At 73.1% G+C, this 57,671-nt stretch carries 46 protein-coding genes and 1 pseudogene (2 of these 47 cut by a window edge); 32 read left to right on the top strand and 15 right to left on the bottom strand.

The window, feature by feature from the left end; all coding sequences use genetic code 11:
• Together AC069X_RS17605 and AC069X_RS17600 are read left to right on the top strand one after the other, a co-directional pair.
• Positions 1-1,254: the 3' portion of a TOMM precursor leader peptide-binding protein gene (locus tag AC069X_RS17605; protein WP_478729473.1), read on the top strand. 702 nt of this gene lie to the left of the window's left edge; the window shows 1,254 of its 1,956 coding nt (coding positions 703-1,956); its start codon lies off the left edge, out of view; its stop codon occupies positions 1,252-1,254.
• 47 nt (positions 1,255-1,301) lie between these two features.
• Positions 1,302-2,963: a thiopeptide-type bacteriocin biosynthesis protein gene (locus AC069X_RS17600; protein ID WP_478729472.1), complete on the top strand. Its 1,662-nt coding sequence runs from the start codon at positions 1,302-1,304 to the stop codon at positions 2,961-2,963.
• Positions 2,964-3,028: 65 nt separating this feature from the next.
• Here AC069X_RS17600 and AC069X_RS17595 read toward each other — a convergent pair whose 3' ends face one another.
• Positions 3,029-3,412: a hypothetical protein gene (locus AC069X_RS17595; protein ID WP_478729471.1), complete on the bottom strand. Its 384-nt coding sequence runs from the start codon at positions 3,410-3,412 to the stop codon at positions 3,029-3,031.
• Positions 3,413-3,564: 152 nt separating this feature from the next.
• Between AC069X_RS17595 and recQ the strand changes: the two genes are divergently transcribed.
• Complete coding sequence (gene recQ / locus AC069X_RS17590; protein ID WP_478729470.1) at positions 3,565-5,541, top strand: DNA helicase RecQ; 1,977 nt, start codon at positions 3,565-3,567, stop codon at positions 5,539-5,541.
• 271 nt (positions 5,542-5,812) lie between these two features.
• On the opposite strand, the gene AC069X_RS17585 is transcribed toward recQ, so the two are convergent.
• A complete protein-coding gene (locus AC069X_RS17585) occupies positions 5,813-8,194 on the bottom strand; it encodes an ATP-binding cassette domain-containing protein (protein WP_478729469.1) in 2,382 nt (793 codons plus the stop codon).
• 354 nt (positions 8,195-8,548) lie between these two features.
• Here AC069X_RS17585 and AC069X_RS17580 point away from each other — a divergent pair, with 354 nt between their 5' ends.
• Positions 8,549-9,490, top strand: a complete 942-nt coding sequence (locus AC069X_RS17580; protein ID WP_478729468.1) for an NAD-dependent epimerase/dehydratase family protein — start codon at positions 8,549-8,551, stop codon at positions 9,488-9,490.
• A complete protein-coding gene (locus AC069X_RS17575) occupies positions 9,487-12,816 on the top strand; it encodes an aminotransferase class I/II-fold pyridoxal phosphate-dependent enzyme (protein ID WP_478729467.1) in 3,330 nt (1,109 codons plus the stop codon). The genes AC069X_RS17580 and AC069X_RS17575 overlap by 4 nt, the downstream gene beginning before the upstream one ends.
• A 7-nt stretch (positions 12,817-12,823) precedes the next feature.
• Here AC069X_RS17575 and AC069X_RS17570 read toward each other — a convergent pair whose 3' ends face one another.
• From AC069X_RS17570 to AC069X_RS17555, 4 genes are all read right to left on the bottom strand, one after another.
• Positions 12,824-13,396 carry a toxin gene (locus tag AC069X_RS17570; protein WP_478729466.1) on the bottom strand — a complete coding sequence of 191 codons (573 nt, stop codon included), beginning with the start codon at positions 13,394-13,396 and terminating at the stop codon, positions 12,824-12,826.
• Positions 13,393-13,845, bottom strand: a complete 453-nt coding sequence (locus AC069X_RS17565; RefSeq protein WP_478729465.1) for a helix-turn-helix domain-containing protein — start codon at positions 13,843-13,845, stop codon at positions 13,393-13,395. Before AC069X_RS17565 ends, AC069X_RS17570 begins: the two co-directional genes overlap by 4 nt.
• Positions 13,846-14,150: 305 nt before the next feature.
• The gene (locus tag AC069X_RS17560) at positions 14,151-15,305 is read right to left on the bottom strand and encodes an MAB_1171c family putative transporter (protein ID WP_478729464.1); all 1,155 of its coding nucleotides are present in this window, start codon (positions 15,303-15,305) and stop codon (positions 14,151-14,153) included.
• A gap of 46 nt (positions 15,306-15,351) precedes the next feature.
• Positions 15,352-16,080: a TetR-like C-terminal domain-containing protein gene (locus tag AC069X_RS17555; RefSeq protein ID WP_478729463.1), complete on the bottom strand. Its 729-nt coding sequence runs from the start codon at positions 16,078-16,080 to the stop codon at positions 15,352-15,354.
• A 427-nt stretch (positions 16,081-16,507) separates the two neighbouring features.
• On the opposite strand from AC069X_RS17555, the gene AC069X_RS17550 reads away from it, so the two are divergent.
• The 7 genes and pseudogenes from AC069X_RS17550 (at position 16,508) to AC069X_RS17520 (ending at position 22,851) form a co-directional block, all read left to right on the top strand.
• Entirely contained in the window at positions 16,508-16,729 is a 222-nt protein-coding gene (locus tag AC069X_RS17550; RefSeq protein ID WP_478729462.1) for an MbtH family protein, read from the top strand.
• 51 nt (positions 16,730-16,780) lie between these two features.
• Positions 16,781-17,076 (top strand): annotated as a pseudogene (locus AC069X_RS17545) (amidohydrolase); the annotation flags it as partial.
• Between the two features lie 237 nt (positions 17,077-17,313).
• Complete coding sequence (locus tag AC069X_RS17540; RefSeq protein WP_478729461.1) at positions 17,314-17,736, top strand: CBS domain-containing protein; 423 nt, start codon at positions 17,314-17,316, stop codon at positions 17,734-17,736.
• Between the two features lie 36 nt (positions 17,737-17,772).
• Positions 17,773-18,009, top strand: a complete 237-nt coding sequence (locus AC069X_RS17535) for a DUF6213 family protein (protein WP_478729460.1) — start codon at positions 17,773-17,775, stop codon at positions 18,007-18,009.
• A gap of 92 nt (positions 18,010-18,101) precedes the next feature.
• Entirely contained in the window at positions 18,102-19,529 is a 1,428-nt protein-coding gene (locus AC069X_RS17530; RefSeq protein WP_478729459.1) for an amidase, read from the top strand.
• A gap of 159 nt (positions 19,530-19,688) precedes the next feature.
• Positions 19,689-21,245 carry an alpha/beta fold hydrolase gene (locus AC069X_RS17525; protein ID WP_478729458.1) on the top strand — a complete coding sequence of 519 codons (1,557 nt, stop codon included), beginning with the start codon at positions 19,689-19,691 and terminating at the stop codon, positions 21,243-21,245.
• 16 nt (positions 21,246-21,261) lie between these two features.
• Entirely contained in the window at positions 21,262-22,851 is a 1,590-nt protein-coding gene (locus AC069X_RS17520; protein ID WP_478729457.1) for an alpha/beta fold hydrolase, read from the top strand.
• 189 nt (positions 22,852-23,040) lie between these two features.
• Here the strand turns inward: AC069X_RS17520 and AC069X_RS17515 are convergent, their stop codons facing one another.
• On the bottom strand, positions 23,041-23,463 hold the full coding sequence (locus tag AC069X_RS17515; RefSeq protein WP_478729456.1) for a MarR family winged helix-turn-helix transcriptional regulator: 423 nt from the start codon (positions 23,461-23,463) through the stop codon (positions 23,041-23,043).
• 161 nt (positions 23,464-23,624) lie between these two features.
• Between AC069X_RS17515 and eno the strand changes: the two genes are divergently transcribed.
• Both eno and AC069X_RS17505 read left to right on the top strand, forming a co-directional pair.
• Positions 23,625-24,932: a phosphopyruvate hydratase gene (gene eno, locus AC069X_RS17510; protein WP_478729455.1), complete on the top strand. Its 1,308-nt coding sequence runs from the start codon at positions 23,625-23,627 to the stop codon at positions 24,930-24,932.
• A 156-nt stretch (positions 24,933-25,088) separates the two neighbouring features.
• Positions 25,089-27,218: a tetratricopeptide repeat protein gene (locus AC069X_RS17505; RefSeq protein WP_478729454.1), complete on the top strand. Its 2,130-nt coding sequence runs from the start codon at positions 25,089-25,091 to the stop codon at positions 27,216-27,218.
• A gap of 130 nt (positions 27,219-27,348) precedes the next feature.
• Here AC069X_RS17505 and AC069X_RS17500 read toward each other — a convergent pair whose 3' ends face one another.
• Together AC069X_RS17500 and AC069X_RS17495 are read right to left on the bottom strand one after the other, a co-directional pair.
• Complete coding sequence (locus AC069X_RS17500; RefSeq protein WP_478729453.1) at positions 27,349-29,112, bottom strand: hypothetical protein; 1,764 nt, start codon at positions 29,110-29,112, stop codon at positions 27,349-27,351.
• A gap of 88 nt (positions 29,113-29,200) precedes the next feature.
• A complete protein-coding gene (locus AC069X_RS17495) occupies positions 29,201-30,133 on the bottom strand; it encodes a LysR family transcriptional regulator (RefSeq protein ID WP_478729452.1) in 933 nt (310 codons plus the stop codon).
• 70 nt (positions 30,134-30,203) lie between these two features.
• Here AC069X_RS17495 and AC069X_RS17490 point away from each other — a divergent pair, with 70 nt between their 5' ends.
• A complete protein-coding gene (locus tag AC069X_RS17490; RefSeq protein ID WP_478729451.1) occupies positions 30,204-31,142 on the top strand; it encodes an NAD-dependent epimerase/dehydratase family protein in 939 nt (312 codons plus the stop codon).
• A gap of 15 nt (positions 31,143-31,157) precedes the next feature.
• The gene (locus AC069X_RS17485) at positions 31,158-32,042 is read left to right on the top strand and encodes an aldo/keto reductase (RefSeq protein WP_478729450.1); all 885 of its coding nucleotides are present in this window, start codon (positions 31,158-31,160) and stop codon (positions 32,040-32,042) included.
• 108 nt (positions 32,043-32,150) lie between these two features.
• Here the strand turns inward: AC069X_RS17485 and AC069X_RS17480 are convergent, their stop codons facing one another.
• A complete protein-coding gene (locus tag AC069X_RS17480) occupies positions 32,151-33,662 on the bottom strand; it encodes a DUF4246 domain-containing protein (protein ID WP_478729449.1) in 1,512 nt (503 codons plus the stop codon).
• Positions 33,663-33,761: 99 nt separating this feature from the next.
• The gene (locus AC069X_RS17475; RefSeq protein ID WP_478729499.1) at positions 33,762-35,633 is read right to left on the bottom strand and encodes a diacylglycerol/lipid kinase family protein; all 1,872 of its coding nucleotides are present in this window, start codon (positions 35,631-35,633) and stop codon (positions 33,762-33,764) included.
• A gap of 277 nt (positions 35,634-35,910) precedes the next feature.
• On the opposite strand from AC069X_RS17475, the gene AC069X_RS17470 reads away from it, so the two are divergent.
• The 8 genes from AC069X_RS17470 (at position 35,911) to AC069X_RS17435 (ending at position 45,964) form a co-directional block, all read left to right on the top strand.
• Positions 35,911-38,514, top strand: coding sequence for a winged helix-turn-helix domain-containing protein (locus AC069X_RS17470; protein WP_478729448.1), 2,604 nt, complete (start codon positions 35,911-35,913; stop codon positions 38,512-38,514).
• Between the two features lie 125 nt (positions 38,515-38,639).
• Positions 38,640-38,837, top strand: a complete 198-nt coding sequence (locus AC069X_RS17465; protein ID WP_478729447.1) for a hypothetical protein — start codon at positions 38,640-38,642, stop codon at positions 38,835-38,837.
• A gap of 51 nt (positions 38,838-38,888) precedes the next feature.
• The gene (locus AC069X_RS17460; RefSeq protein WP_478729446.1) at positions 38,889-40,298 is read left to right on the top strand and encodes a DUF2252 domain-containing protein; all 1,410 of its coding nucleotides are present in this window, start codon (positions 38,889-38,891) and stop codon (positions 40,296-40,298) included.
• 49 nt (positions 40,299-40,347) lie between these two features.
• On the top strand, positions 40,348-40,476 hold the full coding sequence (locus AC069X_RS17455) for a hypothetical protein (protein WP_478729445.1): 129 nt from the start codon (positions 40,348-40,350) through the stop codon (positions 40,474-40,476).
• 86 nt (positions 40,477-40,562) lie between these two features.
• Positions 40,563-41,564, top strand: coding sequence for a hypothetical protein (locus tag AC069X_RS17450; protein WP_478729444.1), 1,002 nt, complete (start codon positions 40,563-40,565; stop codon positions 41,562-41,564).
• A 539-nt stretch (positions 41,565-42,103) separates the two neighbouring features.
• Positions 42,104-43,459 (top strand): dsDNA nuclease domain-containing protein, encoded by a 1,356-nt coding sequence (locus tag AC069X_RS17445; protein ID WP_478729443.1) that lies wholly within the window; start codon positions 42,104-42,106, stop codon positions 43,457-43,459.
• Positions 43,456-44,028 (top strand): hypothetical protein, encoded by a 573-nt coding sequence (locus AC069X_RS17440; protein WP_478729442.1) that lies wholly within the window; start codon positions 43,456-43,458, stop codon positions 44,026-44,028. Before AC069X_RS17445 ends, AC069X_RS17440 begins: the two co-directional genes overlap by 4 nt.
• 1 nt (position 44,029) lies before the next feature.
• Complete coding sequence (locus AC069X_RS17435) at positions 44,030-45,964, top strand: hypothetical protein (RefSeq protein ID WP_478729441.1); 1,935 nt, start codon at positions 44,030-44,032, stop codon at positions 45,962-45,964.
• A 223-nt stretch (positions 45,965-46,187) separates the two neighbouring features.
• On the opposite strand, the gene AC069X_RS17430 is transcribed toward AC069X_RS17435, so the two are convergent.
• Positions 46,188-47,462: an MFS transporter gene (locus tag AC069X_RS17430; protein ID WP_478729440.1), complete on the bottom strand. Its 1,275-nt coding sequence runs from the start codon at positions 47,460-47,462 to the stop codon at positions 46,188-46,190.
• Positions 47,459-48,829 (bottom strand): MBL fold metallo-hydrolase, encoded by a 1,371-nt coding sequence (locus tag AC069X_RS17425; RefSeq protein ID WP_478729439.1) that lies wholly within the window; start codon positions 48,827-48,829, stop codon positions 47,459-47,461. Before AC069X_RS17425 ends, AC069X_RS17430 begins: the two co-directional genes overlap by 4 nt.
• A gap of 86 nt (positions 48,830-48,915) precedes the next feature.
• Here AC069X_RS17425 and AC069X_RS17420 point away from each other — a divergent pair, with 86 nt between their 5' ends.
• The 3 genes from AC069X_RS17420 to AC069X_RS17410 all read left to right on the top strand — a co-directional run bounded on the left by AC069X_RS17420 (position 48,916) and on the right by AC069X_RS17410 (position 51,361).
• Positions 48,916-49,593, top strand: a complete 678-nt coding sequence (locus AC069X_RS17420; protein ID WP_478729438.1) for an ArsR/SmtB family transcription factor — start codon at positions 48,916-48,918, stop codon at positions 49,591-49,593.
• Positions 49,590-50,756, top strand: a complete 1,167-nt coding sequence (locus AC069X_RS17415) for a cysteine desulfurase family protein (protein WP_478729437.1) — start codon at positions 49,590-49,592, stop codon at positions 50,754-50,756. The genes AC069X_RS17420 and AC069X_RS17415 overlap by 4 nt, the downstream gene beginning before the upstream one ends.
• Positions 50,757-51,133: 377 nt before the next feature.
• Positions 51,134-51,361 (top strand): hypothetical protein, encoded by a 228-nt coding sequence (locus AC069X_RS17410; RefSeq protein ID WP_478729436.1) that lies wholly within the window; start codon positions 51,134-51,136, stop codon positions 51,359-51,361.
• 167 nt (positions 51,362-51,528) lie between these two features.
• On the opposite strand, the gene AC069X_RS17405 is transcribed toward AC069X_RS17410, so the two are convergent.
• Complete coding sequence (locus AC069X_RS17405; RefSeq protein WP_478729435.1) at positions 51,529-52,395, bottom strand: hypothetical protein; 867 nt, start codon at positions 52,393-52,395, stop codon at positions 51,529-51,531.
• Positions 52,396-53,167: 772 nt separating this feature from the next.
• Between AC069X_RS17405 and AC069X_RS17400 the strand changes: the two genes are divergently transcribed.
• A complete protein-coding gene (locus tag AC069X_RS17400; RefSeq protein ID WP_478729434.1) occupies positions 53,168-54,613 on the top strand; it encodes an MFS transporter in 1,446 nt (481 codons plus the stop codon).
• Positions 54,614-54,729: 116 nt separating this feature from the next.
• On the opposite strand, the gene AC069X_RS17395 is transcribed toward AC069X_RS17400, so the two are convergent.
• Positions 54,730-55,305: a TetR/AcrR family transcriptional regulator gene (locus tag AC069X_RS17395; protein WP_478729433.1), complete on the bottom strand. Its 576-nt coding sequence runs from the start codon at positions 55,303-55,305 to the stop codon at positions 54,730-54,732.
• A gap of 370 nt (positions 55,306-55,675) precedes the next feature.
• On the opposite strand from AC069X_RS17395, the gene AC069X_RS17390 reads away from it, so the two are divergent.
• The 4 genes from AC069X_RS17390 to AC069X_RS17375 form a co-directional block, all read left to right on the top strand.
• Entirely contained in the window at positions 55,676-56,206 is a 531-nt protein-coding gene (locus AC069X_RS17390) for a hypothetical protein (RefSeq protein ID WP_478729498.1), read from the top strand.
• 99 nt (positions 56,207-56,305) lie between these two features.
• A complete protein-coding gene (locus AC069X_RS17385) occupies positions 56,306-56,569 on the top strand; it encodes a hypothetical protein (protein ID WP_478729432.1) in 264 nt (87 codons plus the stop codon).
• Between the two features lie 73 nt (positions 56,570-56,642).
• Positions 56,643-56,993, top strand: coding sequence for an NADH-quinone oxidoreductase subunit A (locus AC069X_RS17380; RefSeq protein ID WP_478729497.1), 351 nt, complete (start codon positions 56,643-56,645; stop codon positions 56,991-56,993).
• Positions 56,984-57,671, top strand: partial view of a hypothetical protein gene (locus AC069X_RS17375; RefSeq protein WP_478729431.1) — the 5' portion only. The gene runs 632 nt beyond the window's last position; the window shows 688 of its 1,320 coding nt (coding positions 1-688); its start codon is at positions 56,984-56,986; the stop codon falls past the right edge of the window. Before AC069X_RS17380 ends, AC069X_RS17375 begins: the two co-directional genes overlap by 10 nt.

Raw genomic sequence — 57,671 nt, 5'->3', positions numbered from 1 at the left:
ACGGAGGACTCCGCGTTCTGCCTGACCACCGCCTTCGTGACCGACGGCCGCGCCGTCGACGACGGCGGCTACGGCCGGGCCGGCGACTTCGCCGGCAGCGAGCGGACCGCCCTCTTCGAGGCCGTCGAAAGGTACGCCGGGATGCGCCCCACCGGCCGCCGCACCGACCTGCGGGCCTCCTTCGCCGCACTCGGCCCCGAACGCGCCCTGGACCCGGAGACCCTCGGCCTGCCCGACCCCGCCCACCACGGGCACCCGGCCTCGCCCACCGTCCCCTACACGCCCGGCCTCGAACTGGACTGGGTGCGGGGCTGGTCCCTCACCCGGCAGCGGGAGGTGGCCGTCCCCGAGCACGTCGCGTACTGGGACCCGCCCGGCGGGGCGCGGCCGCGCGTCGTGTACGAGTCGTCCAACGGCTGCGGCCTGGGCAACAGCCCCGAAGAGGCCGCGCTCTACGGCCTGTTCGAGGTCGCCGAGCGCGACGCCTTCCTGATGGCCTGGTACGCGGCCACCCCGCTGCCCCGCGTACAGCTCCCGCCGGAGGACACCGACACGGTCCTCCTCGCCGACCGGGCGGCCCTGGCCGGCTACCGGCTCCTGCTGCTCGACGCGACCAACGACTTCGGCATCCCCGCCGTCGTCGCCGTCTGCCGCTACGAGGGCTCCCACCCGGACGCGCCCCGGATGTTCCTCGCCGCCGGCGCCCACCACGACCCCCGTGCCGCGATCCGCTCCGCCGTGGCCGAGGTCGTCACCAACGTGCTGGAGTCCGCGCAGCGCGCCCTCGCCGAGGACCGGCCGCGCGACCCCGCACGGCTGCGCCCGATGCTCGACCACCCCGAGCTGGTGGTCACCCTCGACGACCACGTCGGGCTGAACGCCCTGCCCGAGGCGGCCCCCCGCCTGGAGTTCCTCTTCGCCGACACCCCCTGCCGGACCGTGGCCGAGACCTGGCCGGGCGCGCCCGCGCCGGTGTCCGACCTCTCCGCCCTGCTCACCGCGACCGTGGAGCGGCTCGCGCGGGCGGGCCTGGAGGTGGTCACCGTCGACCAGACCGAGCCGGGAGTACGCGAACGGCTCGGCCTGCACTGCGTGAAGGCCGTCGTGCCCGGCTCGCTGCCGATGACCTTCGGGCACGTCAACCGCCGCACCCGGGGCCTGCCCCGGCTGCTGGAGGTGCCCCACCGGCTCGGCCGCACGGACCGGCCGCTGCGCCACGAGGACCTCGCCCTCCACCCGCACCCCTTCCCCTGACCTCCCCCGCACCCCGACCGGTGCGGACAAGGACCGGACGTGACGACGTGACTTCGACCGACACCTGGCACAGCCACCACCTCTTCCTGCACTCCGCCACCGGGGACACGGACGCGTTCCTGGTCCACGAAGCGGCCCCCCTCCTCGACGGGCTCGTCGCGTCGGGGGAGGCAGGAGGATGGTTCTTCATCCGCTACGGAGAGGGCGGACCGCACGTCCGCGTCCGGGTCCGAGGCCTGAGCGCGGCCGCGGCCGCCGCACTGCCCGGGGAACTGGCCCGCGCCGCGAAGGCGGTGCCCGCCGTACCGGGGCCGTGGCCGTCCCGCCACGGAGAGGTGCGCGCCGTGGCCTACGCACCCGAGACCGAGCGCTACGGCGGACCGCGCGCGCTGCCCGTCGCCGAGGAGGTCTTCGAAACCTCCAGCCGGGTGGCGGTCGACGCCCTGCGTGCCCTGCCCGGGGGCGGCGGGACCGGCGCCCGGCTCACCGCCGCCGCCGACCTGGCCCACACGACGGCGCACGCCCTCGGCATGGACGCGCTCACCGCGGCGCGCTGGCTGCGCGGGCACGCCGCCGGCTGGCGGTGGGTCACCGAGGTCGAGCTGCTGCCCGGCGCGTCCGTGCACACCCGGGTCAACTCCGTGTACGCGGCGCAGCGCACGGGCCTGCGCGGGCGGGCCACCGAGCTGCGCGAGCGGGTCGACGCGGGCACCGCCGCGCCCTGGCTCCTGCGCTGGGCGGCCGGTGTCCGCGCGGCCGACGCGCGGCTGCGGCACCTGGGGGAGGAAACGCGGGCCTGGGTGTGGGGCTCCCAGCTGCACATGCTGTTCAACCGGCTCGGTATCACCCCCGACGAGGAGCGGGCGGTGTGCCGGCTGGCGGCCCGCACCCTGCTGGAGACCGGGGAGGCGCCCGGGTACTTCCCGTCCGGGCACACCGCCGCCGACTTCCAGTACCTCGAACGGAGCAAGTTCCAGATCGGCCGGGGCGAGGACACCGAGCTGCGCCCGCTGCCGGACGGCCCGGACCGGCCCGCGGCGCCCGGGCCCGAACTGGACCTGCCGGCCGACCCGCTGCCCGAGGTGTCGCTGGCCGCCGCGCTGGCCGCCCGCACCACGCGGCGCGGCCCGCTGCGGGGACCGCTGGACGCCGGCACCCTGGGCTCGCTGCTGTGGAACGCCCTGTCCGAGAGCGCCCGCACCGAGCAGCAGCTGCCCGACGGTTCGGCCCTGGCCCTGTCCCACCGGCCCTACCCGAGCGCCGGGGCCCTGTACACGGCCCGGGTGCGGCTGGCGGTGCTCGACGTGGCGGGGGTGCCGGCGGGCACGTACGACTGCCTGCCGGAACGGCGGACCCTGCGCCGCGTGGGTCCGGCACCGGCCGTGGCGGAGGTCAAGGCGCTCTCCACGTACCTCTCCCGCCCGGACACGGACCCCCACTGGATCGGCGTCGACGGGATGCCCGTGCTCCTGGCCGTCCACGTGGACCTCGGGCTGCTGCGCCGGCGCTACGGGCTGCGCGCGCTGCGGCTGGCCCTGCTGGAGGCCGGCCACCTCACCCAGACGCTGCTGCTCACCGCGGCGGCGCTGGGCCTGGCCGGCGTCCCGCTCGGAGGCTTCCACGACGACCTCGCGCAGGAACTGCTCGGCCTGGACGACCTGGAGCAGCCGCTCCAGTACCTGCTGCCGCTGGGGCGCCGCACCCCCTGAGCCCGGTGCGACGGCCCGGCCCGGTCCGGGGCCGGGCGGGGGCCGGGCGGGGGCGCCGCCGCGGGTCAGCGGCTGAAGCCGGCGACCGCGGTGTGGACGGTGACGCGGGCGCCGCCGAGGAGGGCGGCCTTGGCGCGGAGGCGTTCCATGACCGCCGGGCCCGGGTCGCCGTACAGGTCGATGGAGCGCATGTGGATCAGCGGGACGAAGGCGCGGAACCTGGGCCCGCCGAGTTCGAGGTGGAACTCCAGCGAGGCCGCGTCGGGGTGGACGGCGACCAGTGTCATCGTCGCCCCGGCGTCGTCGACGTGGAAGCGGTACGTCAGCAGCCGCGGTTCCATCACCTCGACGAAGGCCGCGAGCTCGCGCATGGCGGCCCTCGCCTCGCGGAGCCGGCCGGGCAGGACGTCCGAGCGGTCGACGTAGAGGATCGTCTCGGGTGGCGCCATGTCCCGACGCTAGCGGGACGGCCGCCGCCACCCGGCGCGACGCGCCCCGGGAACCCGCCCGTGCGACCGCCGGGGCCGGGGACCCCGCCCGGGAGCCGCCGGCCGGCCGCCGGTGGGACGGGGGTGTCGGCGGGGGCCGCTAGGCTTCTCGAATGGCCCTTCCGGACGCTTCCCCCGAGATCTCCGACTCCCTGCAGGTACTCCACCGCGTATTCGGTTACAGCTCCTTCCGCGGCGAGCAGGAGGAGATCATCGAGCAGGTCGCCGGGGGCGGCGACGCCCTCGTGCTGATGCCGACCGGCGGCGGCAAATCGCTCTGCTACCAGATCCCCGCGCTCGTCAGGGACGGCACCGGCATCGTCATCTCGCCGCTGATCGCGCTGATGCAGGACCAGGTGGACGCGCTCACCGCCCTCGGGGTGCGGGCCGGATTCCTCAACTCCACGCAGGACCCCTACGAGCGGCAGGCCGTCGAGCAGGCCTTCCTCGCCGACGAGCTGGACCTGCTCTACCTGGCCCCCGAGCGCCTGCGCACCGAGGGCACCCAGCGGCTCCTCGACCGGGGCCGGGTGTCCCTGTTCGCGATCGACGAGGCGCACTGCGTCGCACAGTGGGGCCACGACTTCCGGCCCGACTACCTGGCCCTGTCGATGCTCCACGAGCGCTGGCCCAAGGTGCCGCGGATCGCCCTGACCGCGACCGCCACGGAGGCCACCCACGCCGAGATCGCGGCGCGGCTGGGCCTGGAGGACGCCCGGCACTTCGTGGCCAGCTTCGACCGGCCCAACATCCAGTACCGCATCGTCCCCAAGAACAACCCCCTCCGGCAGCTGCTGGAACTGATCAGGACCGAGCACGACGGCGACGCCGGCGTCGTCTACTGCCTCTCGCGGTCATCGGTGGAGAAGACAGCCGCCTTCCTGGTGGAGCAGGGCATCGACGCCGTGCCGTACCACGCCGGCATGGACGCCCGCACGCGCGCCACGAACCAGGCGCGCTTCCTGCGCGAGGACGGGGTCGTGGTGGTGGCCACGATCGCCTTCGGCATGGGCATCGACAAGCCCGACGTGCGCTTCGTGGCCCACCTCGACCTGCCGAAGTCCGTCGAGGGCTACTACCAGGAGACCGGGCGCGCCGGCCGGGACGGCGAGCCGGCCACCGCCTGGCTGGCGTACGGCCTGCAGGACGTGGTCCAGCAGCGCAAGCTCATCGACGGCTCCGAGGGCGACGAGACGCACCGCCGCTCACTGGCCGCCCACCTGGACGCCATGCTCGCGCTGTGCGAGACCGTCGACTGCCGCCGGGTCCGGCTGCTCGCCTACTTCGGGCAGTCCGGGGAGCCCTGCGGCAACTGCGACACCTGCCTGACCCCGGCCGAGTCCTGGGACGGGACGGTCGCCGCGCAGAAGCTGCTGTCCACGGTGTGGCGGCTGGCGCGGGAACGGCGCCAGAAGTTCGGCGCCGGCCAGATCATCGACATCCTCCAGGGCAAGAAGACGGCCAAGGTCATCCAGTTCGACCACGACGGCCTGTCGGTGTTCGGCGTCGGCGCGGACCTGAGCACGGGGGAGTGGCGCGGGGTCGTGCGCCAGCTGCTGGCCCTGGGCCTGCTCGCGGTGGAGGGCGACTACGGCACCCTCGTGCTGACGGACGCCAGCGGAGAGGTGCTGGGCGGGCGCCGCACCGTCCAGATGCGCAAGGAGAAGGCACCGGCCGCCCCGGCCCGCAAGGAGGCCGGATCCCGGTCCGGCAAGAGCGCGCGGGTCCCCGTCGACCTGCCCGCCTCCGCCGTGCCCGTCTTCGAGGCGCTGCGCGCCTGGCGGGCGGCGACCGCGCGGGAGCAGGGCGTCCCGGCGTACGTCGTCTTCCACGACGCCACGCTCCGGGAGATCGCGACGCGTCTGCCCGGCACGGTCGAGGAGCTCGGCGGCATCGGCGGCGTCGGCGAGGCCAAGCTCGCCAAGTACGCCGACGGGGTCCTGGAGGCCCTGGCCGGGCTGGGGGGCGCGGCGGCGCCCGCGGCTCCGCCCGCCGCCGAAGCGGAACCCGCGCCGGCACCGGAGCCCCCGTACGAGGAGGAACCGCCCTTCGACCTCGACGAGGACCCGCCCTGGGACGACTGGCGCTGACCGTCCCCGCAGGAAGCGCACGTCAGGGCCGCGTCAAAGATCGGTCTCCTTGTGCAAAGGGAACGTCAGGAAGTGCGCCCAGGGGAGTCGCGCGGGCACAGACTGGTGGTGCGACGGAGCCGGTTGACGGCCGGCGGCACGCCGAACGGAGCACGGTCCCACCGTGGGGGTACGGACCGGGCGCCGGAGGGGCGTGCCGCTCTCCGGGCGCAACCCCTGGGCCGTCCGGCCACCGGTGTGGGGATACCGGTGGCGGGACGGCCCGCACGCGTCACGCGCCGGTGTAGGCCGCGAGGTGCTCGGCGGTGAGGGTGGAACCGGCGGCGACGAGGTCGGCGGGCGTGCCCTCGAAGACGATCCGGCCGCCGTCGTGGCCGGCGCCCGGCCCCAGGTCGATGATCCAGTCCGCGTGCGCCATCACCGCCGGGTGGTGCTCGACCACGATGACCGACTTGCCGGAGTCGACCAGCCGGTCGAGCAGGCCGAGCAGCTGCTCCACGTCGGCCAGGTGCAGGCCGGTGGTCGGCTCGTCGAGGACGTAGACCCCGCCCTTGTCGGCCATGTGCGTGGCCAGCCTCAGCCGCTGCCGCTCGCCGCCGGACAGCGTGGTCAGCGGCTGGCCGAGGGTGAGGTAGCCGAGCCCGACGTCCGAGAGCCGGCCGAGGATGCGGTGCGCGGCCGGGACGCGGGCCTCGCCGGACCCGAAGAACTCCTCCGCCTCCCGGACCGGCATCGCCAGCACCTCGCTGATGTCCCGGCCCCCGAGGCGGTAGTCCAGCACGGACGCCTGGTAGCGCTTGCCCTCGCACTCCTCGCAGGTGGAGGACACCCCCGCCATCATCCCGAGGTCGGTGAAGACGACCCCGGCGCCGTTGCAGGCCGGGCAGGCGCCCTCGGAGTTGGCGCTGAACAGCGCCGGCTTCACGCCGTTGGCCTTGGCGAAGGCCGACCGGATCGGGTCGAGGAGCCCCGTGTACGTCGCCGGGTTGCTCCGGCGCGAGCCGCGGATCGCCCCCTGGTCGACGGAGACCACGCCCTCGTCCGCCGGGATCGACCCGTGCACGAGCGAGCTCTTGCCGGAGCCGGCGACACCGGTGACCACCACCAGCACCCCGAGCGGGACGTCGACGTCGACCCCGCGCAGGTTGTGCGCGTCCGCCCCGCGGATCTCCAGGGCGCCCGAGGGCTTGCGCACGTCCTCCTTCAGACCGGTGCGGTCGCCCAGGTGGCGGCCGGTGACCGTGCCGGAGGTCCGCAGACCCTCCACGCTGCCCTCGAAGCACACGGTGCCGCCCTGCGTGCCCGCGCCGGGGCCGAGGTCGACGACGTGGTCGGCGATCGCGATCGTCTGCGGCTTGTGCTCCACGACGAGGACCGTGTTGCCCTTGTCGCGCAGCCGCAGCAGCAGCTCGTTCATCCGCTGGATGTCGTGCGGGTGCAGGCCCGTGGTGGGCTCGTCGAAGACGTAGGTGACGTCGGTGAGCGCCGAGCCGAGGTGGCGGACCATCTTCACGCGCTGCGCCTCGCCGCCCGACAGGGTGCCCGCGGGACGGTCGAGCGCGAGGTAGCCGAGACCGATCTCCACGAAGGAGTCCAGGGTGTGGCGGAGCTTGTCCAGCAGCGGCGCCACCGAGGGCTCGTCGAGGCCGCGGACCCATGCGGCCAGGTCGCTGATCTGCAGGGCGCAGGCGTCGGCGATGCTGATCCCGCCGATCTTCGAGGCACGGGCCTCGGCGGTCAGCCGGGTCCCCTCGCACTCGGGGCAGGTGGCGAAGGTCGTGGCGCGTTCCACGAACGCCCGGATGTGCGGCTGGAGCGCGTCGAGGTCCTTCGACAGCATCGACTTCTGGATCTTCGGGATCAGCCCCTCGTAGGTGAGGTTGATGCCGTCCACCTTGATCTTGGTCGGCTCCTTGTGGAGGAGGTCGCTCAGCTCCCGCTTGGTGTACTTGCGGATCGGCTTGTCCATGTCGAAGAAGCCGCTGCCGCCGAAGATCCGCCCGTACCAGCCGTCCATGCTGTAGCCGGGGACGGTGAGCGCGCCCTCGCCGAGGGACTTGGAGTCGTCGTAGAGCTGGGTGAGGTCGATGTCGGAGACGCTGCCGCGGCCCTCGCAGCGCGGGCACATGCCGCCGGTGCGGTTGAAGGTCGCCTTCACCGTCTTCTTGGCGCCCTTCTCGACGGTGATCGCCCCGCTCGCCCGGACCGAGGGGACGTTGAAGGCGTACGCGCCGGGCGGGCCGACGTGCGGATCGCCCAGGCGGCTGAAGAGGATCCGCAGCATCGCGTTGGCGTCGGTGGCGGTGCCGACGGTGGAGCGGGGGTCGGCGCCCATCCGCTGCTGGTCGACGATGATCGCCGTCGTCAGCCCTTCCAGCACGTCCGCCTCGGGGCGCGCCTGCGTCGGCATGAAGCCCTGCACGAAGGCGCTGTAGGTCTCGTTGATCATCCGCTGGGACTCCGCGGCGATCGTGTCGAACACCAGCGAGCTCTTGCCCGAACCCGAGACGCCCGTGAACACCGTCAGCCGGCGCTTGGGGATCTCGATGCTGACGTCCTTGAGGTTGTTCACGCGCGCCCCGTGGACGCGGATCAGACCGTGGCTGTCGGCGATGTGGGGCGCGGGCGACCGCGTTTCCGTCCTCTTGGCCATGCTCTCCGTCTCTCCGTCGCTCGGTCCTGCCGGCCCGTGAGCCGTGTGCCTGTTCCCGCCGTGCGGTGCGCGTCGACCGCCGCCCCGCACGGAACCGTACGGAACCCACGCTATGCGGGGTCCGGGGCCCGGCGCTTCTCCATTGCTGACCGGCCTCCCGCCGGACTCCCGCCGCGCCGCCCGGTCGCCGGCCGCCCTGCCGCCACCGCACCGGCGCCGGAGCGGCCACCCGTGTTCCACAGCGCAAAGCCCACCTGACCGGCGCGAACGGGAGGGCGTCTTCCAGCCAAACGGGCCGGTGCGACCCGAAGGAGCCGTACCGGGGACCGGGGCCCCTCGCGCTAGTGTGCGTACGTGAACTCTCATGTCGTCATAGGTTTCGGGCCCGCCGGAGCAGCCACCGCTCGGCTGCTGGCCGAACGGGGCCACTCAGTCAAGGTCGTCACCGCCTCGGGCCGGGCCCCGGAGCCCGGCATCGAGCACGTCGCACTGGACGCCCGGGACGCCGGGCGCCTGACCGAGGTGGCGCGGGGCGCCGCGGCCCTCTACAACTGCGCCTCCCCGCCCTACCACCGCTGGGCGGGCGAATGGCCCGCGCTGGCCGCCTCGGTGTGCGCCGCCGCCGAGGCCACCGGGGCCGTGCTGGTCATGCTGGGCAACCTCTACGGGTACGGCCCGGTGGACGTCCCCATGACGGAGGGACTGCCGCTCGCGGCCACCGGCCCCAAGGGGCGGGTCCGCGCCGCCGTCTGGGAGCAGGCCCGCGCGCTCCACGAAGAGGGCCGCGTCAAGGCCGTCGAGGTACGGGCCTCGGACTTCTTCGGACCCGGAGTCACCGACGGCGGGCACCTGGCCGCCCGGGTGGTGCCCCCGTTGCTGCGCGGGAAGCCCGTCTCCACCCTCGGCGACCCGGACGCCCCGCACAGCTGGACCTACCTCCCCGACGTGGCCCGGGTCCTGGCCGAGGTCGCGGGCGAGGAGCGGGCCTGGGGCCGGGCCTGGCACGTGCCGACCGGGCCCGCGCTCTCCGTCCGCGAGATGACCGGCCGGCTGGCGGCCGAGGCGGGCACCGGGCCGGTGGCGGTACGGGGGCTGCCCGTGGCCGTCCTTGCCGTTGGCGGGCTCTTCGTGCCGCTGCTGCGCGAACTCAAGGAGATCCGCTACCAGTTCGACCGGCCCTTCGTCGTCGACGCGAGCGCCTACGAGGCCGCGTTCACGGTCCGGGCCACCCCCCTGGACGAGCAGGTGAAGGCGACCGTGGCCTGGTGGCGCGAGCGACTGGCAGCCGCCCGATGACCGCTGTGACGCGCGACGACGTCGCCGTCGTCGGAATGGCGTGCCGGTTCCCCGGAGCCCGCGACCTGAACCGGTACTGGCGGCTCCTGACGGACCCGCGGCCGCAGTTCTCCGGCATACCCGACACGCGGTGGCGCGCCGCCGCCTTCCTCGGTGACGACTTCCGCGACACCTCGGCCGCCTACACCGACACCATGGCCCTGCTGCCGGACGTGGACCTCTTCGACGCCGCCCACTACGGCATCCCGCCGCGCCGGGCCAGGGCGATGGACCCCCAGCACCGGCTGCTGATCGACCTCGCCCGCGAGGCCCTCCAGGACGCGGGATGGGAGGCCGACGGCTTCGACCGCGAGGAGACCTCGGTGATCACCGCGCTCACCGAGAGCGGCTACCGCCAGCTCAGCACCATGCGGCTGCGGATGCGCCAGCTGGCCGGCGGCGAGTTCGGGGCCCGGGCGTCCGGCCCCGGCTGGGAGGAGACGGTCCGCGCGGTCGACGGGCTGCACGGCACCTCCGCCGCCGGCCTCCTGCTCAACATGGGCCCGAACACCATCAGTTCGGTCTTCGACCTGCACGGCGAGAGCTACGCCCTGGACTCGGCCTGCTCCGGCGGCCTGATGGCCGTGGCCAACGCCGTGCACGCGCTGCGCGCGGGCCGCTCCCGCATCGCGCTCGCGGGCGGCGCCCAGCTGGTGCTCACCCCCGACCTGCTGGTGGGGCTCTGCCGGATCGGCGCCGTCTCGCGCAGCGGCCGGTGCCTGCCCTTCGGGGCGAAGGCCGACGGCTTCGTCCTCGGGGAGGGCGCCGGGGTGCTGGTCCTGCGCCGGCTCTCCGACGCGCTGGCGGCCGGCGACCGGGTGTACGCGGTGATCCGGGGCGTGGGCACGGCCAACGACGGCACCGTGCAGGGCGGTATGCACCCCCAGGCCGCAGGCCAGCTCCGGGCCCTGCGCCGGGCCTACCGGGACGCGGACGTGACACCGGACTCGGTGGACTACCTGGAGGCGCACGGCACCGGAACGACGGTGGGCGACCCCGTCGAGCTCGGCGTCCTGCGCGAACTGCGCGGCGAGGGCGCCCGGCCGGCCTTCCTCGGTGCCGTCAAGGCGGTGGTCGGGCACTCGCTGAACTCCGCCGGCCTGGCAGGGCTGATCAAGACGGTACTGGCCGTGCACCGGGGTGTGGTCCCGCCGCAGCCGGAGTTCGAGGCGGCCGACGGCGCCCTGCTCGACGCCGCGCGGCTGACGGTCCCCACGGCGCCGGTCCGCTGGCCGGAGACCGGCGGGCCGCGCCGGGCCGGGGTGAGCGCCTTCGGCTTCGGCGGCACCGGCGTGCACCTGGTGGTGGAGCAGGCCCCCGCGCCGGCCGCCCCCGCGGTGCCGGTGCGGGGGCCGCACGTGCTCGTGCTCAACGCCCGCGACCGGGCGGGGCTCGCCCGGCACGCCCGGGAGCTGGCCGAGGCCGTCGCCGAGGACCGGCCGGAGCCGGCCGCGCTGGCGGACACCCTGGCCCGCCGGGCCCCGCTCGCCGAACGCCTCACCCTGGTGGTGGAGGACGCCGCCGACGCCGTCGTACGGCTGGCCGACGCGGCCGCGCGGGTGGAGGCGGGACGTACGGGCGACCCCGGACCGGAGCCGCCCGCCGTCGTGCCCGGGCAGCGGGTACCCCCCTGCACGCTGCCGCCGAGCCCGCTCGCCCCGCGCCGGCACTGGGCCGTGGACGAGTCGGCCCGCGACGTGGCAGGCCCGGAGGCGCCCGCGGACCCGTACGCGCCGGGACGGAACGGGGCGGGTGCCGCGGCCCCGGCGGTCCCGGCGGGCGGCGGGGCCGTGGCGGCGGCCGTGCTGGAGGAGGTGTCGAGGGCGGGCGTCTTCCCGCTCTCGGACCTGGCCACCGGGATGAGCCTCGTGACCGACCTCGGCTTCGACTCCCTCATGCTCCAGGAACTGGAGGTCAACATCGGCAAGCGGGTACCGGGCTTCCGGGCCGGGGAACTGTTCACCCCCGGCCTCACCGTCGGCCGGCTGATCGCCCTCGCCTCCGGGGAGGAGGTGGACGGAGCCGGGCCGGCGGCTTCCGGAGAACCGATTCTGCCGGAGGCGCCGCCCCGCTGGAGCGCCGACTCCGCGAGCGTCGACGAGTTCCCCGAGGTGGCCCGGTTCGAGGAGCGGCTCGACGCGGTCGCGGGAAGCCCCTCGGGGTCCCCGTACTTCCGGGTCCACGAGGGCACGATCACCGACACCACGACGATCGGCGGCCGCCCGTACCTGTCCTTCGGAAGCTACAACTACCTCGGCATATCCGGCCATCCGGCGGTCAACCGGGCCGTGCACGAGGCCGTCGACCGGTACGGGACCTCGGTCTCGGCGAGCCGCGTGCTCTCCGGTGAACGCGACCTCACCGTCCGGCTGGAACGGGCGCTGACGGAATTCCTCGGCGTCGGCGACTGCCTGACGCTGGTGAGCGGCCACGCCACCAACGTCACCGCGATCGGCCACCTCGTCGGCCCGGGGGACCTCGTGGTCCACGACGCGCTCGCCCACGACAGCATCCTCCAGGGCTGCGCCCTGTCCGGAGCCGCCCGGCGCCCCTTCGCCCACAACGACATGGGCCGGCTGGAGCAGATGCTGAGGCTCAACCGGTCCCGGTTCCGGCGGGTACTGATCGCCGTCGAGGGCGCGTACAGCATGGACGGCGACCTCGTCGACCTGCCCGCCGTGATCGAGCTGAAGAAGCGCTACGGCGCCCTGCTGATGGTGGACGAGGCCCACAGCATCGGCACGGTGGGCGAACGCGGCGCGGGCGTCGGTGAGTTCTTCGGAGTCGACCGCGCCGACGTGGACCTGTGGATGGGCACCCTGTCGAAGGCCTTCGCCAGCTGCGGCGGCTACCTCGGCGGCTCGGCCCGGATGGTGCGCTGGCTGCGCCACACCCTGCCCGGCTTCGTCTACAGCGTCGGCCTGACCCCGGCCAACGCGGCGGCGGCGCTGGCCGCCACCGAGCTGATCGCCGGAGAGCCGGAGCGGGTCCGGGCGCTGCGGCGCAACTCGGAGCACTTCCTGCGCCTGGCCGCCTCGGCGGGGCTGGACACGGGCTCCAGCGCGGGCACGCCGATCGTGCCGTGCATCCTCGGGGACTCGGCGAAGACCCTGCGCGTGGCGAACCGGCTCTTCGAGCGGGGTGTCGTCGCCGATCCCATCTTCCACCCGGCCGTGGAGGAGGGGCTGTCGCGGCTGCGGTTCTTCGTCACCAGTGAGCACCGCGAGGACGACATCGCGCGGGCCGTCGCCTTGCTGGCCGAGGAGGTGGCGTCCGCCGGGAGGTAAGCCCATCTCAGATCAGGGTGCGTTCGATGCGGCTGAGGGTGGCGCTCTTCGCGGGCCGGTCGCCCTCTTCCGCGTCCGCGTCGGTGCCGTGCGGCTGTTCCGCGCCGCCCATCCGCTGGGAGAGCAGGTAGGCGATGATCTCGGCCTCCTGTTCCTGGACGTCGTCGTAGGTCGCGCGCAGGAGCATGTCGCGCACGATGTCGGGGTCGAGGTCGGGGAACAGGAGGCGGGCGGCCGCCTCGTCCAGTCCGCCGGCCCCGCGGTGGCAGCAGATGATGTGACCCAGCTCGTGCAAGATGATGTGCTCCTGATGCGCGCTGGTGGTGTTGGCGTCGTAGAAGATCAGGTCCTCGTCGCGGGCGGCGACCCACATGCCGCACGGGTGCGACGAGGGCATCTGCATCGGGACCAGGATGATCGGGCGGTCGCGGACCTCGCCCAGGTGGCGGCAGAGCTCGGCCACGTCGGGGGCCTCGGGGAGGTCGAGTTCGGCGATCCGCCGGGCACCGGCCTTCCGGAGCTTCTTGAGCCGGCTGCGCCGGTCGTGGTCGGCGGCCCGCTCCTTCCAGACGCCCCTCATTCGGGGTCGGTGGAGTCGGTGACGGGGGGAAGGCCCTGCAACTGCCGGTACTGGTCCATGATGGCCGTGATCGCCTGGAGGTTCTCCTTCTTCATGCCCGCCGCCCGCATGGCCACGGCGCGGACGCCGGACTGCCGCAGCGCCTCGATGGCGGCGACCTGGCTGAGCACGGACTCGGCGACCTTGTCGTCGAAGAAGTAGGCGACGGAGACGCCGAAGAAGCGGGCGAGGGCCGCCAGGAGGTCGGGCGAGGGGTTGGACCGCTTGCCCGTCCGCAGTTGCGACAGGTACACGCCCCCGACCTTGAGTTCGGGATTGGCCCGCTTGAGTTCCTCGGCCACCTCGGCGTTGGTCCAGTGCCTGCCCTTGGGGCGGACGGTCTTGAAGAGGTCGTCGAGGCGCACTGCGAGCAGGGGCCGGTCGCCGCCCTCGGTCTCAGTCTCGGTCATGGTGATCCTTCCTCCCGTCACCTCCTCGGTATAGCCCTTGGCTATACGCCAGTTTCACAGATTAGCGGTCAGTTGACAATTGGCCTGGACTCCGCCAACGTTGGGTCTCGCCGATAGCTGGCAGTTAACTCGACTCACGGGGGTTTGTCGGTTGGCTCGCCGGTGAAAAACGGACTGGCCCGGCCCTCGGGGGATGGGCCGGGCCAGTCCGGGCGGTAACCGCCCGTCCCGCCCCGTGCGGAGACGGGGGGTAACGGGGGAGCCACCCGCCCGGTTTGACGGGGGATGCAAACCGGGCGGGAGCTTCAACTCGCGGTGCCGAGTTTACTGTAGGCGGCCGCGACTTTGGTGAGCCATGCGACCTCCGCCGTGAAGTTGTCGGTGTCGCGGTCGTCGAAATCGCCGTCGTCCTTGCTCTCCTGAGGGACGGTCCCATTCCGCTTGGCCAGCAGAGCCTGCTTGATCTGCGCCGCTTCCGTGAAGGCCTGCCGCAGCTCCTCGCCGGCGTCCTTGCCCGGACCCCCGGAACCCGGGGCGGTGCGGTCGATGTAGGGGCGCAGATCGCGCCATCCGTCGCGTATCTCGACCACCCGGCGGTGCAGGCGGTAGTCCATCTCGGAGACCGAGGCGCCCGGCGGTTCCAGCGCGATGTCGGGGGAGGACTCGTACAGGTCCCGCCAGAGCGGGTACAGCGCCCGGTACGAACGGTAGCTGCGCGCCCAGTCCAGCAGACGGGTGGCCGCCGGGCCCCAGGAGGAGTTCGTCAGGCTCAGCGAGAGGATCACGATGCCCGTCGCGCTGAAGATGTTCGAGGCGAGCTTCCACACCCCGATGTCGAACCCGGCCGCCGCCGTCAGGATGTTGACCGTCCGCGCCGAGCAGTACAGGAAGAGCACCACGGCGGCGACCCGGAGCATCCGCAGCGCCTGCCGCAGCGAAGCGTTGTCGGTCATCCGGGCGTAGGGGCCGCACTGGCGGAAGATGGTGACGCACGGAACCGCCTGCGACACGATGAACGCCAGCAGGTACGTCAGCACCAGCGGCTGGCCGCTGCCCGTGTCGAAGTCGGAGGACGGCCGGTTCGTGCCGTCGGCGAGCAGGAACAGGGCGACCAGGACCACGTTCAGGACGACGCCGGTGACCGTCCACCAGCGCGCCCTGCGGACCGCCTCCTCGTCGGCGTCCGCCCACTTCAGCAGGATGATCTGCGAGCTCACGCAGAAGGCGACCGCCGCCAGGTGCATGCAGAGGATGGCGAGGTTGCCGACGCCGAGGACGCTGCCGCCGCCCATGGCGACCGCGCCCATCGTGAAGGTCAGGCACTGCAGCAGCAGGGTGGTGATCAGCGCGCGGTACGCGCTGTCGCGCCAGCTGCGGCGCGCCTGGCACAGCCGGTAGACGAGCGCCGCGTACGACGACAGCGCGGCTATGACGAAGCAGAGGGTTCTTATGGTGTTCATCCTGGATTTTCTGCCGGTGCCGCGGAAGGAGGGCGGAGCGGACGGTTCAGTCGGTCTGCCGGGCCGGCGGGACGTCGAGGCCGATGCCCTCGGCCGCCACGGCGATGGCGTAGTCGAAGAAGGCGGCCTCGTCCTCCACGCTGTCGTGGGTGCGGCTGAAGACCTGGAAGACCAGGAGGCCGATCAGATTGCTCCACAGGACGATGCCGCGCTCGATGATGTCCGAGAACGGAGGCCCGGGCACGCCCCCGAAGGCCTCGACGGCCGCGGGAAGCAGCAGTTGACGGGCCGGCGGCGTCCGCCGGGGCGGGGTGAGTTCACCGGCCTCCAGCGCGGCGCGGACGACCGCGGCGAGTACGGCGGGCGTGCGCGAGGCGGGCGGGACCGTCTCCTGCGGGGCGTGGTAGCCGGGTACGGGGGAGCCGTAGATCAGCGTGAACTCGGCCGGGTTCTCGAACGACCACCGCCGCAGCGCCCGAGTGGCCGCGAGGAGGCGCGCACCGGCCCCGGCGCCCTCGGCCGCGGCGGCCGCGTCGGCCGCCTCCATCGCGGCGCCGGACGCGTCGTAGGCGTCGATGACCAGGGCGGTCAGCAGGTCGTCCCGGTGCGGGAAGACGGCCTCCACGTCGGCGACGGCAAGACCGCTCTCCTGCGCCACGGCCTCAAGCGACAGCCCGGCGGCGCCCAGCTTCGTCAGCTGCTGCCGGGCGGCGTCCTTCAGCACGGCCGCCCGGCTCGTGTGACCGGCATTCGAACTCGTTGCGGAAACGTCCATGCCGGAACCGTACCCGCCGGAAGACGGCCGCCGTGAGCGCGGCCGCCCGGGGCCCCTGGTCGGGCGCCGGGTTCCGGCCACCGGGCCGGCCGCCCGGCGCGACCTCGCTCAGCCCGCCCCGGCGCGGGCCGGGCAACGGGGGAGCGCCGGGCGGTCCTTCGTCCGCACCGCCGGCAGCCAGGCCGGCTCCCGCGCGTCCGCACCGGCCGGGCGGACCCGGAACGGCCCGGGGCGGCAGCAGCGCCAGGCGCGAGCCCGACGACGGCGTCGCGCTTGCCGCTGCGGCGCTCCGCGCGCCTCCCCCGGGGCCGTTCACCGCATCCGTCGCGCGCATGAGGGTCTCCTTGTGAGCGGCAAGGGGAACGTCTAAGCTCGCGGCAATCAGGTGAGCCTAACCTCATCATGACGTTCCGGGGAGGCACCGACCGTGAGCACCAATCCGTTCGACGATGCCGAAGGCCGCTTCCTCGTCCTGGTGAACGACGAAGGACAGCACTCGCTCTGGCCCTCCTTCGCCGCAGTGCCCGGCGGATGGACGGCCGTCTTCGGCGAGGAGACCCGGGACGCCTGCCTGGACTTCGTCGAAGCCCACTGGACCGACCTCCGCCCCCGCTCCCTCCGCTCCCTCACCGAGACCACGGACGCCTGACCGCGCCCGCCCACGCTCTCCACGAGGTTCACGAACGCGCTCCTCCTCACCATGGACCCGGCCGTCCCACCGCCCGTGAACCGGGCGTCTGGAACGGCCGGACCGCCGGCCTCGACGTGCCAGGACACCCCCGGCATCGCGGGCCGCACCCGGATCGAGGACGCACTCGCCGTCGTGGACCGGGCTGCCGCGCGGATGGATCCGCCCGGATCCCGGGTGCACATCGCCGGATACGACCAGCGCACCCTCGGCCGCCACCTGACCGCCACCGAACCGGACCGCGTCAGCCACGGCCACAAGCCGACGTGATGCACGACTCCGGACACGGCTGCGTCGTCAGGGCGGCGCCGGCCTGCACCAGGACTTCGCCATGGGCCCGAGCTGCCTCGCGGCCGCCCGCGACCTCGGACGCCGCGTCCAGGGCCTCGACCCGATCCTGCGGGGCGGCTCATGCCCTGGACGGCGATCGCCCTCGCCACCGCCCCCGAGCACCGCGGCTCCCTGCCGGACCGGCAGCGGGCGCGTAGCGGGCACGCGGGCGGGTAGGCGCCCGCCAGGAGCCGCTGCCAGCCGCGGGAGGAGCCATGACCCGGAGCGTCCACGAGGTGATGACCTCGCACCCGGTGACCGTAGAGAAGCTGACCTCCCTGGCGGAAGCCGCCCGGGTGATGCGGGACGCCGGCATCGGCGACGTCCTCGTGGTCGACGAGGGACGCCTCCAGGGCATCCTGACCGACCGCGACCTCGTCATCCGGGGCATGGCCGAGGACCGGGACCCCGCCGAGACGACGGTGCACGCCATCTGCAGCACCGAACCGCTCACCGTCAGACCCGGCGACGACGTCCACCAGGCCGTCGCCCTCATGCGCCGCAACGCCCTGCGGCGGCTGCCCGTACAGACCGAGGAAGGGGAACTGGTCGGCGTCGTCACCCTGGGCGACCTCGTGGTGGAGAGCGACCCCGGCTCGGCCCTCGCGGCCATCGCGGCCGCCGAACCCGACAGCTGACCGGCCGCCCGCCGGACCGGCGAAGGAGGTGCCGCCGTGGCCGGTTCCGTCCCGCTGGTCCCCCTACCGGGCGGTCCGGTGCTGATACCCGCCGACGGCGTCACCGCGCTGCTGCGGCACGTCGCGGGGCAGTGGCTGCGCGCCGTGTACGCCGGGGAGGCGGAGCTCGACCCGGGGACGACCCTGCGCCTGGCCTGCGTCCTGATGGCCTTCGCGGACCGGATCGACGCGGAGTGCATCGCGAACACACCCGGCGGTGAACCCGGGCGATGAGCGCGCGCCCGGCCCCCTCCCGTGTTACCAATCGGTAAGCCATGATGGCGGGCGACCACTTACAGGGCCTACACGGCGGGGGCTGAGCAGCGGTGACCACTTTCGGCGAAGGCACCAAGGGCGACACGGTGCACGCGTTCCGGGACGACTCCCTCGGCGAGCACGACGCCGTCGGCCTCGCCGCGGCGATCCGGCGGGGCGAGGTCTCCGCCGCCGAGGCCGCACGGGACGCGCGGGAGCGGGTCCGGACCGTCGAGGAACGGCTCAACGCGGTCCAGACGTACGCCGACACCCCCGAGCCCGGGGGCGGCGCGGCCACCGGCGCCTTCGCCGGAGTGCCGACCTTCCTCAAGGACAACACCGACTACCTGGGCCTGCCCACCGGACACGGCAGCGAGGCCTTCCGGCCGGTCCCGGCACGGCGCCACGCCCCCTTCGCCCGGCAGCTGCTGAGCAGCGGCGTCACGGTGCTCGGCAAGACCAGGCTGCCCGAGTTCGGTTTCAGCCCGACCACCGAGTACGAGATCGCGGCGCCGGTCCGCAACCCGTGGCACACCGGCCGCTCCGCCGGCGGCTCGTCGGGCGGCAGCGCGGCCCTCGTCGCCGCCGGAGCGGTGCCCCTGGCCCACGCCAACGACGGCGGCGGATCCATCCGGATACCCGCCGCCTGCTGCGGACTCGTCGGCCTCAAGCCGACCCGCGGCCGCGTCGTCCCGAACGCCCAGAGCCGGCAGCTCCCCCTCGACCTCGTCTGCGACGGCATCGTCAGCCGGTCCGTACGGGACGCAGCCGCCTTCCTCGCCGCCGCCGAGACCTACTGGCGCAACCCCGCCCTGCCGCCGCTCGGCCTGGCCGAAGGCCCCTCGGGGCGGCGCCTGCGCATCGGGTTCCTGCTCGACTCCCCGAACGGCGTCCGCACCGACACCGCCACCCGGGAGGCGGTCACCCGGACCGCGGCGGAACTCCAGGGGCTCGGCCACACCGTGGAACCGGTGGAGATGGCCATCGACCCCTCCTTCACCGACGACTTCCTCACCTACTGGGGGATGCTGTCCTTCCTCCTCGGCGTCACCGGCCGCACCCTCGGCACCGGCTTCGACCGGCGCCGCATGGACGGTCTCAGCCGCGGGCTGCGCGGGACGTACCTGGAGAACTGGCGGCGCACCCCCGCCGTGCTGCGCAGGCTGAAGCGCACGAAGACCGCGTACGCGGCCGCCTTCCGCGGGCTGGACCTCGTCCTGACGCCGGTCCTCGCCCACACCACCCCGCGGATCGGCCACCTGAGCCCGGCCGTCCCCTACCCGACGCTGATCGAGCGGATCCTCGCCTACGTGGCGTTCACCCCGGTCGACAACGTCGTCGGCACCCCGTCGATCTCGCTGCCCTCCACCGGCACCACACCGGACGGACTGCCCGTCGGCGTCATGTTCTCCGCCCGCCCCGGCGCCGAACGCACCCTGCTGGAGGTCGCGTTCCAGTTGGAGGCCGCACACCCCTTCCGCCGCATCCAGGACCTGTGACCCCGACGCCGCCGCCCGGGGCCGGGCGGCGGCGTCCCGCGACCGCCGATGTGCGGGGTCCCCGACCGGGCGGTAGCGTCGATTGCGTGCGTTCCGTCCGCACCGCTGGGCGATGCCCGGCCGGGCAGCTCGGGGATGTCTGCCGAGGAGCGGGATCGTATGACGAACCACCCCCTCAACGCGGCGGCCGCGGCGGCCGCCCTCGCCTGCCTGTCGGCGTTCGGCCCGACGGCCGGCACCGCCGCCGCGGCTCCGGACCGGCCCACCGCGGCCGGCGCGGCGGCCGGGGCGCGGTTCGTCCCCGGCCCCTGCCCGAGCCCGCCCGCGCCCGAGGCGGCCGAAGCCCTGGCCAAGGCGCGGTGCGGACACCTGGAGGTCCCCGAGAACCGCGCCCGCCCCGACGGCCGGACCATCAAGCTGGCCGTCGCGGTCATCCCGGCCGTCTCGGCGAAGCCCGCCCCGGACCCCGTGGTGTTCATGGCGGGAGGCCCCGGCGGCGACGCCTTCGACGACCTCCCCTTCGTGACCGGCTCCGGGGTGAACCAGGACCGCGAACTGATCGTCATGGCCCAGCGCGGGAACCGCTACGACCAGCCCGACCTCGCCTGCCCCGAGATCGACCGGTTCAACGAGAAGGCCATCGCGTTCGGCTGGGACGCGCCCCGGGCGAAAGACCTCATGCTGAAGGCGGTCAAGGAGTGCCACGACCGCCTGACGGCCGACGGGACCGACCTCAGCGCCTACAACAGCGCCGAGAACGCGGCGGACTTCGCCGACCTGCGCACGGCCCTCGGCATACCGCGATGGAACGTCTACGGATACTCCTACGGCACCAACCTGGCCCTCACCCTGCTGCGCACCCACCCCCAGGGGATCCGCGCCGTGGCCCTCGACTCACCCAGCCCCCCGCAGGTCACGAAGCTGCCGTGGGGCTGGAGCAGCGCCCGTGAGGGCATCGACGCCGTCTTCGCGGCGTGCGCGGCCGAGCCCCGCTGCAAGAGCCGCTACCCGGACCTCCACCGGATCCTGGACGAGCAGGTGCGCAAGCTGGAGGCACAGCCCCTGACCCTGGACGCGAGCCCGCCCGGCGGCAAGGCCCCGGTGAAGGTCGTCCTCGACGGCGGCGCCCTGCTGAACCTGATGGTCGGCTTCAACGTCAGGCCGGTCGACCTACCGGCCGCGCTCCAGGAGCTCAGCGAGGGCAACCCCGAGCGCTTCGCGCAGGGCCGCGCCAGGGACTCCGTCCAGCCCGTCGGACAGAACGCGCACGGCCTGACGCAATCGGTGGCGTGCGCCGAGTGGGTCCCCGGGACCTCGGAGGCCGAGGTGCTGGCCGCCGGGCGCCGGGCCTTCCCCGACTGGCCGGAAGCGGTCCTGGCGCAGACCCCGCAACTGCCCTTCGAGTACGACGTGTGCCGGATCTGGGACGTCGGGGACCAGGCGGCCGAGCACCGCGTCGCCACGGTGAGCCCGGTGCCCGCGCTCGTCCTCTCCGGATCGTTCGACATGAAGACGGGGGCGGGATACGCCAAGGACGCCTCCCGCACCCTGTCCCGCTCCACCTCCGTGCTCATCCCCGGGATCGGGCACTGGGTGGTTCCCCAGTCGGAGTGCGCGCAGCGCGTACTGGCCTCGTTCCTCGCCCGTCCGACCGCGCCCGACACCGGATGCGTGGCCGGTCTCAAGCCCGCACCATTCACGATCGTCCCGAAGTGACCGGGAGGACAGACAGATGGCTTCCCACCTCGCGCCCCGCCGCCGGCGCACCGTACGCACCATCCGCGCCTCCGCGGCGGGCGCGGCGACCGGACTCCTGATCACCGGCCTGCTGGCGGCCCCCGCCCAGGCCCGGGACGACACGGGACCGATCGGATCGGCCGCCGGAACGGCGGGCGACGCCCGCTACGAGCCCGGCCCCTGTCCGAAGACGGCGGAACCGGTCAAGGAGCTCGAAGGGGCCCGTTGCGGCACGCTGACCGTGCCCGAGAACCGCGCCGCGCCGAGCGGCAAGACGATCAGACTGGGCGTCGCGATCGTGTCCGCCGCCTCCGGTACGCCCAAGGCCGACCCCATCGTGTGGCTCGCCGGCGGACCCGGCGACGACGCGGTGGGGGAGGCGAAGCTGGCCATCGACGGCGGCCTGAACCGCGACCGAGACGTGATCTTCATGTCCCAGCGCGGCACCTACTCGGCCGTTCCCGACGCCCTCTGCCCCAACGTCGACGAATTCAACGCACGCGTGATCGGCCTCGTCTACGACGCGCCCTCCACCGAACGCGAGCACGTCGCGGCCACGAAGGAGTGCCGGGACAAGCTGGCCGCCGCCGGCATCGACCTCGGCGCCCTCAACGACACCGAGAGCGCCGCCGACTACGACGACCTGCGCAAGGCGCTCGGCATCGAGCAGTGGAACCTGTACGGCATCTCCTACGGCACCCACCTGGCGCTGGCCTACATGCGCCTGCACCCCGAGGGACTCCGCTCCGTGGCCCTCGACGGCATCCTGCCGCCGTCCAGGGGCGGTTCGGCCTCGACCTGGAGCAGCTTCAAGCAGGGCACGGGCGCCCTGTTCAAGGCCTGCGCCGCCCAGCCGGCGTGCGCCGAGCGCTACCCGAACCTCCAGGCCACCTTCGAGAAGCTCGTCGCCGACCTCGAAGCCAAGCCGGTCACCACCACCGTCACGGTCCCCGGCAGCGACAAGCCGGTGAAGGTCGTACTGGACGGCGGCACGCTGGTGAACTGGCTGACCTCCGCCACCCACACGGCGGAGGCCGTACCCCGCTCCCTCGACGAGCTGGCGAACGGCGACCCGCGGCGGATCGCCCAGCAGTGGGCGGGCTGGCGGACCAACCCCAAGGGCATCGGAGTGACGTCGCACGGTCTCAGCTACGGCGTCTTCTGCAGCGAGTGGACCCCCTACGAGACGGAAGAGCAGGCGCTCAAGGGCGGACAGGACGCCTTCCCGTCCTTCCCGCGCTCGGTGCAGGCCCAGGCCCCGCTGCTCACCTTCCTCCGTCCGGACTGCGACGTCTGGGACGTACCGGCGGCCCCGTCCTCGATCCGGGACGTCACGCGCGGGGACATCCCCACCCTGGCCCTGTCGGGCGCCTTCGACGCCCAGACCGGCGCGGACAACGGGCCGTACGTCGCCCGTACGCTGAGCAAGGCCAAGGTCGTCACCCTCCCCTACGAGCCGCACGTGGTGTTCGCCACCTCGAAGTGCGCGCAGCAGATCGCCGTCTCGTTCTTCGACGAGCCGCAGGCGCCGGAGACCGGCTGCCTGAGCGCGGAGAAGCCGCCCGAGTTCGAGATCGGCCCCTGACCCGGGATCACCGTCCCGCCAGGCCATCGGGATTTCATCGGGGGGACGACCAGGCCGCGGTCGAAGGCGTGCACGATGGCGGCCGCGCGGCCGCGCAGGCCCAGCTTCACCCGGATCCGCGCGAGCTGCCGGGCCACGGAGCCCTCGGGGACGGCCAGGGCGAGTGACAGCGCCCGCTCGGGGCGTCGGCTACCGCGTGGCGAGCCGCTCCAGCAGCGCGGTGGTGCGCGCCAGCAGGCCCCGCTCCTCGTCGGTGAGCTCGGCCTCGATGGCCTGGGCGAGCCAGCCGGCCCTGCGGGTGCGTTCCGCTTCGAGCGCGGCCCGGCCCGCGTCCGACAGCTCGACCAGCGCCTTGCGGCCGTCCGTGGGGTGCGCGCGGCGCGTGATCAGGTCCTGGTCCATGAGGAGACCCACCGAACGGGCCATCGACTGGGGGCGCACGCGCTGGTCGGCGGCGAGGTCGCTGGTGGTCATGGCGCCGTTGCGGTCGAGCGCGCCGAGTACGGCGGCCTGACCCAGCGGGATGTGGTCCTCGTGCTTGACGCGGCGGGTGAGTTTGCCCATCGCGGTGCGCAGTTCGGCGGCGATGGCGGCGGCTTCCGGGGTGGGCATAGCGCATTTTAGCCCGTCGGCGGGCACGGCCGAGACCCGACCTGTGCAGCAATACTGTTCAGCCAAACTGAGCAGCATTGCTGTAGAGTCTGTTCTGCCGGGCCCCGCGCCAGGGTTGTCGCAGCCAGGGCCACGGCACACGACCACGGGGAGGAACCACCATGTCCGCACAGGCAGCAGGGACCGTCGACGCCGCCATCGAGACCGTCACCGCCCGCCGGATCATCGACAGCCGCGGCAACCCCACCGTCGAGGTCGACGTCGTCCTGTCGGACGGCTCCCTGGGCCGCGCGGCCGTCCCCTCCGGCGCCTCCACCGGCGCCCGCGAGGCCGTGGAACTGCGCGACGGGGACACCGCGCGCTGGCACGGCAAGGGCGTCGACCGTGCGGTGGCCCACGTCAACGGGGAGATCGCGGCGGCCGTGCGCGGCCGTGTCGCAGCGGACCAGGCGGGTCTCGACGCCGCCCTGATCGCCCTCGACGGCACCGCCACGAAGTCCCGGCTCGGCGCCAACGCGATCCTCGGCGTCTCCCTCGCCACCGCCAAGGCCGCCGCGGCGGCCCACCGCCTGCCCCTCTACCGCCACCTCGGCGGGGACGACGCCCGCCTCCTGCCGCTGCCGATGATGAACATCGTCAACGGCGGCGCCCACGCCGACAATCCGCTGGACTTCCAGGAGTTCATGATCGCGCCCGTGGGGGCGGACACCTTCGCCGAAGCCGTCCGCATGGGCAGCGAGGTCTTCCACACCCTGCGCCGCGACCTGCTGGCCGCCGGGCACTCCACGGGCGTCGGCGACGAGGGCGGCTTCGCACCCGCCCTGCGCACCGCGGAGGAGGCGCTCGACTTCGTCATGGCCGCCATCGAGCGCACCGGCTACCGCCCCGGCACGGACATCGGTCTCATCATGGACCCGGCGTCGTCGGAGTTCTTCCGCGACGGGGTGTACGACTACGCCGGTGAAGGGGTGCGCCGCACCCCCTCCGAGAACGCCGACTACCTGGCCAAGCTCATCGACTCCTACCCGGTCCTGTCCATCGAGGACCCCATGGCGGAGAACGACCTCGACGGCTGGCGCGAGCTGACCGCCCGCGTCGGCGACCGCTGCCAGCTCACCGGCGACGACGTGTTCTGCACCAACCCGGCGCTGCTGCGCGAGGGCATCCGTACCGGCGTCGGCAACTCGATCCTGGTCAAGGTCAACCAGATCGGCACCCTGACCGAGGCGCTGGCCGCGGTGGCCACGGCCCACGAGGCGGGCTGGACGGCCGTCATGTCGCACCGCTCGGGCGAGACGGAGGACACCACCATCGCGGACCTGGCGGTGGCGACCGGCTGCGGCCAGATCAAGACCGGCTCGCTCTCCCGCTCCGACCGCACCGCGAAGTACAACCAGCTCATCCGCATCGAGGAGGAGCTGGGCGCCTCGGCACGCTTCGCCGGCCGCACCGCACTCCGCCGGGGGTGAACGGCGGGCGGGTGCGGCCGGCCGTGCCGGCCGGTCCCGCGACCCGCCCCCCTGGTCCCCGCGCGGGCGCCGAACCGGTCCGAAACCTTTCCCCGGGTCACGGGCGCGGGGATACAGTCCGGCCAGGGCCGGATTCGGGACCAGGGGGAGACCGACGTGTTGGAGATCATGGCGTTGAGCGCGCTCACCGCCTTCCTCACCGCCGTGGGCAACGGCGCCGCCGGCGAGATGGGCAAGCAGCTCCTCCTGTCGACCGGCGCCCTCACCCGCAGGACCCTGGGGCGTGAAGTGCCCCTGCCGCGCGACCAGGAGGAGCGCGAGACGCTCGCCGCCCAGCTGTACGCGCGCATGGGCGAGGACCCCCGGCGGGCCGAGGCCTGGGCCGCGCTCGCCGCCGCCTCGCCCGAGCAGGAGGAGCACCTCCGCGGCGGCGGACTCCCGCCCGCCCCGCGCGACTTCGTCAACCAGCGGTCCGCCCTGCGCCTGCTGCGGAAGGAAGCCACGCGCCGGCCCGCCGGACGCCCCCGGGTGGCCCTGCTGTACGGCACGCCCGGCGCCGGAACCACCTCGGTGGCGCTGCGGCTCGGCGCCACGCTCGCGGACCGGTTCCCCGACGGCCGGTTCTACGTCGACCTCCGGGACGGCGCGGGGGAGGAGGGGCCCGTACCGTCCGCCGTACTGCTGCGCGTACTGCGCGAGATGGGCGTGGACCCGGACCGTACGCCCCGCACCGAAGCCGGCCGCGAGCGGCTCTACCGGCGGCTCGTCGAGGGACGCAGGGTCCTGCTGGTGGTGGACCACGTCGGCTCGGCCGCCCAGGTGCGCGGCCTGATCCCCTCGGCCCCCGGAGTGCTCCTCCTCGTCGTCGTGTCGGGCCGCCCGTTCCTGCTGGACGCGGAACGCGTGGAGGCCGCCGCGCTGCCGGACCGCCACGCCGTGCGGATCGTCCGCAGCACGGCGGGCCGCGACGCGTACGGCCGCCTCGAACCGAGGGTGAAGGAGATCCTCACGGAGTGCGCCGGCAACCCCCTGGCCCTGCGCTCCCGGACCGTGGCCGCCCTGGGCGCGGAGGGGGCCCCGGCGGCGGCCGGTACCGCCGAAGGGACCGGCGACGCCGACCCGTTGGGCGGTGCCGTCCGGTCCGCCTGCGGCGGCCTGCGGCCGGAGACCGCACGGCTGTGCCGGCTCGTCGCCCTGACCGGCCTGCCGGCCGTGGACGCCGGACTGGCCGGCGCGGCCGCCGCCACCGGGCCCGGCGAGGCCGCCCGGATGCTCGACGAGGCGGCCGACGCCCGGCTGCTGGACGTGGTCGGGGACGGCCGCTACCGGATCCGCCCCGAGGTGCGCCGCCGGCTGGCGAACGCCGCCGCCGTCGAGGAGGGCGTGCCCGCCTGCGCGGCGGCCGTGCGCCGGGTGCTCGACCTGCTCCTGGACCGGGTCCTGCGGGCCGCGCACACCGCCCTGCCGCAGAGCTGGCGTACCGAGACCGCCCCCGCGACCGGGGCGCAGGCGGCCCCGTCCGCCGAGGGGGACGCCGTGGCGGTGCTCGCGGACGAGGCCGGCAACGTCGTCCGGGCGGTGTCCCTCGCCGACGAGTACGGACACGCGACCACCGGCTGGCGGCTCGCCCGCGCCCTGTGGCCCCTCCAGCTGAAGGCGGGCCACTGGGACGAGGTCCTGCCCGCCCTGCACCTCGCGGTGCGCACCGCGCAGGAGCAGGGGGCCGACCCGCGCACCGCCGGCGGACTGCACTTCCAGCTCGCGCACTGCCTGGGCGAACTGGGACGCACGGAGGAGGCGGAGCGGGCGGCGACGGACGCCGTGGCCGCCGAGCGGGCCGCCGGACACCTGCGGGGCGAGGCGTCCTCCGTCGAACTGCTGGGCCTGCTGGACCTCCACCGCTGGCGGTACGCATCCGCCGCCGGCCGGTTCACGGAGTCCGCCGCCCTCTACCGGCGCATCCTCCCGGGCGCGGAAGGAGCGCCCGACCTCCCCCGGGCCCTCGCACTGTCGCAGCGGCACCAGGGCCGCGCCCTGCGCGGCATGGGCCGGCTGGACGAGGCGCAGCGCCTGCTGGAGAACGCGGCCGCCTTCTTCGCCGGGCAGGGCGATTCGTACAACCGGGCCCGCGCCCTGACGGACCTGGCGGAGACCCTGCACGACGCGGGACGCAACGACGAGGCGCTGACGGCGGTGGAGGAGGCGCAGCGCCTCCTCCCGCCCCAGGCGGTACCGCACCTGCAGTACCTCGCCGCACTCCGCCTCCGCTGCGAGGTCGCCGGCTAGGCCGTGTCGTCGAAGCGGCGCCGGTCAGGCCCGCGGCGAGGTGCGGTACCGGGCGCCCGGCACGCCGAGAGCACGCACCAGACGCCGCGGGGCCGCCCTCCGGGCGACGACGGCAGTTTGACGACAGGCCCTAGGGCTCCCGCTCGACGCGCACCGCGTGCCGGGCACGCCCCGTGCGCACCCCGAGCACCACGGGGACCCCGGGATCGGGGGCCGTGGCGCCGGACGCCAGCCAGGCGTACAGCGCCGACGCGTACGCCGCCGGGTCGGCGTCCGCCCCGGGGCCCGCCGTGAGCCGGAACGCCCCGTGCGCCCGGGTCCGTACGAGGCACAGGTCCGGTCCGGCCGTGAACGCGGCCGCCGCGCAGCGGATGTGACGCCCCAGCACCTCGGCGGCCCACGCGCCGGCACCGCCGAGCCGAGGATCGCCGGCGTCCCCGTCCCGGGTGATCACGTCGGCGAGGTCCAGCGTGCCCGGGTCCCGGGTGTCCTCGTGGACGGCGAGATGGACGTCGCCGTCCGCCCCGTGGGGCACCTCCGCGGCCCGCTCGACGAAGACCTCCGCCCCCTCGACCAGCGTCCGCACCCGGAGCGGGCCGGTGAGCCGCGGGGGTTCGTACGGCGGCAGTGCCAGCGGTTCCAGCAGTGCGGGGACGCCCGGTTCGGGCAGGCCGAGCAGGGCGTAGAAGTGGCGGCGCAGCAGCCGCGCGGAGGCGCCGGGCGCGGAGGTGACGAACCGGGCCGGACCGGGGTCCGGGCGGTGTCCCGCCACCAGCGCGTCCAACTGCTCCCGCAGGGGCAGGCGTACGTCCAGACGGGGTGCGCGGGCGGCGAATCCGGCCAGCGGGGCCTCCGGATCGAGCCGGTCGTGTCCGTCGGCGGCGAGGAGCACGGGGATGCCGAGGGCGGCGGCGTAGTAGGTGACGGCCCCGAAGTCACCGACGACCGCGTCCGCCGCGAGGAGCGCCTGGCGCCAGGAGCGGACCGGGTCGACCAGGGTCAGCCCGCCGCGGCGGGCCCGGTCCAGCCAGGCCCGGATCTGCCCGGGGCCGTGCCCGTACCAGATGTTCGGGTGGAGCACGGCGGCCGACCGGTAGTCGTCGGCGGGCAGTTCGGCCGCGAAGCGCGGCAGCAGCGCGGGGAGGAGGTCGTCACCGCCGCCGTCGCCGAAGAACCCCTCGGGGTTCCAGGTGGAGTTCACCACGACCAGCCGCTGGTGCCGGCGGACGCCCAGGGCGCGCCGGAAGCGTTCGCGGTAGGGGCGGGCGGCCAGCATCCGGTCGAAGCAGGGGTCTCCCGCCAGGACGGCGGTCCGTTCGGCTTCCGGGCACGCCTCGCGGAGCCGTACGAGCTGTTCCGGGTGGGAGAGCACCAGCCCGTCGGCGAAGGGGCGGCCGTCCGCCAGCAGCCAGTCCGGGGACAGGCCGAACGTCGGCTCCCGGCTCCCGGCTCCCGGCTCCCGGCTCCCGGCTCCCGGCTCCCGGCTCCCGGCTCCCGGCTCCCGGCTCCCGGCTGCGGAGAGCTTCTTAGTGTACCCGACCCCGTGTGACAGGATGGTCAACTTCCCCTGGATCTCGTCCAGTTGACCGCCGAAGCTGGCCGAGACCGCCAGGTCCACGGGCGTCGACAGCGCCTGTTCCCAGGGCAGCACCGGCAGCCCCAGACCGGCGAACAGTTCCGCGATCCCGTCCTGGAAGGCGGACGAGCCGGTGGACGTCACGAGCAGCTGCACGCGGAAGTCGTCGTGGAACAGGGGCAGTACGTCCCGCAGGCGCCCTGCCGAGGTCACGTTGTGGACCACCAGCAGCACGCGCCGGTCGGCCCGCCTGCTCGTCCACCGCTCGGCACCGTCCCCGACGGGGACCCGTATCGCCCGAGGCCCGATTTCCCGCACGCACGACCTCCCGCCGACCGCTCCCGCAACGATCACCTTAGCGAGGGGGCGGCGCCGCACGCGGCCCGGGCCGGGGAGCCCCGCCCGGTCACCGCGCGCCGTGCCGGGCCGCCTCCTCGCGGAGGGCGTGGACGAGCGCCGTGACGTGGGGCCGGCCGCCGCGGCGGAGCGTGGCGACGCCGATGTGCCGGACCGGGCCCGGCGGCCTGACCGGGACGGTGCACAGCCCCGGGATCTCCGGTTCCAGCGCGATGGAGGGGACCAGGGAGATGCCGACGCCCGCGGCGACCAGCGAGCGGGCGAAGAAGTAGTCGGTCGTGGTCCCGCGCACCTCGGGGGCGAAGCCCGCGCGCTCCGCGTAGCGGCGCAGGTAGGCCTCGGTCTTCAGGCAGCCGAGCACCCAGGGTTCGTCCGCCAGGTCGGTGAGGTCCAGCGCGTCGCGGCCGGCGAGGCGGTGCCCCTGCGGCAGGACGACGTGCAGGGGGTCCTCCAGGAGCGGTGTCCACTCCAGGCCGGAGCCGGAGCCGGAGCCGGCCCCGGCCCCGTTGCCCGGTCCCACGGGCAGCGGGCCGTCGAAGTGGTAGGCGAGCGCGAGGTCGACGGCGCCCTGGCGGACGAGCGGCAGGGTGTCCTCGGGTTCCCCCTCCCTGAGGTGCAGCGTGGTGCGGGGGCCGGCCGCCGTGAGCCGGGCGAGGGCGGCGGGCAGCAGGAGCCTGCCGCCGCTGGTGAAGGTGGCGACGGTGAGCGGGGTGACGCCGGTGCTCAGCCGCTCGACCTGCTGCCGTGCGTGTTCGAGCTCCGCCGCGACGGATTCGGCGGCGCCGACCATGACGCGGCCGGCCGGGGTCAGGGTCACCCCGCGGGTGCTGCGGGCGACGACCCGGGCACCGAGGCTGCGTTCGAGTGCGGCCACGTGCTGGGAGACGGCCGAGGGAGTCAGGCGCAGGGCCGTGGCCGCCCGGTTGAAGCTGCCGTGTTCCGCCACCGCCCGCAGGACGCGGAGCCGCTGCACATCGATCAACAGTTTTCCTTAACACGTCATCAGTACGTCGGCAGTTCCGCTGGTGACGATAGGACTCAAGGATGGGGTCATGCAAAGGATCTGCGTCATCGGCGGAAGCCGGTACTTCGGAAGGCTCCTGGTGGGACGGCTGCGGGCGGAGGGCCACCGGGTCACCGTGATCAACCGGGGCTCCGCCCCGCCGCCCGCCGGAGTGGAGCACCTCGTCGTCGACCGCGACGACGAGGCCGCCCTGACGGCCGCGCTCGGTGCCCGGACCTTCGACGCCGTGGTGGACCAGGTCTGCTACACCCCGGTACAGGCGGCCGTCGCCGCCCGGGTCTTCGCCGGCCGGACCCGGCGCTACGTCATGACCTCCACGATCGAGGTCTACGACCCGGCGACCGCCGCCCTGCCGGCCGTGCCCCCGGGGACCCCGGTGCCGGAGGAGACGGTGGACCCGGCCGGCTGGCGGGTGGCCCTGGACCTCCCCTGGCACGACGGGGCCTACCTGGAGGCGCACTACGCCGAGGGCAAGCGCCAGGCGGAGGCCGTCCTCGCCCGCGCGGACGGCTTCCGGTCCGCCGCCGTGCGCAGCGCCCATGTGCTCGGGGGCGGCGCGCGGGAGTTCACCGGGCGGCTGGCGCACTACACCGGGCGCATCGCCCGGGGCGAGGCGGTCGCGGTGCACGCCCGGGCGCTGCCCACGGTCTTCATCCACCACGAGGAGCTGGCGGAGCTGCTGGGGTGGGCGGCCACGGCCGGGTTCACCGGACCGGTCAACGCCTGCTCCGACGGTCCGCTCGACGTGTACGGCCTCGGCTCGGCGGTCGCCGCGCAGGCGGGCCGGGAGGCCGTCTACCGGACCGTCCGCGCGGGGGAGGAGGCTTCGCCCTTCTCCTTCGACCGCCACTACGCCATGGGCAACACCCGCGCGAAGCAGCTGGGTTTCGCCTTCTCCCGCACCGCCGACTGGCTGCCCGGCGCGGTCGCCGAAGCCCTGACCGCCCATCCGTCACCCACCGCCTGAAGAACCGGAGTCACCGTGCGCCACCGCACCATCGCCCGCACCGCCGTCAGCGCCGTCGGACTCGGTGCCATGCCGCTGTCCATCGAGCACCGCCCGGACGAGACGCGGGCCATCGCCACCGTCCACGCTGCCCTCGACGCCGGTGTCACGCTCATCGACACCGCCGACAGCTACCACTGGCACGCCGGCGAGGCGGGCCACAACGAGCGGCTGATCGCCCGCGCCCTGGCCCGCTACGGCGGTGACACCTCGGACGTCCTGGTGGCCACGAAGGGCGGCCGCGGCCGCCCCGGTGACGGCAGCTGGACCGTCACCGCGACCCCGGCACACCTCAAGCGGGCCGCCGAGGCCTCCGCCGGACGCCTCGGCGTCGACGCCATCGGCCTGTACCAGCTGCACAAGCCGGACCCGGCCGTGCCCTGGGCGGAGTCCGTCGGCGCGCTGCGGGAGCTGCTCGACGCCGGCACGATCCGCAGCGCCGGCATCTCCAACGTCAGCACCGCCCAGATCACCGAGGCGCACGCGATCCTCGGCGACGGGCTGGTCTGCGTGCAGAACCAGTACTCGCCCGCCGTCCGCGACAGCGAACCCGAGCTGCGGCTGAGCACCCGGCTGGGCCTGGCGTTCCTGGCCTGGAGCCCGCTCGGCGGCATCTCGCGCAGCTCCCTCGACGGCCCCGCCGGCCCCACCTCGGCCGGCACCGCCTTCCACCGCGTCGCCGCCGGCCACGGCGTCAGCCCGCAGCGGGTCGCGCTGGCCTGGCTGCTCTCCCGCTCCCCGGCGCTCATCCCGGTACCGGGAGCCAGCCGCCCGGCCTCCATCACCGACTCGGCCGCCGCCGCCGAGCTGACGCTGGGTCCGGAGGAGCTGGCGCGGCTGGAGGACGTCCTGCCGGGCTGAGGCCCGACCGGCCGCCGGCGCGGCTCCGGGTCCGGTTCCGGGTCCGGGTCCGGCGCACGACGCGGTGCCGTGCGGCCGCCCGGAGGCCCGGGCCGGGACGGGCGGGGGTCAGTGCTCGCAGAGGGAGAACTCCCGTTCGTAGAGCTGCTCGTTGTGCTCGTCCACGAAGAACTTGCGCTCCCGCATGAGCTGCTCGCGGTACTCCTTCGCCTGTTCGAGCGTCATGGTCGAGGTGGCGGCCCACGGCTGCTGCGGCGGCACGTCGGACGTCGAGACGATCCTCTCGGAGGGGTCGACGAGGAAGAACGCGAGGATCTTGCGGTGACCCGGGCGGGTGGCGTCCGCGAGGCGGAACGGGCCGACGCGGTGCTGGAGGACGTTCGGGAACGCCAGGCAGCGGCCGGCCGGGGTCGCCGCCGATCCCAGTACCTGGCTCAGCGCCTCCTCGTTCTCCAGGCCGTAGACCTCGCGCACACCGTCGTCGTCGTTCTGTTCGTAGTCCGGATCGTCGAGAGCCGCCCGGAAGGCCAGCCGGCTCTCGGTGATGTTCTCGCTGTCCCAGTAGTAGATGCCGGTCGAGACGATCCGCTCGTTCAGCATCCCCTCGACGTGCCAGGAGCCGCCGGCGTACGCGGGGTCGTCCGGGGTGAGGTGGATGGTGGCGAGCTTGACGATGACCTGGAGGCCCCGGCCGCGCAGGCCTGCCCGGGCGGACGCGTCGGGCACCTCCGGCGCGGTGAACGCCGGGGCGTCCGGGACGGCCAGGGTGCGGTTCTCGTACCACTCGTCGTGTGCCCGGAACCACTCCCGACGGGCCTCCGCGAAGGCCTCGTCATCGGCGTGGGCGGCCCGGTTCGGGTACGCCGGCGCCGAGCCGTACCACCCGCGGGGGTCCGCCTCGATCCGCAGGGGCCTCGGATGGCGCAGATCGGTGAGCACGTTCTCCAGGAGCGGGAGCATGCGCGCGAACAACTCCGGCAGGACGGAGAGCAGTTCGCGGTGCTTCTCGGGGTGGACGTTGTTCACGTACGAACGGAACGAGACGTCGCCGCCGGCACTGACGTCGACGTCCGTGGGCAGCCACTGGAACTTCTCCGAGAACTCGTACTTCGCGTAGTCCTTCGCAGCCGGGTTCCGCCACGCCTCCTCGGGCCCGCCGCTCGCCTCCCGCACCAGGCAGAACAGCGAGGGATGCACCAGGTCCAGGACCTGGCCGCCGGATCCGGGATGCCAGTCCCGCTCCGCCTCGGGGATCTCCTCCAGCACCCGGACCGCCTCGCGGAGCCGGTCCCGGAGCGCGTCGTCGACGAGCGCGTCGGACTGCCACACCCCGTCGACGGCGGACACCTCGACGCCGGTCTCCGGGTCCCGCAGCGCGGCGTAGTACGCGAGTTCGTCGAGCACGTAGCGGATCTGCGCCTCGGTGAGGCCCTGGGCGAGCGCCTCCCGCGTCCACCTGGCGACGATGCCGGCGTCGTTCATCTTCTCGAACCACCCCGCCTTCGCCCGGATGTGCGCACTGCACTCCGTCATCTGGAGTTCCCGCAGCGTCCGGGGCGGCGCGAACGATATGGAGCGGGACGATCGGAAAGGCAGCGGGAATGCGGTCGAGCCAGTCACTTCTCTCGGTCTTCCTGGTCGGCGTGCGGTGGCGGGAAGGATACTTCAGCCTCCGGACGCACCGGGGCGCCCGGGCGGGGCGCCACCGCTGCGGAGGCCTCAGTGGGACAGGGCCGTCTTGGCGGCCACGATCACCGCGCCGAGTACCAGGTTGACCGCGGCGGACGCGGCGACCAGGCGGCGGGGCGCCCCCGCGCGCACGGCTCCGGCGACCGCCCAGCCGATCTGGCCGCACAGGGCGACGGCGAACGCCAGCCACACCGTCCCCCCGAGGTCCAGCCCGAGCAGGGGACTGATCGCCACGGCGGCGGCCGGAGGCACCGCGGCCTCGACGATCGACCGCTCGTCCCGGCACACCGCCCGGAACTCGCGCCAGGTCAGGTGCCCCTCGGTCAGCGAGAGGCCGAAGAGGTGGGCGTAGACGTGGGCGCCCCAGAACACGAAGCCGGTCAACAGCAGCAGCACGCTCAACTCCACCCGGGGGTAGTGCCCGAGGGTGCCCGCCCCGACGATCACGGAGGCGGCCAGCAGCGACCCGTAGACGGCGCCCGTGTAGTCGACCGGCGCCCGGTCCGGAGAGCGCCGCCAGTGCCAGTGCCGCTTGCGGGCCCCGGCCGCACCGGGCTCCTCCCGCGCCGTCGCACCGGGGCCGCCCGCGGGCCCGGCGGGCGGGCCCGGCCGGCGGCCGCCCGCCGCCCGGCCCATCGTCAGGGCCAGTCTGCGCACCCCGGCCCAGTCCATCGGGACGCCCGCGGGGTTGCCCGGCCGGTCCCTCGGTACGACGACGCGCAGCGCGCCGGGCTCGACACGGCAGCGCACCGGGGCCGGTACCACGAGCGGCTCGCCGTCGATCCCGACGCGCACGAACGGCGCGTCCGAGTCCACCAGTACCTCGCGGGCGGTCACCGCGGTCAGTCCCGCGGAGTACCGGCCGCGCAGGATGCCCGCGGCTTGGGCGGCGTTGTCCACCTTCACCCCGAGGACCCCGAGGACGCCCGCGTCGAGCCGGCTGCGCCGGCCCAGGCCCGCCGTGTCACCCGTTCCGTAGGGGTTGTTGCTGACCAGCACCGCCTGCGGGTCCTCCACGGTGGTGCCTCCGGCGCGGACCGTCAGCCGGGGGCCGGTGTGGCGCGCCAGCAGGTCCGGCAGCAGGCTCAGCGTCGTACGGATCTTGTCGTCGCGGTACGCCGGGCTCTGCACCACCTCGGCGTAGGTGCCGAAGGAGGCGTTGTTGACGAACGCGCGGTCCCCGAGCCGGCCCAGGTCCACCAGCAGTTCGATGCCGTCGGTGAGCGCGTCCAGACAGGCCGACGGGTCGCGCCGGTCCAGCCCGAGGTCCATGGCGAAGTGGTTGCGGGTGCCGGCGCTGATGACCAGGAACGGCACCCCGCGCTCCGCGGCGACATCGGCGACCAGGGCCTGCGTGCCGTCGCCCCCCGCGACCCCGAGGAGATCGGCGCCGCCGTCCACGGCGCGGCGCGCGAGCTCCGCGACGCCCTCGTGGCGGTCGGGGTCGAGCAGGACCACCTCCGCACCCAGTGCCTCGGCCTTCTCCCGGAGGCGGAAGGCGGCGACCTTCCCTCCCCCGGACCTCGGGTTCATGATCAGGAACGGGTGGCGTGGCGCCGGCGCCGGACGCCCCGGCATGCGGGACCGCCCCTCGTCGGCCAGGGCCGACCGCCCGGTCCCCACGGCCAGCGCCCACAGGGCCACCGAGCACAGCACGACCCCCAGGAGCTCCGCGCGTACGTACGACACGGTCACGGCGACGGGCGCTGCCACGGCCAGGGCCAGGGCGAACCAGCGGACCGGCCCCCGGTGCGCCAGGAACAGCCACAGGGCCGCCGCGGTGACGGCCACCCCGGCCAGTCCCACCGCCACCAGGACGATGCCCCGCAGTCCGGCGAAGACCAGCATGACGACCAGCGCCGCCACGCCCGCCAGCAGCGCCACCCGGGCCTTGGCACGCATGCTCACGCAGCCCACCTCCACTCGCGCGACACCGTCCCCCGTCCCACGTCCCCCGCCACCCGTCCATTGGCGACCGGGACCCGGCCGGTCCGCATCGCCCGGGCCGGGCGATGTGCGCGGTGTGCGATCAAGACGGCGGGACGTGACCATGGGAGGGCAGTGCTCGGGGCCCCGTCACCGCCCGGCAGCGGCTCCGGCGGCGGGGAGCGGACACGAACACGAGGGCCGGGAGATGTGGCCCCGCCGGTGCCGAGCCGCTCCACCGGGGGTAGACCTCATGACCGTCCCGCCGGCCGGCGACCCCTTGCTCGCCGCCAAACTCGCCGTCCCCTGCCAGGTCCCCGGTTTGGTGCGCCGCCAGCGGCTGCTGAACCGGCTCACCCTGGGGACCGGGGGACCGCTGACGGTGATCACCGGAGCGCCCGGCGTCGGGAAGACCGTCCTGGCCGCCTCGTGGGCCCGGTCCGCGTCCGCGCCCGGCCCGGTGGTCTGGCTGACGCTCGACGAGGGCGACACCCCGGGCGTCTTCTGGGCCTACGTCGTCGAGGGGCTCCGGCGTTCCGGGGAACTGGCGCGGGACGCCCTCGGCACACCCGTCTGCGCGGACGACGTCGACCGTTCGCTCCTGATCCGCCTCGCCTCCGCGCTCGAAGGCGCGCCCGGCCCGCTCGTGATGGTCGTCGACGGCCTCGAGAAGGCCCGGGGCACGGCCGTGCACGGCGGCTTGCGGTTCGTCTCGGAGCGCGCCGGCCCGGCCCTGCGGCTGGTCCTCATCAGCAGGGAGGACCCGCCGCTGCCGATGCACCGCTACCGGGCCGAAGGCCGCCTCCACGAGATCCGGGAGCACGACCTGGCCTTCACCCGGCGCGAGGCGGTCCAACTGCTGCGGGGACCGGGGCCCGCCCCCGAGGACCACGTCGTGGACCTCCTCCTGGACCGCACCGAGGGCTGGGCCGCGGGCCTGCGCCTGTGCGCCCTCGCCATGGCGCGCTCCGGGGACCCGGCCGCCTTCGCCCGTTCCTTCACCGCGTCCGAGCAGGCGGTGTCCGACTACCTCCTCACCGAAGTCCTCGCCGTCCAGCCCGAGCCGGCCCGCGAACTGCTGCTGCGCACGGGCATCCTGAACCGCGTCCACCCCGGCCTCGCCGCGGCCCTGACCGGGCGGACCGACTCCGGCCGCATCCTGCAGGACCTGGCCCGCCGCCACGCGTTCGTGGAACCGCTCCCGGGCACCCGGTGGTACCGCTTCCACCCGCTGTTCGCCGAGGTCCTGCGCGCCCACCTGCGCAGCAGGCAGCCCGAGCTGGAACCCCTGCTGCACCGCCGGGCCGCCCGCTGGTACGCCGAACAGGACCGCGGCGCCGAGGCGGTGGACGAGGCCGCCGCGGGCGGCGACTGGAGCTTCGCCGCGGCCCAGACCGTACGGCACCTGCTGGTCGGCCCCATCCTCGCCGGCTCCGCCTCCTCCCCGTCCGCCGACACCTTCTCCCGCATGCCCGCCGACACCCCCGGTGCCCGGCCGGCCCTCGTCGCCGCAGCCTGCTGCATGGCCCGCCAGGACGCCGAGGGCTGCCGCTCCCGGCTCGCCCGCGCCGAGGAGGGACCGGACGGCGCCGGCCCGGAGACAGCACCGGCCGACCGGCTCACCGCCGCCCTCCTGCATCTGCTGTCCGCCCCCGGCCCCGCCGACGGGGCCGCGGACCGGATCACCGCACTCCTGGCGCGGGTACCGGCCGAGGAGCGCGTCCGGCACCCCGAGATGGAGCCGCTGCGCCTCTACGGCCAGGCGTGCGCCCGGCTGCGCGGCGGCCGCCTGCAGTCCGCCCGGGACGGTCTCGAAGAGGCGGTCCGGGCCTGTTCCGGCGACGCCACGGTGCTGCTGCGCCACCGGTGCCTGGGACGGCTGGCCCTGGCCGACGCCGTCGCCGGAGCACTGACCCTCGCCGAGGAGCACGCGGCGGCCTCCCTGGCCATCGCCGACCAGCACGGCATCCCCGATTCCCACCGCTCCGGTGTGGTCGGTCTGGCGCTCGCCGCCGTGGCCGTCGAACGGGAGCAGTTCGCCGCGGCGGCCGTGCAGCTGGGCCGCGCCGAACTGCTCGCGGACACCCACCGCGACCCCGACCTCCGGATCGAGCGGTCGGTGCTCCGTGCGCAGCTGGAGACCGCCCGGGGCCGCTGGGACGCCGCCCGCGGCCTCGTCGACGGCCACCTCGGCGAAGCGGCCGCGCCCCCGCCCGGGCCGGCCGCGCGCCTCGCCGTGGCCTATGCCACCGCGGCCCTGGCCCGGGGCGACGTCGAGGCGGCGGCCACCGCCCTGCACCGGGTTCCGGCGGAGGACGGCCCGCCCTCGCACACCGTGGCCCTCGCGCAGGTGAGCGCGGCCGCAGACCACCCCGTACAGGCCCTGCGGCTGATCGAGACCGCGGAGGAGTCCGATGCGGCGACCCTGCCCGACCGGGTCCGCCTGGCACTCCTGCGCGCCCACCGCGCGCTCCTCGACGGGCACGAGGACACGGCCCGCACCCTGCTCGTGCAGGCCCTCGACACGGCACGCCCCGAAGGGCTCCGGCGGCCCTTCACGGAGGCCGGCCCCTGGGTCCGGCACCTGGCCGCCGGCCTCAACGGGCGCAGCGCCTCCTACGCGTGGCTCGCCACCCCGCACGCCCCTGCCGAGCACCGGGCGGTCGAGGAGCTGAGCCGCCGCGAGCGGGAGGTCCTCCGGCAGGTGGCACGCATGATGTCCACCGAGGAAGTCGCCGCCGAGCTGCACCTGTCGGTCAACACCGTCAAGACCCACCTGCGCGGCATCTACCGCAAGCTGTGCGTCTCCCGCCGCCGCGACGCGGTGGAACGCGCCCGCGCACTGCACATGCTGTGACACCGCGGGCACCCGCGCGGCCCCTCCTCACCTGCCACGGGTGAAGTGCGCCGGCGGGCCGCAGACCACCCTGGACGAGGCGGGCCCTACGGGATGCGACGACCGGGAGGGAAGGACGGCTGCCCATGCGCTACGAATTTCGGATCAACGGCCACGTTTCCGAGCCGGTGGCCCACGCGTTTCCGGAACTCAGCGAGTCGCCGGCGGCCCGCCAGACCCTCTTCTTCGGCACCGTGACGGACGAGGCGCACCTCTACGGCCTGCTCGGACGGTTCCGGGACCTGGGGCTGCACGTCGAGGAGATGCGACGTCTGCCCGACTGACCGGGCAGGGTCGCCCAGGACCCACCCACGCAGGCAGGAGGCGGCAGCACCGTGACCACGTCCGCGGTCCCCCCGGGGGACGCCCTCACACCGGCAGAGCGAGCCGAGCGCGGCAAGCGGGCGCGCGGCCGCGTACCCCGCTCCCGGCAGGCGTGGTTCGATCCGGACGAGGACCGGCCCGACCCCGTGGAGGTGCTGCTGGCCCAAGCCGCGACGCGGGTGCCGGAGCTGGTTCCCATCCGGCACGGGCGCATGCTGACCTCGCCCTTCCGCTTCTACCGCGGTGCCGCCGCCGTCATGGCCGCCGACCTCGGACGGGCGCCCCACACGGGCCTGACCGTACAGCTCTGCGGGGACGCCCACGTCATGAACTTCGGCCTCTTCGCCTCGCCCGAGCGCTCCCTCGTCTTCGACGTCAACGACTTCGACGAGACGCACCCCGGCCCCTTCGAATGGGACGTCAAACGGCTCGCCGCGAGCCTCGCCGTCGCCGGCCGCGACAACGGGTTCACACCGCAGGAGCGGGCCGCCCTCGTGGGCGAGGCCGCCTCGGCGTACCGGCGGCGGATGCGGCGCCTCGCCGAGATGCGCGTCCTGGACGTCTGGTACGCCCAGGACGACTCCGAGGACCTCCGCCTGATCGCCGCACAGGGCGGCGACCGCATCCTGCGCCGCACGGACCGGACCCTGGCCAAGGCCCGCACCAAGGACCACCTCCAGGCCCTCGCCAAGCTCACCCACCGCGTCGACGGGAAGCTGCGCATCGCGCCCGACCCGCCCCTGATCGTGCCCCTGTCCGACCTGCTGGACGACTCCGCCCGCACGGACCAGGACACCGCCGTGCGCGCCCTCGTCGAGGCCTACGCCCGGAGCCTCGCCCCCGAACGCCGCGAACTGCTCGCGCGCTTCCGCCTGGTCGACATCGCCCGCAAGGTGGTCGGCGTCGGCAGCGTCGGCACGCGCTGCTGGATCATCCTGCTGACCGGCCGGGACGAGGACGACCCGCTCCTGCTCCAGGCGAAGGAGGCCCAGGAATCCGTCCTCGCCCCGTACACCGCCCCGGCCGCCTACGAGAGCCAGGGCCGGCGCGTCGTGTCGGGGCAGCGGCTGATGCAGGCCACCAGCGACATCTTCCTCGGCTGGATGCGGGTCACCGGCATCGACGGCCTGGAGCGCGACTTCTACGTCCGCCAGCTGCTCGACTGGAAGGGCGGCGTCCCCGTGGAGACGATGCGTCCCGAGGGCCTGCGCCTGCTCGCCCGGGCCTGCGGCTTTTCCCTGGCCCGGGGCCACGCCCGCTCCGGCGACCCCGTCGCCATCGCCGCGTACCTCGGCATGAACGACAGCTTCGACCGGGCACTGACCGCGTTCGCCGAAACCTACGCCGAGCAGAACCTGCGCGACTACGACGCGCTCGTCGACGCCGCGCGGACCGGCCGCGTACCGACGGCGGAGGGCTGACCGGCCGCCTGCGGGCCACGCCGGCGGCACCGGACAGAGGGACGGCGACATGGATCCGACCGCCCCGGTCCCCACGATGAGGGCCGGGGCGCTGGCCCTGCTCGGCGTCCTCGCGGCCGCCCCGGGCGACGCCCGGCGGGCCGGCCGCGAGGCGGACCACCCCACCCGGGGCGGGTGAGGCGCGGGGCGGACGGTCGGGGGAGCGTGGAGCAGGACGGGCAGACGCCGCCCCGACACCGGGGCGGCGGCCCGACGGAGGCGAACGTGAACGACCCCGCATCCCACCGACCGCAGCGGGCGACCGGAGGAACGGAGGACGTGGTGGCCACCCCCGAGGGTGCGCCCGAGGCTCTCCTGCGCGCGGTCGTGCGCCGGCCGGAGCGGCTGCCCGAACTGCTCGCCGACTTCGCACGGCGGCACGCCGGACCGCGTGCCGCGCGAAGCGTGGCCCGGCTGCGCGCCGAGCGGCCCGGCGCCGACGCCGCCGCGCTCGGTGCGGAGACCGTCGAGCGCGGCATCCGCAGGACGGTCGGCGAGGGCGCCTTCGTCGGCGGCCCGTTCCTGATCTTCGTCCCGGCGGCGTTCTGCGCGGCGCTGCTCAGCCAGGCCCGCACGATGCTGGAGCTGGCCGCGCTCGCCGGACGTGATCCGACGGCGCCGAGACGGGCCGCCGAACTCCTGGTGATCCAAGGGGTCTACGCGGACGAGGACACCGCGGAGCGGGCCCTGACCGCCGACGCGGGCGGCGACCGCCGCCGGGCCGGTCCCCGCGAGGACGGCCCGCGGCGCCGCCGCTTCTCCACATCGGCCGCGCTGGTCCCGCGCATGGCCAAACTCCTCGGGCTGATGCCGCCCCGCCGCTCGGCCGGCCGCCCGAGCCCGCACGACCGTCTCGTCCTGCTGGGCCGCTGGGCCCTCCTGGGGGTGACGTTCCTGGTGGGCACGGTGGCTCCGCTGGTGTGGCTGCCCTACATGGCGGTGTCGTACCGCCGGGGGACCCGCCAGGTGCTGGCCCGCGCCGCGGCGTACTACCTCACCACCGCCCCGCCGCCGCGCGGCACCACCTACCGCCTGGACCCCGGCATGCCGGCCGCGGCCGCCCGGACCGTGGGCTTCGTCGCGCTCCCCCTGCTCCTGGTGGTGCTCGCCCGTCTCTACGACGTCCGCATCGCCGGCAGCACATGGCCGGTGGCGGGCATCGCCTTGATCGCGGCCTCCGTGGCGACGGGCGCGCTGTGGCACTACCGCCGCCGTCGCCCGGACTGACCGGCTCGCAGACCGTGCTCCCCTCGGCGGGGGAGGGGTCCGGCAGCATGCCGCACCGTGCGACCGCCTGTCCTTGGCTTGGAGAGGCCAACGTCTTCTCCAGGCCGCGGACTTCACTCGTCTAGAAGTAGCCGAGCTTCTTGGGGGAGTAGCTGACCAGGAGGTTCTTGGTCTCCTGGTGGTACCGCAGCCACACTCATGCTGACCAGGCAAAACGATGGTCGGCGCGGCCTGGCGGCGGGGGCTGGTCCGGGGATGGTCCGGATCTTGGTCGGGAGGTGTCGGCCAGGTGAGTGCTTCGGCTGTAGTGGAAGGGACTGGGGGCGATCGGGACCGGGTGGGTCAGGGGTGGGCTGCGAAGACCAGGCGGAGTCGGCAAGTCCCGTACACAGGCGTCTGCCGAGCCGAACCAAGCTCGACCCCCGGGGCCTCGAATGTGATCGGCCGGTTACGGAGTGCATGGGTGCTGTGGTAAGTGTGGTGATCTTCCGCCGTCGGCCCTGAGGTCGTGCCTCCAGCGGCGGGGTGGGGGGTATGTGATGACAGCTGAGGCTGAAGTGACAGAGGATGCAGAGTCCGATGAAGGGTTCGTGCACCCGATCTTCCTCGTTGCCCCTCATGAGGACAGCGGGGCGGACACTCTGGGCAACTACCGCTATCAGGCGGAGGTCGCGGCCCAGATCTGTGTGGCGCTGCTCACGGAGGATTCCGTCGAAGCGGTGGTCTGCGAGTGGCACGAGGACTTCGTCGTCTCGTACGCGGACGGTTCGGTCGAACTCGTATCCGTGAAGCATCGTGGAAAGCGGCGCAACCCCTGGAACGTGGCGGATCTTTGCAAGGACGGAGGCCTGGCGCACCTTTTCGATCGCTGGCGTGCGTGCGATGGCCTGAGCAACGTCCGGCTGCGTCTTGCCACGAACGCGGGCCTCACAACAGGCAGGGGCGGCGCTACAACCCTGAAGGCGATGTGCGGCCCCGACCCGCGCATCACATCTGGGGTGGACGACATGGTCACTGCCGTCGCGCAGTACCTCTTGAAGGTCCGGTGGAGGCAGCCCTACGCCACGATTCCCGAAGTCCCGCAGGTTTCCAGGCTCGCCGACATTGCCATACCGGACGGCTTCACCGACTCCGTCAGGCTCTTCTTCGGCGCGCTGCACATTGACGATGAACTTCCGTCGCGCCGGCACATCACTGACGTCAATCTCCAGAGCCTGCTGATTCCTGCGATCGCTACCCTGCAGCGGGACCACGTGGATGTCGAGGCCACCTACCGCGCATTGATCGAGCGCATCGAGCAGTCGAACCGTGACGAGAGCGACCGTGGGCAGCTTGCTGTCTACATCGCCGACCCGACGAGGGTCCTGCACAGTGTGCAGATCCAGCGGCGCATCGCGAGGCGCCGACTCACCAAGGCCACGGTCCTCGACACGTTCGTCTCCAGCCGCTCCGTCGTGCCTACCTTCGCCCGTGGCCAGTTGCCGATTGTCGCCCCGGGCGGGGGTAAATTGCGCAAGAAAATGGCCCGCGGTCGAATTCCGGCGGACGAGGCCGCCCACGCCGAACGCCTTCGCTCAGCTTGGTATGTCGCCTGGTCCCAACACCGGTCTGGCCTGGCGGGAGACACCACGGAGCTCGCCAACGCGAGCTTTGAGGTTCTGGACACGGTCTTCGCCTGCCGCGAGCAGGCGGAAGACGAGGCGCCGGACGGCGCACCCTACGGGCAGCGCATGAACCAGCTTATGACGCGGCACCTGACACCAGACGAACTTGGTGCAGGGCTCCCGTTTCCCGTCAATGGCCGGCATCTGCGGGGTCTGGCCTACCAACTCTGTGACGACTGCGACTTCTACTTCTCCGACGTGTTCAACCCCTCTGAGGAGGAGGCGTCGTGACAAGCGCCGGGGACCGTCTGGTGGCGACCGCGCGCCTCAGGGACCGGGCCCGTAGGCAGGAACAGCGGGAGGCGCACTACCACGAGGCCCGTGTACTGCTGCTGGTCGACCGTTTCACCGGGCCAAAAAGAGGCCTGGACGGTCTCACGAAGCTCGCCAAGCTCGACTTCCTGCTGCGCTACCCAGCCATGCTCGAGCGACTCCTGGTCGAGGACGGCATCGCGTGGCCCGCCGGAGCCGAACCCACCTCCGCTGAGCGCCTGTCCGTCGAGAGCCGGATGACCCGCTACAAGTACGGCCCGTGGGACCACCGCTACTACACCGTCCTGGGATCCCTGGCCGCCCGCGACCTGATCGCCTATGGCGCGACTGACCGGGCCGAGTTTCGCATCACGGCCTCCGGCGCGGTCGCTGCGGCAATGCTCGAAGAAACAGACGAATGGGCTGTGGTGGCGAAGCGTATCGCTCTCCTCAGGAAGCACTTCAACAAGTCGGGCACGACGCTGAAAACGCTCATCTACGACCGTCTGCCGGACGCGGTCGACAGGCCCTGGCGGACGGAGATCTGAAATGGCAGTCCACCTTCGATTTCGATCCCTCACCGTCACCACCGCCAACGCCGAAAGGACCTACCGCTTCGACGGGCCAGCCACCGTCGTCAGCGGCCCCAGCGGCACCGGCAAGTCCAGCCTCCTGATGCTGCTGAAACACGTGGTGGGTGGCAAAGCCGTACTGACCCCGGCCGTCCGCGATCACGTCCTATCGGCCCAGGCCGAGGTTGTCATCGGAGAGCAGCACGTGATCCTCAAGAGGACCGTGAACGACGCCCGCTCCGGTCAGGTCGACGTTCTGGACCCGGGGACCCTGGTCACACGCAACACCTTCGCCGTACAGGCAGACAGCGACCTACCGCCCTTGTCGGACTACCTTCTGGCGGCCCTGGACTTCCCCCGCGAGACCATCCCGTCCAGCCGGGACGGTAAAGCCACGACGCGGGACCTGAAGTTCACCGACCTCTTCGCCTACGTGTACCGGGAAGCCCGCAACATCGACCGAGAAGTCGTGGGACACCTCGACACCTGGTTCAACACCAAACGCACCGCCCTGTTCAAGCTGATGTTCGCGCTCACCGACAGCACCGTGCTGGAACTCAGCCGGCAACTGGGCGAACTCAAGGAAGAGCTCCGCAAGAAGACCGACGAGTACGAGACCGTCAAGAATTTCCTTGGTGCGACGGACCCCCGCACCGAGGGCCAACTGCGAGCCGAGCTCACCAGTCTTCGAGACATGCTGCAGCGAGCCGATGCCAGGCTGGCCTCCCTGCGCCACGAACTGGAGGAGAACACCGCAGCCGACGCCGTCCTTCGCCAAGACCTGCGCGCAGCAGTGGACAGTGCTCGCGAGGCAGCCCAAGAAGTCCATGCGGCACAGGAGCTCGTGGAAGCACGGGCAGCGGTCGTCGCCCAGGTCGAGCTCGACTTGTCCCGGCTCGACCGCTCCACCACCGCCATCGAGAAGTTGTCGCCCTTCGACTTCGTTGTCTGCCCTCGTTGCATGCAGCGACTCGGCACCCGGCCCGTTCCCGAAGACCACTGCGTGGTGTGCCTGCAGCACGACCCGCACGACCAGGATGTTGATCCCGCTGCGGTCGCGCAGACCCGAAGGACCCTGGAGCTTCAGCTCCAGGATGCCCAGGCCGTACTCGAATCCGATAGCGGTGTCCTGGAGGCCGCGCAACAGAGGGCCCAGCAAACCGACTTCCTCGCGCACAGTCTGCGCCGCCAACTCGACGCGCAGACGCGAGACCTCGTGGCGCCCCGCTTCGACGCCATCGCAGACGCCAGTGCCCGCGCGGCTTCGCTCAGGGCGGCCATCGACGCCGTGACCCAGCTACGGGACTCCTGGTCGCGGGCACACGCCATCGAACGCGACGTTCGAGCCATCAAGGCACAGCGGGCCACTGCAACGGCCGAAAGGAAGGCCCGCACAGCCGAACTCGCGGCGCGCCAGACGCTTGTGAGCGACCTCAGCCGGGACTTCAACACGATGATCTCCCAGCTGCGCCCCGCGCCGTGGATCCAGTCCGCGGCCATTGACCCGTCGTCGTACCTGCCCGTAGTCGACAATGTCTCGTTCGAGAGCCTCCAGGCCGACGGCGGGGGCATCGTGACCTGCATCAACGTTGCGTACAGCCTCTCCCTGCTGGAATTCGGCATCACGCATCCAGACGTCCGAGTGCCGTCGATGCTGATCATCGACTCCCCGAGAAAGGCATCAGGGACCAACCTCGACGACCAGGCACGGGGCCATCGGACCTACCAGCGCTTTCAAACACTCGCCGAGGCCCACGGCTCCCAGGTTCAGCTGATCATCGCCGACAACGACTCGGCGCCGATCCCGGGCGCAGCCTTCGGCAAGATCGAACTTGGCTACGACAACCCCTTCGTCCCAGGCGTAGCCCACCCCGGACCGGAGCACGCTCATCGCGCTGAAGACGAATCGTGATCCACGGTGTGGGCAGGTCCTGAACGGTTCCCGAACCTCAGCCGTGACCGAGGCAAGTTCGGGTCACCCGCCGCCATCGTGAACGGCGGCGGCGACCTTCAGTCGTCCGCCAGAGCGAGGGGCGGCGGTAGCCGCGCGAGGCCTGGAACGTGGCCCGGATCGGGGGCGGGGTTGATGCTGCTCGGCTCGGGAGACCCCCGCAGGCCGCTGCCCGTTGCTCCGGTCAGCGGTCAGCGGGGTGTTCCGTGATCCAGCGGGCCGCGAGGAGGCCGGAGCCGGCGGTGAGTACGGCTGCCGCGATGACGGTGGCGTTCAGTCCGAAGGCGTCGGCGAGGATGCCGGCGACGAGGGCTCCGGCGGCGTAGCCGATGTCGCGCCAGAAGCGGTAGGTGCCGAGGGCGTTGGCTCGCCAGGCGGGGTGGGAGTGGTCGGATACGGAGGCGATCAGCGCCGGGTAGACCATGGCGGTGCCCAGGCCGAGGAAGACGGCGGAGAGGATTCCGGCGAGCAGGGGCCGATCCAGGAGGGCGAGGGCGAGGACGAAGCCGACGGACTGGACCAGCATGCCGGTGACGATCAGGGGCTTGCGGCCGATGCGGTCCGCGAGGTGCCCTGTAGGAATCTGGCCGAGGCCCCACAGGATCGGGTAGAGGCCCTTGATCAGGCCGACCGCGGCGAGCCCGAGTCCGTGGTCGGTGAACAGGAGGGGGAAGACTCCCCAGGTGAGGCCGTCGTTGAGGTTGTTGACCAGGCCGGCCTGGCTCGCGCCTCGAAGGGATCGGTTGCGCCAGGACGTCCGGGCGAACGTGGTCTTCAGGCCGGTGGCCTCGCCGGTGGGCAGGGGCTTGGAGTGATGGGCGAGTTCGAGGGCGACGTGGGCGGCTGTGTCGCGGACGACGAGGGAGAGGGCAAGGCCAGCGGCGACGAAGACGACGCCGATGAGTTCGGGGACCGGGCGCAGGCCGTAGGAAGTGGCGAGGTAGCCGGTAAGAAGGGCCGTGACCCCGACAGCGGTATAGCCGGCGGCCTCGTTGAGTCCGGTGGCCAGACCTCGCCGGGCGGGGCCGACGAGGTCGATCTTCATGTTGACGGTCATCGACCAGGTCAGGCCCTGGTTTAGACCGAGCAGGACGTTGGCGGCGACGATCCAGCCCCAGGACGGTGCCCAGGCGAGCGCGAAGGGGACGGGGATGCCGATCAGCCACCCGGCGAGCAGGAGCTGCTTGCGGCGGAAGCGGGCGGTCAGGGCGCCGGCGGCGAGGTTGGTCAGCGCCTTGGTGGTGCCGAAGGCGATGATGAAAGAGAAGACGGCGAGGTCGCTTGTGAGGCCGAAGGTCCCGGTGCCGATCAGCGGGACGGTGGTGCGTTCCAGGCCGACGAGGCCACCGACGCAGACGTTGACGACGACCAAGAGAGTGAACTGAAGCCAGTTCTCCCGTAGACCGAGGCGTACGGGGCGCCCGGCCGCATCGGTGGGCGCGGCGGTCGGAGCGTTCACGCGGTCCCGCCTTGAGCGAGCTGCTGTCCGTGGGCTGCCGCGTAGTCGGCGGGGCCACCGTTGAGTACGGCGATGTCGGTGTGGCCGGCGCGTTCGAGGAGGCTGGCGGCGGTCATCGCCCGCTCGCCGTGGCCGCAGGCCACGACCGCACCCTCGGGCGCGTCGAGGGCGGCAGCTGCCAGCCCGCCGAGCTCGATGTGGACGGAGCCCCGGACGTGCCCGGCGGCAAACTCCGTGTCCTGCCGTACGTCGAGGTACGGACGGTCGGCGGCCTGGTCGGCCTTGACGAACGAAGTGGTGGACTGGGGGTTGTCGTCTGCCGCCCAGGCGGCCATGCCCCCGGCGAGGCGCCCCTCCAGTCGCTCGTAGCCGATCTTGTACGCCTGCCAGACGATCTCGGCGACGTCCTGGTCGTCGCCCGCGACGACCACGATCGGGGCGGTGTCGGGCAGGAGCCAGCCGAGCCAGGTGGCGAACTGGCCGCGCAGCGGGATGGAGAGGGATCCGGGGATGTGGCCGGCCGCGTAGTCGGCGGCCGGGCGTACGTCGACCACGTGGCCGCCGTCGGCCAGGAGGGCTTTCACCTGCCCGGCGTCCAAGGCGGGCAGCAGCGGGGCGGCGGTCAGGACGGCGGGCCCGCGCCGGTTGGCCTCCGCGAGCCGGTCGAAGTAGTCGGGGTACGAGCCGAGGCCGGCGACGAGCTGCCGGACGAAGGCGTCCTCGTCGGGGGCGGCGAGGAGTGGGTTGTTCTGCTTCTGCGCGCCGATGGTGGAGGTGCGCTCGTCGCCGCGTACGGCGGAGCAGAAGGAGCCGGCCCCGTGGGTGGGCCAGACCGCGGTGTGGTCCGGGAGCTCGGCCAGGCGACGGAGCGAGCGGTACTGGGCGCGGGCCAGCTCCTCGGTCCGGCCTGCGCCGAGGAGGTCGGTTCGGGCGGCCGAGTTCACGATCATCGAGCCGCCGGTGAAGACTCCCAGCTCGCGCACGCCGTCCAGGAGCAGGAAGGACAGGTGCTCGTCGGTGTGGCCCGGGGTGGCGAGGGCCCGCAGAGTCAGGCCGCCCAGGTCCGTCTCGTCCCCGTCACCGAGAGGGGTGTGCGTGAAGGACCGGTCTCCGGCGGCGGAGGCCAGTACCTGGGCGCCGTCGTCGTGGGCCAGCTGCGTGGCGCCGGAGAGGAAGTCGGCGTGCAGATGGGTGTCGGCGGCGAACGCCACGCGCAGTCCGCGCCGGGCGGCGACCGCATTGAGCGTGCGCAGGTCCCGGCTCGCGTCCACCGCGAGAGCCCGTCCATCCCCGAGGTCGACGAGGTAGGCGCTGTTGCCCAGCCCCTGGTCGACAAGGGGTATCAGGTGATCATCTGTGAAGCTCATGACGTGCCCTTTCACCTATGACGAGCATGCGGCGGCGAACTCCGTCCCGCTCAATTACAATAATCCATAGATCTTTGGAGGAAGCAATGTCGGATGCCGCCACCAGCCCCGCCAAGGCCGCGCTCTACGACGCCTTCGCCGCCACAGGCAAGGCTCTGGCCAGCGGAAAGAGACTGGAGCTTATTGATCTCCTCGCCCAGGGCGAGCGCACCGTCGACGCCCTGGCCAAGGCCTCCGGGCTGAACCTCACCACCGCCTCCGCCCACCTCCAGACCCTCAAGCAGGCCGGCCTGGTCGCCACCCGCCGCGACGGCGTGCGCATCCACTACCGGCTGGCCGGGGAGGACGTCGCCGCCCTGTACGCCCTCCTGCGCCGGGTCGCCCACGCCCACCAGGCGAAGGTCGAACCCGCCCGCACCGCCTACCTCGGTGACGAGCCCGGCCCCGAGGTCACCCGTGAGCAGCTCCTCGCCCGCGTCGAAGCCGGTGACGTGGTCGTCCTCGACGTACGCCCGGCCGAGGAGTACGCCGCCGGCCACATCCCGGGCGCCATCTCCATCCCCGTCGCCGAACTCGCCGACCGAATCGGTGAACTCCCCGACGGGGTCGAGGTGGTGGCCTACTGCCGGGGCGAGTACTGCGTCATGGCGCACGACGCCGTACGCCTGCTCGGCGACCGCGGCCGAAAGGCGGTCCGGCTCAGCGACGGCATGCTCGAATGGCGCCTGGCAGACCTCCCCGTCACTGCAGGAGCCGAGGAATGACCCTCCCGTCCCATCCAGGCCTCGCCGAAGGGCCGGTCTACCTGGACTACAACGCCACCACCCCCGTCGACCCGCGCGTCGCGGAGGCGATGGCACCGCACCTGACTACTTTCTTCGGCAACCCCTCCAGCAGTCATCCCTACGGAGCCGAACCCCGACGTGCCCTCGCCAGCGCCCGGGCGCAGGTCGCCGCCCTCATCGGCGGCCAGCCCGAGGAGGTCTTCTTCCCCGGCTCCGGCTCGGAGGCCGACCTGCTCGCCCTGCGCGGCGCGGTCCTCGCCTCCGGCCGCCCCCACCCGCACGTAATCACCCAGGCCACCGAGCACCCCGCGGTACTCGAAACCTGCCGTGCCCTCCAGCGGCTCCACGGTGCTCGGATCACGGTGCTGCCCGTGGACCGTACGGGCCTCGTGGCACCGGCCGACCTGGCGGCGGCGCTCACCGACGACACGGTCCTCGTATCGGTCATGGCCGCCAACAACGAGACCGGCGCCCTCCAGCCCGTAGCCGAGCTCGCCGCCCTCGCCCACGCGCGGGGTGCGCTGTTCCATTGCGACGCAGCTCAGGCTGCGGGCAAGGTCCCCCTTGATGTCCAGGACCTGGGGGTGGACCTGCTGACCATCGTCGGGCACAAGATGTACGCACCCAAGGGCGCAGCTGCACTGTACGTACGCGACGGTGTGGGGCTGGAGCCGGCCGTCTACGGCGGTGGGCAGGAGCATGGCCTGCGCGCGGGAACGGAGAACGTGGCCCTCGCCGCTGCCCTCGGCGCCGCGGCCGAACTGGCCGCCGGTGAACTGGCCGCCGGCGCCCCAGCCCGCGTCACGGCCCTGCGCGACGACCTCCATCAGCGGCTCACGGCTGCCCTTCCGGGCCGTGTCCACCTCAACGGGCCCGAGAAGGAGCGCCTGCCCAACACGCTCAACGTCAGCATCGACGGCATTCTCGGCCACGAACTGCTCGCCGCGGTCCCCGAGATCGCGGCCTCCACCGGCTCGGCCTGCCACAGCGGGGCCCACACGGCCTCACCGGTCCTGACCGCCATGGGCCTCGAGGCCGCCCGGGCACTCGGGGCGCTGCGGCTGTCGCTAGGCCGGTGGACCACGCAGGCAGAGGTCGAGACGGCGGCTGCGGTAATCGCCGTGGCTGCCGCGGGCCGGTGATCCAGGCCGGCATTGACCTGCCCGGGTAGGTCAGTGCGGCAGGATCTGGGTGACGCGCCACAGTCGGCGGGGCAGGTCGCCCTCTTCGAAGGGATGGACCTCCCTAAGTGTCCAGCCCTGCGCGAGGGAGTCGACCAGGTGGGGCGGGAAGAAGTGCACGGCGAATCCGCCGTGTTCGTGGATGTCGTCGCCGTGGGGGATGCCGGTGCCGTAGTGGGCGTCGCCGGTGTGGCGAACGCAAGTGGCTCACCGCGCTGGCCTCCCTCGGCGACCTGCTGCCGATGGAAGGCTTCGGCAAGCCCGGCGGACCCGGCGTGTTCTCCCTCTTCGCCCCTGATGCGGCGGCCGTCCTTCTGCGCGGAGCGGGCCTTCGCGGAGTGGGTGCCACGCATGTGTCGGCGTACGGGACGTGGGGGAGGGCCGCGGAGGACGCGGTGGGCTTCCTCCTGGACTCCGGACCTGGCCGCCACCTCGTCGCCCAGGCGGACGCCGGTGCCGGCGACGTCGCCCGTGCCCGCCTGACCGAACTGCTGCGGCCCCACGAGGCCGACGGTGCTCTGCGCCTGCGCAGCACGGGCTGGTTGCTCACGGCCACCGCTCCGTAAGCCTGATCATTTCCCGGGGTGGGCCGGTCTGCCTGCAACGAGCGATACACCCGTGGCCTTCACCGCGGACATGGGGCTCGGCGAGGGGGCCTGCATCGTTGCCTGCCGCCAGGGGTGCTCCATCCGCGCGCCGTACGCCGCAGGCTTTGTGCCCCTGTTCGTGTTGGTTATGAGACGTTGACCGTGAGGGCTGCGGTGTGGAGGGTGCCCGCCGTCTGGAACTGCAGGAACAGCCGCCAGTCGCCGCTCTTGGGAAGTTCGGCGTGAAATGGCAGCGTGGGCCCACCGGTGCCGGTCTTGGCGGCTGGGGTCTCGGGGTGGAGGTGGGCCAGCGCCTGGTCACCGGCGTGGAAAGCGGTCAGGTGTGCGTATGTGTCCAGGTACGGCTGGAGGTCGGTGACCGGCTTGCCGTCCTTGGTGATGTTCACGGTGAGCGGTGCGGCCACTCCCGCCTTGGGCCGGCCGGTCAAGGTGACGGTGTAGCCGTCCACACTGGTCGTGTCGGACGCCGCGGGCAAGGCGGTGGTGGACGCCGCGCCGGGAACGGTCGTGGTGGTGGACAAGACGAAGTCCTGGCCCTTGCCGGCACCGCTACCCGGGATGAACGACGCATACATGCGCCAGTTACCCGGCTCGAGGGAGGCGAGCGGGGCGGTCCAGGTGCCATCCGGAGCCATCCTGGCGTGCACATGCTGAAACCCGCTGAGGTCTTCGCGGATGGTGTAGAAGTGCAGGCGCTCTGTCTGATTGACGGCGTAGTCGGTCACTGGCTTGCCGTCGGGGCCGGTGATCGTGAAGCGGTAGTCCCCGGCTTTGCCGGCTGGGAGAGTCGAGGCCGCTGCCTTCATGCGGTAGCCGTCCTTCTCCGCGGCGAGGCCGTCCTCGGCTGACATGGAGGCCATGTCGTGACCCATGTCGTGCCCTGGTTCCGACGGGGTGAGGGTAGCCGTGTTGTCGCCGGTGCCGTAGGGGGAAGCCGAATCGGACGAGCCGCAGGCGGCCAAGGTGGCGGCCAGTGCAGCCGCCACGGTCATCGCAGCCAAGGTGCGCCGGCGTGGGAGCGGGATACGGGTCGTACGCATATCGGCATTCCGTCCTTCTGGGGTGGGAGGATGTCTTGGTCTGGGCGGGCGGCATCGGCGCCCCTGGCGAGATCGACGCTGGGTGGCGAAGGGATGCATCCCCATTGAGTCGGCTCCCGCGTCGCGGCATTCTGCCGACAGGGTGAATCCGGCGAGTGGGCAGCGGCGCCTGGGTGCCGGCCCTTCCGGCAGGTAGAGGAAGCCCTGATGGCGCCACACATCGAGAGCGTGGAAGCCGCTGCCAGTGCACGCCGACGGTGAGCGCGACAGCCTGTGCGGTCGGACCAGTCGAGACCGCCAGCCCTGGACGTGCGTCTTCCGTCATCCGAACGAGCGAAGGTCGAACACGTGCGGAGCGTCCGAGAAGGGGTGCAGGGTCGCCGGGCACGGGCTGTCGCACGCTCCCCTGGGCGTGTTGCTTGATGAGCGGCTGTCCACGGGGCAACGGGGACCCGGCTGCGATCGAGTTCCGAGCCGCGGTCTGATGGCCCTGGTCCACGCATAGGTCGGCCGGAGCGTGAATCTGCCGAGCGGCTACGAGTGGCCGCCTGGCGATAGAGCGCAGCAGCCCTGAGCCGCGCCGACTCGCCTGATCGCAGCGATTTGCTCCGCGTCCTCAAGAGATTCCCCGACACCTTCCGGAATACCCCCCACGGGTATACGGTTCTGCTCGATCGAAGATACCCCCAGGGGGTATAACTCTCTCGTTCTGGAGGGCAGAGCGGTGTCCGTGGCCAATCCCCGGCGCTGGTGGGCGCTGGGCGTACTCGCGACAGCACAGTTCATGGTCATCATGGACACGTCGATCATCGGGGTGGCGCTCCCGCAGATGCAGCGTGACCTCGGCTTCAGCCAGGGCGATCTGAGCTGGGTGTTCAACGCCTACGTGATCGCTTTCGGCGGGCTCCTGTTGCTCGGTGGGCGGCTTTCCGACCTGTTGGGTGCCCGGCGTGTCTTCGCGGCTGGCTGGGTCATCCTCGTCGCCGGCTCGGTGATCGCCGCGGCGGCAGGCAGCGCCGGTACGGAAATCCTGGGCCGGGCGGTCCAGGGCGCCGGCGGCGCGCTGATCGCACCGGCGTCCATGACCCTGCTGATGATGTTGTTCGGCCACGACCCCAAGGAACTCGGAAAGGCACTCGCCCTCTACGGGGCGGCCGCACCGGCCGGCGGCACAGCCGGTGTCTTCCTGGGCGGGGTCTTCACCCAGTGGGCCAGCTGGCCGTGGATCTTTGTCATCTACGTACCCATCGGGCTGGCCACCCTCGCAGCTACGGGTCTGCTCCCGGCGGTCGGAAAGCGTCGCGGCGGCATCGACGTGCTCGGGGCGGCTGCGGTCACCGCGGGCCTGGCGCTCGCAGTGTTCTCCATCGTGCGTGCTCCAGAGGCTGGTTGGGGGAGTGCCCAGACCCTGCTCCAGCTCGCCGGTGCGGCCGTCCTGCTGATCGTCTTCCTGCTGGTGCAGCGCTCGTCGAAGGCGCCTCTGATGCCGCTGGGCATCTGGCGCACCCCTGGCCTGGCCATCTCGAACACGGCGATGGCGCTGCTGGGCGCGGCCTGGATTCCGATGTGGTACTTCCTCAACCTCTACCTCCAGCAGGTACTCGGCTATGGAGCCTTTGCCAGTGGCGCGGCCCTGCTGCCGATGACCGCCCTGCTGATGGTCTTCATGACCGCGCTCACCGGACGCCTGCTGGGCCGGTTCGGGGCCAAGCCCCTGATCGCCGCCGGACTGCTCGTTCTGGCCGTCGGACTGGTGTGGCTGTCCTTCGCCCGGCCCACCGGCACCTTCGTCGTCGATGTCCTGCCGGCCTCGCTCGTCGCCGCGACCGGCATGTCGCTTGCCTACATTCCGGCTCTGATGTCGGCGATGGCCGGCGCCCTGCCGGAGCAGGCCGGTCTCGCCTCCGGCATCGTCAACACCACCTACCAGGTCGGCTCCGCACTCGGCCTCGCCACCCTCACCGCCGTCGCCGCCTCACAGGGCGCCGACCGGCTGGGAGAACTCCCTGCCCTCACCGACGGCTTCAGTGCCGCGTTCCTGGGTGCCGCGGGAATCGCGGCCGCGGGTGCGGTCCTCACCCTCGCGCTGATGAAGGGCACCCGCTCGGCCTCTGTTGCGGAGGCTCCGGCCGAGCGGGTAGGCGCCGATGTCGAACGGGTCCGCGACTGATCGCAGCGAACGGATGCTGCTGGGCGGGCCACCGGAGTCGATCCGGAGGCCCGCCCGGTTTCCGTGCGGGGAGGGGCGCCAGGGTGGGGCTCCGCGGTAGGTCGGCGTGCCGCCCCTCAGGCCGACGGGCGCAGGCCGTCCAGCGTGACGGCCACCAGGCGGTGGACCGCTGCCGGGGAGGGCAGGGTCGACGCGGCCGTCAGGGCGTGGAGGCAGTAACTCGCGAGTTCGGCGGTGCTCACGTCGTCGCGGAGCCCGCCCGCCTCGGCCGCCTCCTCCAGTAGGTCCCGGAACAAGTCGACGAGGTGCTGCTGGGCCCGGCGGACCGGCTCGCCCTGGTGGAGCAGGGACGCGAGTTCGGCGCCGTGGCGACCGCGGTGGTGGGAGATGAAGGCGTATGCCGTGAGTACGGCCTTCAGCCGCTCGGACGGATCGCCGGCGCCCTCCCGCAGGCTCGTGAGCTGGTGGAGGTGCTCGGTGATGTGGCGCTCGTGCCAAGCGGCCAGGATCGTCTCGACGTCCGGGAAGTACTTGTAGAGGGTTGCCCGCCCGATGCCGGCCCCCTCCGCGATCTGCGACATCGTCACCGCTGTCACCCCGCGGTCGGTGGCCATCTCCCACGTGGTGTGCAGGATCGCGTCACGGACCTCGCGGCGGTGCTCTTCGATCGTCTCGTTCCACAGCTTAGGCACGCGATCAGTGTACGCAGCGACGTGGTCCGGACGGTATGTATTGACAGAGACAGTCTGTATCGAAAAACTGGAAGGGAGGATGCGGAAGAAATCACTGATGGGAGACGGGGATGTCTCGTAAGCGGGATCAGGAAGCAGGGAGCGCCGACGCCGCGGTTCCACACCGGGAAGCGGGTGCTCCGCGCTGGGTCAAGGTGCTGGCGATCATCGCTGCCGTTCTGGTCGCGCTGTTCGTGGTCCTTCTCCTGACCGGGGGCCCCGGAGGCCACGGTCCGGGGCGCCACATGTCGATGCCGGAATCAGGAAGTCCGGGTGTGTCCGCCTCGACGGCGCTCCTGCGGGTGTCCGCAGACGGGGACCTCCGGTGATTATGTCGCCGCGGCTGCGGAAGGCCGCCCTCACGGTGCACGTCGCGACCTCCGTCGGCTGGTTGGGTGCGGTGCTGGTGTTCCTGGCGCTCGCCGTCATCGGCCTGACCGTCAAGGACGAGCATGCGGTGCGCGGCGTGTACCTCGTGATGGAACCGGCTGCCTGGTACGTCCTCGTGCCGTTGGCGTTCGCGTCGCTGCTCAGCGGGATCGTGCAGTCCCTCGGCACGCACTGGGGGCTCGTGCGGCACTACTGGGTGCTGGTCAAGCTCGTGCTCACCACCGTGGCCACGGGCGTGCTGCTGATGTACATGGGGACGTTCCGTGTCATGGCGGCGGTGGCAGCCGAGTCCGGGAACGATCTCGGCCAGGTGCGGAACTTCTCGCCGACTCTCCACGCGGTGCTGGCGCTCCTGGTCCTGGGGGCGGCGCTCGTGCTCGCCGTTTACAAGCCGCAGGGCACGACCCGCTACGGCGCCCGTCGGCAGAACGAGCGCCGTTCGTCGCAGCGGGGTCAGCTGTCCGTGCGATAGCCGCGGGCGGCGAGCCGCCAGTCCGTCCTGGGGAGCCTAGGGTGGTCGTAGGCGGTGCCTGCGCTGAAGGCAGGTGCGAGACCGGTACAGGAGGCCACCGTGGCTGCCCTGATCGCTTCGCTCCTGGGAGGGCTGATCCTCGCAGCCCTCGTCTTCGACATCGCTCGCCTGGTCACCCCGACGGAGAAGCGCTACCCGCCGCTGGCGAGGCTGCGCGGGCGGAGGGCCGCGCTGGAGGCCGCCGAGCACTGGTGCACCGGGCTTCTTGTCCACGGCCGCATCGACCAGGCGACGTATCGCCTACGAATGAGCCACCTGGCCCGTGGGCAGCGTACGTCCGCGACGAGACGACCGTGCACCTGATGGGGTGAAGGCGGACGGCGTACCCCGCATGTCGGCCCAGCTCAGGGCCTGGTGGGGCGACAGCATGCAGCGGATGACTGAATGGGAGCCGCTGCTGGTGCTGCTCGGGCTGACAATGGCCGGCGTCGCGGCACTCTATGGCGTCAACGCGCTGTTGGCCGGTGGTCGTGCAGCCGACGGGCAGGGCTCGTTCGCGGGGGGCCACGAACCGCGTGAGCATGCGCTCTCCCGCTTCCACGTGCGCTGGTACCCCGTGACAATGATCTTCCTCGCCTTCGACATGGAAATGCTCTTCATGTACCCGTGGGTGCGCGTGGTCAACGAGATGGGCGCCCCGGCGGTCATCGAGATGTTCCTCTTCCTCGGCATCCTCTTTGCCGCCGTCATGTACGCCTGGCGCGAGGGCGCTCTGCGATGGACGTGACCCGACGCGTCATCCGACTGGCCGCTCAGCGTCCCTCCGTCTTCGTCGTGACCCTGCCCGGGGCCACCGAGGAACGCCTCGCGATCGAGCACGGATTGCGCTCGCGAGGTTGGCCGTCGGCCGACAGCCCGGCCGCCGCGACGGCCGTGCTCGTAGCGGGAGACCCCGGTGAGCCGCAGCCGGACTGGCTGGCCCGGGCGTGGCAGAACCTGCCCGGACCGAGGGCGTACGCCACGGTGACGGAGCCCGCGGACGCGGGCCGGGCACTGGGACAGGTGAAGGAGCAACTCGCCTCCGGCGCCGTGGCGGCGGGTCCGATGGCGGCGGACCGGGACGGTGACGACATGCCCCCCGTCCATCACGGGGAAGCGGGGCCCGCGGAGCATGAACCGCATGGTGGCCATGGCGATCACCAGGAACACCCCGGACACGGCGATCACACAGGCCACGACGAAGGTCATGGCCATGGCCATCATGAGGGCCGTGGTGGTCACGGCGGCCATCACGGAGGCGTGGTTGCCGGGCGGCCCATGGCCGAGCGGGCCGACGACCGCGACGGGCTCCGGCTGGACCGGCTGCATCTGACGCTGGGGCCGGCCCTTCCCGACTGGCCGGCCGGGCTCGTCCTCGAGCTGGCACTGCAGGGCGACGTCATCCAGCGAGCACAGGCGGCGCCGA

This window comes from Streptomyces sp. NPDC043896 (assembly GCF_056435605.1).
The sequence above is the reverse complement of the archived record's forward strand: the minus strand, read 5'-3'. Positions and strand labels throughout refer to the sequence as shown.

Coding starts and splice junctions, on each gene's coding strand:
- AC069X_RS17575 (WP_478729467.1), top strand. CDS start 9,487: ATGACCGCTGTGACGCGCGACGACGTCGCCGTCGTCGGAATGGCGTGC.
- AC069X_RS17565 (WP_478729465.1), bottom strand. CDS start 13,845: ATGACCGAGACTGAGACCGAGGGCGGCGACCGGCCCCTGCTCGCAGTG.
- AC069X_RS17425 (WP_478729439.1), bottom strand. CDS start 48,829: ATGAGCTTCACAGATGATCACCTGATACCCCTTGTCGACCAGGGGCTG.
- AC069X_RS17465 (WP_478729447.1), top strand. CDS start 38,640: ATGCGCTACGAATTTCGGATCAACGGCCACGTTTCCGAGCCGGTGGCC.
- AC069X_RS17585 (WP_478729469.1), bottom strand. CDS start 8,194: ATGGCCAAGAGGACGGAAACGCGGTCGCCCGCGCCCCACATCGCCGAC.
- AC069X_RS17525 (WP_478729458.1), top strand. CDS start 19,689: ATGACGAACCACCCCCTCAACGCGGCGGCCGCGGCGGCCGCCCTCGCC.
- AC069X_RS17520 (WP_478729457.1), top strand. CDS start 21,262: ATGGCTTCCCACCTCGCGCCCCGCCGCCGGCGCACCGTACGCACCATC.
- AC069X_RS17490 (WP_478729451.1), top strand. CDS start 30,204: ATGCAAAGGATCTGCGTCATCGGCGGAAGCCGGTACTTCGGAAGGCTC.
- AC069X_RS17445 (WP_478729443.1), top strand. CDS start 42,104: ATGACAGCTGAGGCTGAAGTGACAGAGGATGCAGAGTCCGATGAAGGG.
- AC069X_RS17570 (WP_478729466.1), bottom strand. CDS start 13,396: ATGAGGGGCGTCTGGAAGGAGCGGGCCGCCGACCACGACCGGCGCAGC.
- AC069X_RS17470 (WP_478729448.1), top strand. CDS start 35,911: ATGACCGTCCCGCCGGCCGGCGACCCCTTGCTCGCCGCCAAACTCGCC.
- AC069X_RS17475 (WP_478729499.1), bottom strand. CDS start 35,633: ATGCGTGCCAAGGCCCGGGTGGCGCTGCTGGCGGGCGTGGCGGCGCTG.
- AC069X_RS17405 (WP_478729435.1), bottom strand. CDS start 52,395: ATGACCGTGGCGGCTGCACTGGCCGCCACCTTGGCCGCCTGCGGCTCG.
- AC069X_RS17380 (WP_478729497.1), top strand. CDS start 56,643: ATGACTGAATGGGAGCCGCTGCTGGTGCTGCTCGGGCTGACAATGGCC.
- AC069X_RS17435 (WP_478729441.1), top strand. CDS start 44,030: ATGGCAGTCCACCTTCGATTTCGATCCCTCACCGTCACCACCGCCAAC.
- AC069X_RS17455 (WP_478729445.1), top strand. CDS start 40,348: ATGGATCCGACCGCCCCGGTCCCCACGATGAGGGCCGGGGCGCTGGCC.
- eno (WP_478729455.1), top strand. CDS start 23,625: ATGTCCGCACAGGCAGCAGGGACCGTCGACGCCGCCATCGAGACCGTC.
- AC069X_RS17540 (WP_478729461.1), top strand. CDS start 17,314: ATGACCCGGAGCGTCCACGAGGTGATGACCTCGCACCCGGTGACCGTA.
- AC069X_RS17560 (WP_478729464.1), bottom strand. CDS start 15,305: ATGAACACCATAAGAACCCTCTGCTTCGTCATAGCCGCGCTGTCGTCG.
- AC069X_RS17390 (WP_478729498.1), top strand. CDS start 55,676: ATGTCGCCGCGGCTGCGGAAGGCCGCCCTCACGGTGCACGTCGCGACC.
- AC069X_RS17420 (WP_478729438.1), top strand. CDS start 48,916: ATGTCGGATGCCGCCACCAGCCCCGCCAAGGCCGCGCTCTACGACGCC.
- AC069X_RS17515 (WP_478729456.1), bottom strand. CDS start 23,463: ATGCCCACCCCGGAAGCCGCCGCCATCGCCGCCGAACTGCGCACCGCG.
- AC069X_RS17555 (WP_478729463.1), bottom strand. CDS start 16,080: ATGGACGTTTCCGCAACGAGTTCGAATGCCGGTCACACGAGCCGGGCG.
- recQ (WP_478729470.1), top strand. CDS start 3,565: ATGGCCCTTCCGGACGCTTCCCCCGAGATCTCCGACTCCCTGCAGGTA.
- AC069X_RS17415 (WP_478729437.1), top strand. CDS start 49,590: ATGACCCTCCCGTCCCATCCAGGCCTCGCCGAAGGGCCGGTCTACCTG.
- AC069X_RS17595 (WP_478729471.1), bottom strand. CDS start 3,412: ATGGCGCCACCCGAGACGATCCTCTACGTCGACCGCTCGGACGTCCTG.